The organism is Photobacterium sanguinicancri, assembly GCF_002265265.1.
GTDB lineage: Bacteria > Pseudomonadota > Gammaproteobacteria > Enterobacterales > Vibrionaceae > Photobacterium > Photobacterium sanguinicancri.
Window position 1 is genome coordinate 1 of the sequence record NZ_NOIF01000009.1, and the last position, 57,671, is coordinate 57,671.

Consider the following 57,671-nt stretch of genomic DNA (forward strand, 5'->3'; position numbering starts at 1 on the left):
AATTGTCATTAGCAGCTTAATTCACATAAAAAAATAGCCAGCTAAGGCTGGCTATTCGTCTTCTTTCTCAATAAATAGAGTGCTGAGCCCTTAGTGGGCTTGATCCCAGTTATCCCCAGAATCAGCGTCAGCAACAAGAGGAACATCCAATTGTGCCGCCGCTTCCATCAAACGCTGTACCTCTGCAGTTACAGCATCTAAATGCTCATTCTGTACTTCAAATACAAGTTCATCGTGCACTTGCATGAGTAGACGAACTTGACCTTCAGGTTGCTGTTGGACCCACTCATCAACCAACACCATTGCACGCTTAATAATATCAGCCGCGGTACCTTGCATCGGCGCATTGATAGCAGCTCGTTCTGCTGCTTTACGACGAATACCGTTACGTGATTTGATATCAGGCAGGTGCAAGCGACGACCAAATAAGGTTTCAACAAAGCCCTGCTCGCTCGCGGTATTACGGGTGCTTTCCATATATTCCAGCACACCAGGGTAACGTTCAAAGTACAGATCCATATACTCTTGCGCTTCGTTACGCCCCATGCCCAGTTGTTTCGCTAAACCAAATGCACTCATGCCATAGATCAAACCGAAGTTGATCGCTTTAGCACGACGACGCTGCTCGGTTGATACCGAGTCAATCGGCAAGCCAAGGATCTCAGCCGCTGTTGCAGCATGAATATCTTTACCCGTGCGGAACGCCTCAAGCAATGCTTCATCACCCGACAAATGCGCCATAATACGTAATTCGATTTGCGAGTAATCGACCGCCAGTACTTTGTATCCCGTTGGGGCTATAAACGCTTGGCGAATTCGACGGCCTTCAGCATTACGAATAGGGATATTCTGTAAATTTGGATCGCTTGACGACAAACGCCCAGTCGCTGTTACCGCTTGATGGTACGAGGTATGTACTCGCCCAGTAGCCGGATTCACCATTTTCGGCAGTTTATCGGTGTACGTTGACTTCAACTTCGACAAACTACGGTATTCCAAAATTAATTTGGGTAATGGGTAATCAAGCGCCAATTCTTGCAGCACTTCTTCATTAGTAGAAGCCGCACCAGACGGTGTTTTCTTCAAGATAGGTAAACCCATCTTTTCAAACAAAATAGCTTGCAGTTGCTTCGGTGAACTTAAGTTAAATTCTTGCTCTGCAATTTCATACGCTTGCTGTTGGAGTTCGTCTAAGCGCACGGCTAATTCTGACGATTGTGCGCCCATTAGCATGCTGTCAATCAACACACCGGTACGTTCAATACGCGAGAGAACAGGCACCAGTGGCATTTCAATCTCTTCAAATACAGATTTTAATTTCTCGTCTGCATTCACTTTGGCAATCAGTACGTTATGAAGGCGTAAAGTAATATCCGCATCTTCCGCCGCATAAGGACCAGCTTGTTCTAAATCGATTTGATTAAACGTTAGCTGCTTTTTACCTTTACCCGCGATATCTTCAAAGCTAATTGTTTTATGCTCTAGGTAACGCAGCGATAGGCTATCCATATCATGACGGCCAACCACACTATTGAACACGTACGACTCCAGCATGGTATCAAACACAATACCCTGCATATCAATATCGTATCGCGCCAAAATGCTGGCATCAAACTTCAGATTTTGACCCACTTTCGCTTTGGTTGCATCTTCAAGTAATGGTTTTAGCTGTGCTAATACCCAATCTCGATCCAATTGCGCTGGAGCATCAAGGTAATCATGAGCGACAGGTACGTATGCCGCTTTCCCTTCTTCAACCGCAAATGACACACCAATCAAGTTAGCGGTCATGTAATCTAGGCCGTCCGTTTCGGTATCAAACGCGACAACCTCAGCGGTATTCAGTTGCTCAAGCCAAGCGCTAAAGCTGGCTTCATCTAATACGGTTTCGTAACCGCTGCGATCAATGACTGGCGCAACAATTTTAGGCTCATCCGTTGCACTACCACCAACAACGCGTTCATCGGCTACAATTTTGCCATCGCTACCATCAAGCATTTCGCTCAACCAACGACGGAACTGTAATTTACCAAATAGTTTGGTCAGCTCATCGGTATCTGGGGTGGTTTTAACCAACTCATGCGGTGCCATCTCAAGCTCAACATCCAGCTTGATCGTTGCCAGTTGGTACGACATATATGCCGCATCTTTGTTATCTTCCAGCTTTTTAGGCATGGTTTTCGAACCACGGAAACCTAAGGCTGGAATCGCATCAAGATTGTCATACAGCGCATCTAAACTACCAATACCTGTTAGCAAGGCTTTCGCTGTCTTTTCACCCACACCCGGTACACCCGGAATGTTATCAACTTTATCGCCCATCAAGGCTAAATAGTCGATGATCAGTTCGGGACCAATACCAAACTTCTCTACTACGCCAGCAGGATCCATCACCACATCTGTCATAGTATTGATCAGAGTGACATTCTCATCCACTAGCTGCGCCATATCCTTATCACCCGTACTGATCAGTACAGGCATCCCCGCCTGTGATGCTTGGCTTGCTAACGTACCAATCACATCATCGGCTTCCACCCCTGAAATCGAGATCAAGGGTAAACCCATTGCTTTAATTACAGCGTGAAGTGGTTCAATTTGACCACGAAGATCGTCCGGCATTGGTGGACGATTCGCTTTGTATTCCGGATACATATCATCACGGAAAGTCTTGCCTTTCGCATCGAAAATGACCGCAATATGTTCAGTTGAGAACTGGCGCAACATACTGCGCAGCATGTTCACAACACCATATACCGCTCCTGTTGGTTCTCCATCAGAATTGGTGAAGTTAGGTGCAGCATGGTAAGCACGGTAAAGATAAGATGATCCATCGATCAAAATAAGCGGGTTATCTGGAATAGTAGCCATAGAGATATTCTTATATCCGGAAAAGTCATAATCACTCGGCACACAGATTGCGCATAATATATGCTCAAAGAGAGGAATCTGTATGGCGGGTTACTAGAATGCCACGACAACTCGCCAGTGTTAACTGATGTTTTCCCCGACGCACCCTCAATCTGTGGATAACTTTGTTAGTATTTAATTTTAAAGCTGGGATCAACTTTTAAAACAAAATCAAAACATCGCACAAAAACCATTGAATTCAATAAGATAACAAAAAACAGGCAAATAGATCTTTGATCGAGCAATGATCATTGAATGTGGACAACGTTAGCGTAGCAATCTTAAATTAAGCATACAGACTGTAAAAATAGACAATTTTGACTAGAAAGGAAGCCAGAATGAAAAGAATTGCGGTAATTTTAAGCGGCTGTGGGGTCTTTGATGGCAGTGAGATTCACGAATCGGTACTTTCCCTGCTAGCAATTGAACAAGAAGGCGCCAGCTGGCACTGCTTTGCTCCTAATATTGATCAACACCATGTGATCAACCATCTCACTGGTGAAGAAAGTACGGAATCTCGCAATGTATTGATCGAAGCCGCCCGCATTGCCCGCGGTCAGATCCAAGACGTCAAAGATCTTAGTGCGAACCAATTCGATGCATTGTTGGTACCTGGGGGATTTGGCGCAGCCAAAAACCTATCAGACTTTGCCATCAAAGGCAGTGATTGCACGATCCACCCCGACGTACTCAGTGCCTGCCAAACTTTTGCCCAAGCCGACAAACCAGCGGGTTATCTGTGTATAGCCCCGGCGATGATCCCGCTCATTTATGGCTCAGGAGCGAAAGGGACGATCGGCACGGATCCTGACACTGCCCAAGTCTTTAATAATATGGGGGGTGAACACATTGAATGTCCGGTTCATGACTTCGTATTAGACCAAAAACGCCGTTTACTCACCACACCTGCATACATGCTTGCTGGCAGTTTAAGTGAGGCTGCAAGTGGCATTAATAAGTTGGTCAAAGAGTTGGTGAAATTAGCGTGATCGGATTGGTCAAAAAGATTGGAATAAGAAGTAAAATGGGTAAACGCTAGAAAAGAAAAAGCGGCGCAACTTTGGAAGGCGCCGCTCAGCAGAAGTGGTGTGTTGTTCCTAGCCCTACACTGGGAACATTCATCCATGAGCTGAAGTACACTGGAAGCAATGTGAGCAATGTCGTGCCTTCAGAACGCTAGCTGATGTAACCGCCATCGCCTGAGTGCCTGTTAATAATAACCATTCTCATCTTTATTGCAAGCACTTATTGAGAATTAATTTCATTTAGATGCTAACCAGAGGTCCTTCACTTCTTTACTCTGCCCGTTTAACACCCACTAAAACCACGTGAAGCACCCGTAAGGCATTGTTATTTAGCCAGTACCTTCTCAAAGTACAAACGGTAATCAGCCACTTGACCTTTCTTTTCAAGATCAAGGATCTGATAGCCATTACGCAGCAACAAGCGCAACATGGCGGCAAACCGATTACGAGACTTCACCGTTAAGCGTTTATAGCCCTCTGCTTTTACCCATGCTTCTTGTGCTTCTAACAAAGCTTGCGCGACGCCATGACCTCGTCCTAAGGGTGAAACACCGCCTATCCAGCTATAAAACTCATCATCAGATTTCGCATACCCGACTTTAACGCCAACAAGTTGCTGATTCATTTGGGCGACTAATACCAGCGCAGGCTGATCCGCGATCCGAGCCTGTAAACTCTCTACTGTTTCAACATGATCAAACTCTTTGATCGTAGCAAGCACCGTGAGTGCTTCTTCCAAACTAGCTTGACGAACCAACATAGTTTTCACCTCATTTCACCTTAACGTTCATCAACAACACAGCATACTGCACCCAATTTCAAATAAAAAAAACCAGCAAAATTTGCTGGCTTCTTGTTTGATACTGAGTATCACACTAATTTTTGCTCCCCCATATAATTGGGGTTCAATGCGGTAAGCTTTTTCACTAAGTAGTTAAGCAATACACCGTAAATAGGTACAAATAAACCTAAACTAATTAATAACTTAAACGTGTAATCCACTAAGGCGATTTCAGTCCAGTTCGCAGCCATAAAAGCATCTGGGCTGTTGTAGAAAGCGATTGAGAAAAACGCAATCGTATCTAAAGCATTACCAATAATGGTTGAGCATGTTGGGGCAACCCACCAGCTTTTTGCTTGGCGTAAGCGGTTAAATACCGAGACATCCAAAATTTGACCCAGTAGATAAGCCATAAAGCTCGCGACAGCAATACGAGCAACAAACAGGTTAAATTCCAATAAGTGAGCAAAACCTTGGTACTCCCCTTGGAAAAATACCACCGACAAACCATAAGATATCAGCAAGGCGGGCATCATCACGCGCAGAATGATTTTACGCGCCATCTGAGCACCAAAAATGCGTACGGTTAAATCCGTTGCCAAGAAGATAAAAGGAAAGGTAAACGCCCCCCACGTGGTATGGAATCCCATCACCGTAAAAGGAAGTTGTACTAAGTAGTTGCTTGAGGCAATGATCACTAAGTGGAATAACACTAAGTAGGAAAGTGCTTTGCGCTGCTGCGCGGGTGTAAATTGCGAAGTCGTCATTAAAGAGACCTTTTTGTCATTGGGGGAGAGGGAACCCAAATATATTCACGCGGTAGGATCTCACCCCTACGCGACCAAGCGGGCGATTATACAGTAACCAATCGAGCTGCCTAGCCCTACTGCTGCCATCCACCACACGCAATCGTTTCACTGCGGAAGAAAAGGACACACGAGCCGACTAACAATATTGTGCTGTATCTGTCGGTAGCATACTTGCGATAAAAGCCAAGGTGTCATTATCAGCACTCGACATAGCTTCTATCCACAGCGCCCCACTGTAGTGCTCGCCTTTGAGCAAGAGTCGACAGCCTTCGAAATCAATCAGCCAAACATGTAAATCGGCATTTTTTTCTTGCTCAATGACAATTGAGTCAATCCGCACGACTAACGCTGTCGCCACTTCACTAAAAGTGTCGTAATCAAAGTCAGGCGCAGTTAATAGTAAATGACTGTGTTCAAAGTCAAGGCGACGAACCGAGAAAGGTTCGTAGGGAAATGATGACATATAGAGTCCTTTTTCGGCGATTTAGTAGCTAAAATTCGCTATTTGGCTTAATTCCTGTAACCAATTGTTGCTATGGGTATCAAACCATAAGACAACTATAGCCAAGCGCTATAGCTTCATGGTTTTATAACTGTGTTGCCGACAATACTGCATTAATGCGGCTCATCACCCTTAATGCAATGTTGGTAACCGGTGATGTTAACATTCTCACCAAATACGCAAGCTGTTTTGTTGCGACGACAACATAGTCTTATTATGTTCGAAACGCATTTTATACCGGACTCGGATAAGTCCGGTATTTTTTTGCCTGCCATGTACCAAGCAAAAATAGCACTTCAATCGCAACGGCTAATAATCAACGGTCGCCATCAAGTGCTCTTCAATCAGCGTTAAAAAAGCGTCGCCGTATTTTTCCAACTTACGCTGGCCTACACCATTCACCGCAAGTAAAGCCCCCGATGAGGTCGGTAATTTCTCTGCCATTTCCATCAAGCTGGCATCGTTAAATACCACATACGGTGGCAAATCATCTTCATCGGCAATCGCTTTACGTAGCTTGCGTAATTTCGCGAATAATTTTTTATCGTACTGACGATTGGCCAATTTATCATTTTTCGCCGTACGTGCTGCGCTATCCAGCCTTGGCACTGCTAACTCTAAGTTGATTTCACTGCGCAATACCAAACGGGCTTTTTCCGTCAGTTGTAATGTTGAGCTACGCATGATGTTTTGATTTAAAAAACCCAAATGCACCAATTGACGCAAAATGCTGATCCAAAATTCATTACTGTGCTCACGACCAATACCGTAGGTCGTCAATTGATCATGACCATGCTCGCGGATCCGCTGATTTTGCATCCCGCGTAGTACTTCCACCACATAGGTCATGCCAAAGTTTTGATTGACGCGGTAAACACACGATAACGCCTTCTGCGCGACTTCAAGGGCAGCAAAGCGTTTAGGTGGGTCGATACAAATATCACAGTTACCGCAGGGCTGTTCTCGGTGCTCACCAAAGTAATGCAGCAAAACTTGGCGGCGACAAGTTTGCGCTTCAGCAAACGCGCCCATTGCATTCAGTTTATGGCTCTCAACCCTTTTTTGCTCCCCTTCTTCTTTCTCATCGAGGCAACGGCGTAGCCACGCGAGATCTGAAGGGTCGTAAAAGGTCACCGCTTCAGCGGGTAGGCCATCTCGCCCTGCGCGCCCTGTCTCTTGATAATAAGATTCGATATTGCGGGGAATATCGTAATGCACCACAAAGCGAACATTGGGCTTATTAATCCCCATGCCAAATGCCACTGTGGCCACCACAATATGAACATCATCACGCTGAAAACTTTCTTGCACATGCGCTCGCTCGCTAAAATCGAGCCCTGCATGGTAAGCCGCCGCGCGAATACCTTCGCCACACAGCTTTTCAGTTATTTGTTCTACCCGTTTACGGCTATTGCAATAAATAATGCCGCACTGGCCACGTACCCCGGCTAGGTAGCGGGTTAGTTGTGCCATAGGTTTGTATTTTTCTTGCAAGGTATAGCGAATATTAGGGCGATCAAAACTGCCCAAATACACATGCGGATCCATCAACGCTAAGCGTCCCATAATGTCACTGCGTGTGGTGTCATCGGCTGTGGCAGTTAACGCTAAAATAGGCACGTCAGGGAAATGTTGTTTAAGTAGCCCCAGCTCGGCGTATTCACGGCGGAAATCATGCCCCCACTGCGAAATACAGTGCGCTTCATCCACCGCAATTAAACATAATGGGATGCCCTTTAGACGCTCAATAAAATCATACATCAAGGCGCGCTCAGGTGAGACATACACCAATTTCACGGTCCCCGACTGCATCGCCTCAAAGGTTTCCATTACCGCTTCACGGGTCATGGTCGAATTTAAGTATGCCGCCGCCACCCCATTGGCTTGCAGTTGATCGACCTGATCTTTCATTAATGATATAAGCGGTGAGATCACCAAGGTTAGGCCATCTAACATCAAAGCTGGAATTTGATAGCACAGTGATTTGCCGCCACCTGTAGGCATGATCACTAAACCGTCTTGCCCTGCTGTCGCTGCTTCAATGACTTCTTGTTGACCCAGACGGAACGCTTGGTAGCCAAACACATCCTGCAAAATTTGTTCGCTTGCAGATGGGGCGCTCGGCGTCTGAGATTCAGCACAGCTTGATGACATAACACGGCTCTTTAAACAAAAGGGGCGAGTATTCTATACCAAACTCCGCTGTCGGGCATTCTCTGTTGAATCTGGTTGGTTTCTGTTCGACCCTCGTTTTATACTGCAGTCACATTTTTTGGCAAAAAATACCTTTCTTTCGCTTTTTTATAAAACAAGATTTGGAATTCAATGGACGAACAAGCACAACAAACACGACGAGGCGTTTTTCTCGCTCTTGCCGCCTATACCATGTGGGGCATTGCGCCTATCTATTTCAAATCGCTGCAGCATGTCAGCGCATTTGAGATTTTAAGCAGCCGTGTTATTTGGTCTTTCTTTTTTTTAGCAGCCATCATAGGTGTACGCCGTCACTGGCATAAGGTGTCAGTGATCATGCGCCAACCCAAAATGCTGTTGATCTTGGCACTAACCTCGGTGTTGGTGGGCAGTAACTGGCTGATTTTCATTTGGGCAATTAATAATAACTACATGCTTGATGCCAGCTTAGGCTATTTTATCAATCCTTTGTTTAATGTCGTTTTGGCCATGGTTTTTTTAGGCGAACGGTTACGCCCATGGCAATGGGTTGCGGTTACACTTGCGACATGTGGTGTGTTGGTTCAGCTGATCCAATTTGGTTCCTTACCTTGGATAGCGCTGGCGCTAGCTGCCACCTTTGCTAGCTATGGTTTACTTAGGAAAAAAGTCAATCTTGATGCACAGACCGGTCTTTTTATTGAAACCTGCTTACTGCTGCCTGTCGCCGCTTTTTATGTTTTCATGATTGCCGATACTCCCACCTCTGATTGGTCACAAAACAGTACAACGACCAACTTGCTGTTAATGGCAGCAGGGATTGTGACGACAGTACCTTTACTCTGTTTTACTGGCGCCGCCACTAAGTTAAAGTTCTCAACCTTGGGCTTCTTCCAGTACATAGGGCCAAGCTTAATGTTCTTACTGGCTGTCGCTGTTTATGGCGAAGCTTTTACGGCCGATAAAGGCATAACATTTGGCTTTATTTGGGCTGGCCTGGTGATATTCAGTGCCGATGGCTTACGCACTCACCGCAAGAATAAAAAACAAATACCACTTGTTTAGCCCTTACCGATAAATACCTTTAGCCATCCGGTGCTGTGAATTTTTTACAAGCAGCACCGTCGTGGCTATGGTGTACTAAAACTACGCACCAAGAAACGGGGGAGTGTCTTCAATTTCCTCTTCGGCATTCTTGGCTATCAAGCAACATCAAAGGGGAGAGTTGTTATGAATAAAATCAGCCATCGCAAAAGCCCCATTGACGACATCAACCTCATTGATGCCCATTATCAAAACTTTGCATTCAAGCGGCACTATCACTTGGATTACCATTTAGGGTTGATCACCCAAGGCCAGCAGCAATACTTTTATCAAGGTGCCAAATACATCGCTGGCGCAGGACAATTAGTGATCATGCCACCGGATGAAATCCATGACGGTCAGGCCAAAGAGCAATCAGGCTATCGCGTGAAAGTGTTTAGCATTACACCGGATTGGCTTAGCCAGCAAGCTGAAGATGTATCAGGCAAAGGCCACTACTGCTTCCCACAAAACAACATTGCCGATCAGCCGTTATTTCACCAATTAACGCAGCTCCACCAGCAGCTCGATAATCCATTGGTCTCACAGCTGGCCCGAGATAGCCTACCCATCGAATCGTTTTCTTATTTATTAACGCATTATGGGCAAGTTCGTGAAGCACCCATCACGGCGTTAGGCAGTAAAGATTTATCCCAGCTACGTGACTATGTGATGGCCCATTTGGATCAAAAAATCGGCTTAAAAGATTTGGCTACCTTATGCGGGCTTAGCTCTTCTCAAATGCTGCGCCAATTTAAAAAAGCAACCGCAATGACGCCGTATGCATGGTTAGCCCGCCTTCGGTTAGAGCATGCCATGGCGCTATTAAAAGCGGGCTTTAGCAGTACTGAAGTGGCGTATCATGTCGGTTTTTACGACCAAGCCCACTTCGCCAACGCATTCAAACAGACCTATGGCATTGCCCCTTCACATATCAAATAGCCGTTAAGCCTATTCACTGTCATTATTTTACAAGCTTCTATCTGCAAACTACGGCATTCTGACGGCCGCTGGGCATTCCGCCTCGCCATTTGAAGGATGTCATCGCCACAATGATCAACGAAGTCACCACGCTATTCACGCTTGTCACTGTCCACATTATTGCCCTGATGAGCCCTGGGCCTGATTTTGCCTTAGTGGTGCAAAATGCAGGTCGCTATGGTCGTCAAACAGGGATCAGCATTGCCTTGGGATTATCTCTAGGTATTTTGATGCATTCTATTTTGAGCCTCACAGGGGCAAGCCTGCTTATTCATCAACATCCGATGTTATTTGCCTTACTGCAAGCCGCAGGCGGTAGTTACTTATTGTGGCTTGGGATTGGCGCAGTAAAGGGGATTTTATTGCCTCTGTGGCGAGCTAAGCGCAGCAGTGAACACAGCAATGAAAAGTCGCAGCCAGCCACACAACCAGCCGCTTCACCAACACCACCGCGTGTCTTGGCAAACCGTAAGCAAGCCCTGATGAAAGGCTTCACCACCAATATTCTTAACCCGAAAGCCTTGGTGTTTTTTATTAGCTTACTCTCAACGCTAGTGCCTGCCGATATGTCGCTAACGGGGAAAATCAGTGCCATCGCTATTTTATGGCTCACCTCTTTTATATGGTTTGCGCTATTAGCTTGGCTCTTAACGGGAAAACGTCTTCAGCAAAAACTGCAATATGCCGCTCCCTACATTGACGGTATCTGCGGTGTGCTTTTCATCAGTATTGGTTCAATCATTCTATGGTCTGTGGTCAGCGGAATTTGAATTTAAGCACAAAACCTGTCCAATAATTAGACAAGGCATAATAAGGCTGCCACTCTGATTTCATTGCAAATGGAATGCACATAAATCAGAGGACACCCAATGCCGAAAATGACGCCCCCAACTCTCGCCAAGCTCACTCTCAGCTTGGCGTTTGTTTTTTCTAGCTCCTCACTTTTTGCCAGCCAAACCACAGACAGCATCGCCCCAGAAGCGGCGACAGGTTTACAACAACAAACGCTGGTCAAAGGCACTGAATGGATGGTGGCCGCTGCCAATCCATTGGCCAGTGATGCAGGGGCGCAAATGCTGCGCCAAGGCGGGAATGCGATTGATGCCATGATTGCCACCCAGCTCGTACTTGGCTTAGTGGAGCCGCAATCATCGGGCATTGGTGGCGGCGCCTTCTTGGTCTATTGGGATGCAAAAAAGCAAGCGATGACCACCTTTGATGGCCGTGAAACCGCACCTTATGCTGTCACCCCCATTTTGTTTCAAGACAACAAAGGCCAACCGTTAAAGTTCTTTGATGCCGTGGTAGGCGGACGGTCTGTGGGCACGCCGGGCACCGTCAAATTGCTTTGGCACACCCACCAGCGTTTAGGGAAATTAAAATGGAAAGACCTGTTTGCGCCAGCACTCAAACTGGCACAGAAAGGGTTTCCTGTCAGCCCTCGCTTGGCGTCACTCGTCGAGAAAGACCAAGAATATCTTCAACGTTTCGCCCCAACCAAAGCCTACTTTTTTAACGATGATGGCACCCCAATTCAAGCAGGGCAACAACTCAAAAATCCTGAATACGCCAAGACACTGCGCCTAATCGCCGATCAAGGTGCGACCGCCTTTTACCACGGTCAGATCGCCAAAGACATCGTCAAAACAGTGCGGAGCGTGGAAGAAAACCCTGGGGTATTGAGCGCCATGGATTTCGCCACTTACCAAGTGAAAGAACGTCCTGCGGTGTGCGCCCCTTACCGCCAGTACAGTATCTGTGGCATGGGACCTCCAAGCTCTGGGGCACTCACACTCGGGCAAATCATGGGCATGCTAAGCTATTATCCGCTCGATAAAATGGGGGTCAGTGATGTCCACAGCTGGCGCTTACTTGGCGATGCTTCACGCCTCGCTTTTGCCGATCGAGGCCGTTATATGGCCGATAGCGACTATGTGCCGATGCCTACCAAAGGCTTGCTCGCCGATGACTATATTGAAGAGCGCGCGAAGTTACTTAAGGGGAATCAGGCACTAACAAAAGCAGAAGCCGGTATGCCGACTTGGAACTACGCCAACACCTACGCGCCAGATGAATCCATAGAGCTGCCCTCCACCAGCCATTTCACTATTGTCGATAAAGATCGCAATGTCGTATCCATGACCACCACGATAGAAAATGGCTTTGGCTCTCGCTTAATGGTACGGGGATTCTTACTCAACAATGAGCTGACCGACTTTTCTTTCCGCAGCCATGTCGATGGTATTCCCATTGCTAATCGCATTGAGCCAGGCAAACGCCCTCGCTCATCGATGGCACCGACTATCGTGTTAGAAGATGGGGAACCACGCTTAGCCGTTGGTTCACCAGGTGGCAGTCAGATTATTGGGTATGTCGCTAAAACTTTGGTCGGCCATCTCGATTGGGGGCTCGATTTACAGCAGGCTATCAACTTACCTAACATGAACAACCGCTTTGGTGCTTTTGAGCTAGAACAAGACACCAATGCTGAACTCTGGGCGCCAAAATTAGAGCGATTAGGCTTTGATGTAAAAATAAAGCCGCTTAACTCTGGGGTACAAGCAATCCGCATTGACGGCAAAAACCTGATTGGCGCCGCCGATCCACGTCGCGAAGGCAAAGTCGTCGCCCAGTAATAACGCGCACCTGTAATACCTTGTAATAAGCGCGCCTGCACCTACCAACAAAAAGCCCGCGATATTTTCATATCACGGGCTGTTCATTATTTAACACATACGCTGTGATTACATCGGATCAAGCTTGGCGTATTGGGTTACCAACCACTTAATCCCTTCACCGTTGAAGGCGACTTGCACGCGACTTTGCGCACCACTGCCTTCAAAGTTGATAATTGTCCCCTCACCAAATTTCGGATGCTGAACACGCTGGCCTAAGCTAAATCCGGTTTGGTTAAAGTTGTCGTTCACCGTAGTTTGGCTAAAGCGCCCACCAGTCGCTGGGCGCGACACTTGCGCCTTCATTCGGACTTCTTCGACATGCTGCTCGGGGATCTCCCGAATAAAACGTGACGGCTTGTGGTAATTATCTTTACCGTATAAGCGGCGCATTTCAGCATGGGTGATGTAGAGCTTTTTCATGGCGCGGGTCATGCCCACGTAACACAAACGACGCTCTTCTTCTAACCGACCCACTTCTTCGGTCGTGCGAGAACTCGGGAACATGCCCTCTTCAACGCCGACCATAAAGACCACTGGGAACTCCAAACCTTTGGCACTGTGCATTGTCATCAGCTGCACAGCATCATCAAACTCATCGGCTTGGCCTTCACCCGCTTCCAGTGCCGCATGCGACAAGAACGCCGATAACGGACTCATCTCTTCGGCTTCTTCTGGTACTTCAAACTGACGGGTTGCGGTCACCAACTCTTCCAAGTTTTCGATCCGCGCTTGTGCTTTTTCGCCTTTCTCTTGCTCGTACATCGCACGTAAGCCAGAGTTTCGGATCACTTCATCGGTTTGCTGGTACATCGGTAACTCAGCAGTATCGTCTTCTAACGCGTTCACCAATTCGATGAAACGACGTAGCGCATTGGCCGCACGACCTGCGAGCACTTGTTCTTCAAGCAAGGAAATACTCGCCTGCCACATCGTCATGCCACGATCACGCGCCGCTAAACGAATAGTTTCTAAAGTGCGATCACCAATGCCACGCGTTGGGGTATTCACCACCCGCTCAAACGACGCATCATCGTTACGATTGCTCATTAAGCGCAAGTAAGACAATGCATCTTTAATTTCTTGGCGTTCGAAGAAACGCATCCCGCCGTAAATACGGTAAGGCATGCCCGCTTGGATTAAGGCTTCTTCCAACACGCGCGATTGGGCATTACTACGGTACAAGAATGCCGTGTCTTTCAACACCCCACCTTGTTCACGCCACTCTTTGATTTTACCGACCGCAAAGCGGGCTTCATCAAGCTCGTTAAACGCCGAGTAAATTGAGATCAAATCGCCTTCGGCACCGTCGGTCCACAAACTCTTGCCCATACGCTCATTGTTATTGGCAATCAGTTCATTGGCCGCTTTTAGAATATTCCCTGTCGAACGGTAGTTTTGCTCGAGGAAAATAGATGACGCCCCTTGGAAATCATTCAAGAAACGTTGAATATTCTCAACTTTCGCCCCACGCCAACCGTAGATAGATTGGTCATCATCACCGACGATCATCACATTACAATCTGGTCCCGCCATTAGGCGTAACCATGCAAATTGGATGTTGTTGGTATCTTGGAATTCGTCGACCAAAATATGCTTAAAGCGCGCTTGGTAATGCTCACGAATATGTTTGTTATCGCGGATTAACTCAAAGGCACGCAGCAATAATTCAGCAAAATCGACTAAACCAGCACGATCACAGGCTTCTTGATACGCGGTGTATAAACGCAGCCAGGTTTGTTCAACCGGGTCGTTGAAGGTATCGATATGCTTAGGGCGTAGCCCTTCGTCTTTTTTACCGTTGATGTACCATACCGCCTGACGGGCAGGCCATTGTTTTTCATCAAGGTTATGCAGCTTAATCAGACGGCGCATCAAACGCATCTGATCATCAGAATCAAGGATATTGAAGTCTTCAGGCAAACGCGCTTCAAGATAATGCGCCCGTAGCATGCGGTGACATAGACCATGGAAAGTACCATTCCACATGCCCGCCGATGAGCCATGCATTAGCTCGTTAATACGGCCTCGCATTTCTGCCGCCGCTTTATTGGTAAAGGTCACCGACATAATCGAATACGGTGACGCTTGCTCAATCGACATTAACCAAGCAATACGATGAACCAGCACCCGTGTTTTACCACTGCCAGCACCTGCCAGCACTAAGTGGTTACCTAACGGTGCTGCCACCGCTTCGCGTTGTTTGTCATTAAGACCATCTAACAGGAGTGATACGTCCATCGCCATCTACTGGTTATTTATACAATGCTGTCGATTATAACAGCTCCATTTCAGAATACTCTGAGAAGTTATCAGTGATTCAACCTCTTGCTGACTATTTTTTGTTCTATGCTTGGAACTAGCGGAAAGTTACACCTAAGTAAATTAATTGTAAAAAAGGTGAAATTATTTTCTTGCTACCCCTTTCTTATGTTCCGAGAGCGCAAAAAGCGCCATTAAAAACCAAAAGGAAATGTTGCTACATCAAGCAACAGTCAGCGTATAAAGAGGAATTACTATGAAGAAGACAAATATCGCCCTAGCCACTGCTGTTACTGGTCTTATTGCACTTGCAGGTACTATGGCTTCAACGTCAGCTGTTGCGGCTGATGGCGCAAAAGAGAAATGCTACGGCGTCGCTAAAGCTGGTAAAAATGATTGTGCGACTAAGACGAGTTCATGTGCTGGTACATCTAAAGTCGATGGTCAGAAAGATGCCTTCATCATGGTACCAAAAGGTTTATGTGACCGTCTGTCTGGTAGCGCTTCAGAGGCGAAATAATTGAGCAGACTGACACAGCAACAGATGGTTGGGGTGGGCTTACGCTCCCCCCACATCTTACAAATCATCGAACAGCGCCCCAACATTGGCTGGCTTGAAATCCATAGTGAAAATTACTTCAACCCACACTCTACTGCACGTGAACAGCTTCGAGAGATCGCAAACCACTACCCCATAAGCTGCCACGGAATTGGGTTATCACTGGGGTCTGCTGATCCGTTGGATAAACAACACCTCAAACATCTCAAGCACTTAGTGGATGAAGTAAATCCAATTGCGGTATCGGATCATTTAAGTTGGAGTTCGGTCGACGGCCAGTATTTTAATGATTTACTGCCACTGCCCTACACCGAAGAGGCATTAGCAAATTTTTGCCATAAGGTTGAACAGGTCCAAGATTACTTAGGGCGAGAGTTTCTGGTTGAGAACCCCTCGAGCTATCTCAGCTTTCGCCATTCAGCGATCCCCGAGTGGGAGTTTCTGCACGAAGTACAACAGCGCACTGGCTGCGGTTTATTGCTCGATTTCAATAATATTTACGTCAGTAGCTTTAACCATGGCTTTGATTGCCAGCAATATATCAGCGCGCTCAACCCAGCTGCCGTCAAAGAGATTCACCTCGCAGGCTTTACGGTAAAAGAGTTTGAACAAGGTGAGATTTGGATCGACACCCATAGCCGCCCAGTCAGTAAACCCGTCTGGTTGCTCTATCAGCTGTGGATCCGCCAGCATGGCGCAGTTCCGACCCTGATTGAGTGGGATCTAGATATACCTGAATTAGATGTTTTGTTGGCAGAGGCCCATAAAGCAACCACCATTATTACGCAGGAGGCGCACTATGGACAAATCACCCTCCCCTGATTCAGCACCCGCTTTGCACCAATTACAGCAAGACTTTTCGACGGCCTTGCACTATCAACCCAGCGATGTGACCGAGCATATTCAGGTGGGCCGCTTTCCCGCCGACCAACTCATTCAGGTATATCGCAATAATTTCGTCGTAAGTCTATGCGAAGTACTTGAAGCAACCTACCCCTGTACCCAGGCGGTAATTGGTGAAGAGTGCTTTACCCAATTAGCCCGCCAGCATGTGCTCAATTACCCTCTCAAGCAAGGTGACGTAACACCATACGGTGCGTGTTTCGGTAATACAGTATGTACTCATCCCAGCTTATTAGAAGCGGTGCCTTATCTAGTCGAATTAATTCAACTGGAATGGCTGATCGACAGCGCGAATCAGCACCCTTGCCATGCCATCAACTTCCCCTTCGAGAAATTACAATATCTCACCGAAGACAATATCGCCCACGCAACGCTAACGGTGCCTGAGCATACCTATTTACTGGATGCTAACTACCCAGTCGGCAGTATCTGGCATATGGTCCATCAAGATAAGGTCGAAGAGATCGATCTCACCCAAGGCGAGTCGGTCATTATTCAACATCACCCCGAGCAGCTATCGGTGCTTACCACCACTCCCGCCGCCACCGCGCTGGTGCAATTAAGCCAACAAGGTCGTTCACTAGGGGAAGCCACTGCGGCAATGATGGCAATACTCGGCGAATTGATCCAACAGCAGGTTTTTTCAGACATTCAAGGATTGCCACAGGGAGATAGCGCATGCTGAATTTTATGAAACACATCGATGGAGTCGCTAAACGGATCACCGATCCCCTGATCCCTTTTCTATTGCTCTTTACTCGTCTTTGGGTCGCATGGGTCTTTTTTAAATCAGGAATGGTGAAATATTCCAGCTGGGACAGCACCCTGTATTTATTTGAATTTGAATACCAAGTTCCACTTATTCCGTGGCAATTAGCCGCCTACATGGGGACAGCGGCAGAATTAATTTTACCGGCTTTCTTAGTACTTGGGTTATTTACCCGCCCAATGGCGTTGGTGCTGTTTGTGTTTAACATTATCGCCGTAGTGTCCTATCCCTTACTGTGGGAGAAAGGGTTTTTCGACCACCAGCTATGGGGCATGATGATGCTAGTAAACGTCTTCTGGGGGGCTGGCTTATTCTCGGTAGACAAACTGATCAGCAGTGAACCGAAAAAACACAGCGCACTGCAATAGAGCCTTTCCTGACGGGACACAACAAAAAAAAGCTCAATAAAAAAGGCGACGTGAATAACGTCGCCTTGTTGTTTCTGTTCACTCGCTTATTCGCTATTCAGCGACCACATCCAATAATGCCGCCAACGATGATATCTCAATATCGGGTAACCGACGGGCGCGCGGCTCGCGATGCAAACAACGGTTAAGATCGTTAAACCAGCAGGCTTGATAGCCATTCAATAAGGCACCACTAACATCGGTATGTAAATGATCGCCGACATGGAGAATATTTTCACAAGGTACGCCAATGAGCTGAGCAGCCCGAACAAACATATCAGGCGCAGGTTTAGCCGCCCCATCACGACCAGCCTGTAATAAGTGGCTAAAATAGCCACTCAGGCCAATTTTTTCAGCATCCACGTTACCATTAGTGATGGCCACTAACGGCACCCGCTGTGCTAACAACGCCAGTACACGGTGGGTCTCTGGCGGGACATCAACCTGATTACGAACTGCCAGCACTGTCGCGACACCGTCGTTCGCGGCTTGAGTCGCTTGATTGAGCGAATAACCTAACTGCATTAAGCCTATTTTCAATAACTCAAAACGCCAAAGGGTCACATCATGGCGTAACCAAGGGTCGATGTTCGCCAATTGCAACTTTAACGCCATCCAATCGGCAACGGTCAGCATGCGTGACACTGGGTGCTCCGAATGCAACCAGTCATACATCGCCTGCTCAGCACGACGGATCACTGGGCGGTTATCGTAAAGCGTATCGTCTAAATCAAAGGTTAAGGCTTTGATTGGCTTTAAAGGTCGGTAAAACTGCATTACTCGCTCAACACATTATTTATTGCCGCGTTTGGCACGTGGATGGGATTCATCGTACACCTTCGCAAGGTGTTGAAAATCAAGATGGGTGTAGATTTGGGTCGTTGATAGGTTCGCGTGACCCAGTAGCTCTTGTACAGCGCGTAAATCCCCGCTCGATTCCAGCATATGGGTAGCAAAACTGTGGCGCAATTTATGCGGGCTAATGTGGCTCGACACTGATTGTTTCTGCCCCCATTCAGCCATCCGTTTTTGAACATTACGGGTCGAAATACGGGTGCCTAGCTTAGAAACAAATAACGCAGGCTCACCAGCACTCGTCAATTGGCCGCGAACTTTTAGCCATTTTGCCACCCATTCACGGGCAAGACCCGCAAACGGCACTATCCGCTCTTTATCACCTTTACCTATCACGCGAAGATCACCTTTGCTTAAACTGATGTCACGAACATTCACGCCGACAATTTCAGCTAAACGTAATCCCGCGCCATACATCAATTCCATCAAAGCACGATCACGAATCGATAATGGATCATCCTCGTTCACATTCAGCAGCTGATCCATTTCATCGACGTCGAGGTTTTTCGGTAGCGGCCGTGCTTTACGCGGTGCCGATACCCCTTTCGCTGGATTGGCAGCTAGCACTTTAATCTGAACTAAATAATCAAAGAAGCTGCGCAGCGCCGATAAACGCATCGATAAACTACTGGCTTTTAAACCATCACGCATGCCTTTACTTGCAAGCTGACGTACCCAGCCAGCATCCACTTGCTGCCAATCTGTCACGCCAAGCACCACTAACTGCTCTGCCATGGTCGTTAACTGGCGCTTATAGTTATGCTGAGTATGTAAGCTCAGTTCACGCTCACTACGAATATACTCGTAAAAGCGATTAAGCGACTTTTCTAAGCTCACGGGTAACCCACTCACTCAAATATCTCACGGCTGTATTCCCAGTGGCTGATCAAACGCGAAATGATCAACGCCAACTGCTCAACAAACAAGGTATCCATATTGGGCTGAAAATGCCCGCCATCGGCACTTGAGAAACTCAATACTCCAATCGGACGGTCTAACCCTAGCGGTAACACCACAAATGAGCCCAATTGTGGTGGTTGCTCAAATAACATTTCACTCTCTTTTTTACGCAATCGGCCTAAATACACCGAGCGACGTGACATATGTGAAACACGGAAAGATTCAAACTCGCGACGATCTAAAAATAAGTGATCGTCCATGCTATCGAACAAACGCAAACTGTATTCAAGGTTCAGTTCAGTGGTTAATTCATCCAGCACGAGCAAAGCTTGGTAGATATTGTGAGTTTGGAACAACTTCACCTGTGCTTGTGAAAATAACGCATGTAAGTCGCTATTTTTCGCGGCGATATCCACTAAGCGCGTAATGTTGCCTTCCAGTTCATTCACCCTATGGCGTAAACGCTCAAGCTGGATTTCAACCAAAGACACTACGCCACGTTCACTTTGTGGTATGTGCAAATACGCCAGCAAATCAGGCTGGCGTAAAAAGAACTCAGGGTGACTCAGTAAATACTCCGCCACCGCTTCATCGTGTAATTTGTCATTCAACGGGGTGTCTGACACCGTTTCGGTCAGTTCATCCAGTTGCGATACATCGGTCATAATACAATTTGTCCATCATAGACATGCGCCACAGGCCCAGTCATGTAGAGGGGTTTCCCTTCACCAGCCCAGCTGATGTACAGGTCACCACCAGGTAATACTACTTTTACTTTTTCGTCGAGCAAGCCTTGGCGCTGGCCAATCGCAACAGCCGCACACGCACCACTGCCACAGGCCTGAGTTTCACCTGCGCCACGCTCGTACACACGCAACTTCACTTCATTGGCACTAATCACTTGCATGAAACCAGCATTAACACGTTCAGGAAAACGTTCATGCGACTCCATCAATGGCCCTAACGTTTCGACACCAGCGGTATCAACATCGTCCACCACGGTGACACAGTGAGGATTGCCCATGCTGACCGCACCACAAAAAAGGGTGCTATCGCCGACGCGCAGTAAATAGGTTTTTTCTGTCTGTTTGGCACGAAATGGAATCTTGCTCGGCTCGAAAATCGGCTCACCCATGTTGACTGTTACTTGGTTGTCGTTCTCAAGCTTCAGTAACATTTTGCCCGCTTTGGTGCTAACCGAAATAAGGTACTTATTGGTTAACCCTTTCATCCAGACAAAACGCGCAAAACAACGCGCACCATTGCCACACTGTTCAACTTCACTGCCATCCGCATTGAATATGCGGTAATGGAAGTCGGTTTCAGGATCGTACGGCGGTTCAACTACCAGCAACTGATCAAAACCGACACCACGATGGCGATCCGCTAAGCGGCGGATCGCATCAGGTGAGAAGAATACGTTTTGTGTGACACAGTCGACCACCATGAAGTCATTGCCCAAACCATGCATTTTGGAAAAATTAATCTGCATGTTGTTCCTTTTTTATAGTTATACCCATAGAGGTGCCTGTGTGTTCAATACCGTAAAGATTAAGGCAATAGCGATTCAGACTGCCAAAGTTGTTCTAGCTGCTCACGTTGGCGAACAACATGTGCAGTATCACCGTCTACCATAATTTCAGCCGCGCGGGCGCGGGTATTGTAATTCGATGACATCACAAAACCATAAGCACCTGCCGAACGCACCGCGAGTAGATCACCTTCGGCTAAACAAAGCAGGCGCTCTTTACCCAGATAATCACCCGTTTCACAGATTGGTCCGACAAAGTCATACTCAGTAGTTTCACCATCACGAGGAACAACAGCGATAATATCTTGCCATGCTTGATACAAGGTTGGACGGATCAAATCATTCATTGCCGCATCAATAATGGCAAAGTTTTTATGTTCAGTGTGTTTGAGGTATTCAACGCGAGTCAGCAAAATACCCGCATTAGCAGCAATGGCTCGACCTGGCTCAAAAATCAGTTCGAGTTCAGGATGATTCTCTAACCGCTTGAGCAACGCCGTTGCGTATTCCGACGGTAACGGTGGCTGCTCTTCATTATACGTCACTCCCAAACCACCACCGACATCAAGATGATCGATATAAATGCCTTCCGCTTTTAGTTCGTCTACCAACGCCAGTAAGCGATCTGTCGCATCAATGAACGGATCAATATCCGTCAGCTGAGAGCCAATATGACAGTCCATGCCTGTCACTTTCAAATTCGGTAAACTGTGCGCTAATCGGTACACCACTGGTGCGCGGTCAAAGGCAATACCGAATTTATTATCACGCAGTCCCGTTGAAATATAAGGGTGCGTTTTCGCATCCACATCTGGGTTAATACGCAGTGAAATAGGAGCAATAACACCGAGCTCTGCCGCTACACGGTTTAAACGCTCTAACTCAGGTTCAGATTCGACATTGAAACACTTTATACCTAATTCTAGCGCACGTTTCATTTCGGCCGAGGTTTTACCCACCCCCGAAAAGACAATCTTGGCTGGATCACCACCGGCCGTTATTACACGTTCTAACTCACCTTGCGAAACAATATCGAAGCCCGATCCCAAACGCGCCAGAACATTCAGTACACCAATGTTCGAGTTTGCCTTCACGGCATAGCAAATGAGGTGCGGCTGATCGGCAACCGCATGATCAAACGCTTTCCAGTGACGCTCTAACGTCGCACGAGAATATACATACAATGGTGTGCCATGTTGCTCGGCGAGCTCAGTGAGTGCCACTTCTTCGGCCCATAACTGGCCATCTTGCTGGTAATTAAAGTAATCCAATGTCTCTCTTCCCTGTTCGGTATCGCTACTGTTGTTGTTGTTGCTGATCGGCATCTTGCGGCATGTACAATGAGCCACTCTGGCCACAACCCGAGATCGCCAACACACCCAGTACTAAAATCGCTAATAAACCTTTACGCATTTTTAAAGCCAGTGATTATCGTTTCAATGCCCTCTATAATCGCACCAAGAATAGGAAAAGCAATAGGACGTAATGGGATGAATGATACTGAATTTCACAACTTGGCTGATCTAGCCCTACAAGCACTTGAAGATGGCATCGATGAATCGGGTGCAGATATCGAGCCTGAGACGACAGGTAATGTCCTGACACTGGAGTTTGAAAACCGTAGCCAAATCGTTATTAACCGCCAAGAGCCGCTTCATGAATTGTGGTTGGCATCTAAATCTGGTGGCTACCATTTCAAATTTGATGGCACAAAATGGCGCTGCACCCGCAGTGGCGAAGAGTTTTTTGCCTTGGTTAAACGTGAGTGTTCTTTGCATGCAGGTGAAGCTGTGGAGTGGTAACCACCGCTTCTTTTGCTTGTCACATAACAAAAAAGCCTTCCAACGTGATGAACGGGAAGGCTTTTTTATTTTATTGCTCATTAAGATTGAGCAAAGTAATTAACGCGGTGAAAACGACATAACGGCTGCTGCGGAGCTACCAGAGCTAGGTCGACGCTGTACTTGCTGACCACTCTTAAACGGAATTACCTGACAACCACCGGATTCAGAATGCACGATGTCATAAAACTGCGGCAGGTTGAAGTTAATGAAGTTCGCACTGTAACTGAAGCGATCTTGCGCCGAGGTATAGAAACGGTTTACACCGTGCACCATCTCGTCTTTATCGCCGCTGCATTGACGGTATACTTCAATCCGATTGGTTTCATCCAAAATATAAATATTGAAACCTTGATCGCAATCTTCAAAGAAAAATTGGATTAAACCTTCACTCGCATACGCATCAACAATTTCAGGTGGATGCGGTTCATCCGTTTTACCCATCACCAACTGCGGTGAGCCAATCAGCTTGTTGCTGGAAATGCAGCTGTAGAAATCGACCGAATTTTCCAGCTTCTGTACCGATACACCACGACGCTCAAAGAACAGGCCATGGGTTTGGTCACCAATGCGAATGGCTTTAAAACGACGACGTTTTTCTTGTTCAACCGGCTTCAAGCGCATTTCAATACACTCAGCCACCAATTGATACACCAAGTTACGGATCAAGCCGCGCATGTGTTTGCTATAACAGAACACATCCACCGATTCTGGTGGAATCGCATCTTGGTGCATTTTGCCCAACACCGTTTTCAGCGCATCAAGCATCGAATTTTCACCACTGAAATTCAGGGTACGCACTTCATTCCACGAATTGCGGTACACCAAATCAACACTGCCGACTAAGCACTGCTGGTCTGGGCCGTAGCTGAAAATATCGGTGTTTTTAAAATCAAAACGGATCGAGCGATTTTTTAATTCAGTCGTCGGATCATTTTCAAGGTTGATAAATAACCCTAACTGACGAATTTCACATGGGCTCGATAACGCTTGTAAACTTGGCTGTGGGCGACGAATAGGGAAAGTATTACGAATGTCACTGACCAATTGGTACAGCTTATCGATATCCAAATCGGTGTCACGCACCACATTGTGCAAACAGGTTGATTCCGTTAGCAGACCATTAAAGTAGGACCATGCCACCAGCTTGCTGAGGTAACGGTTATGCTCTAACGATGGCTGCCCCAAAATCGCGTATGGGTCGAGCGGCTGCTTATACAAATACCACCCTGCAGCATTAGTACGCCCCGCTGGTACTTGAATAAATGTCAGGTCTGATTCGTGCAAATCCGGTGAAATCTGCGGATTCAGCAGCGTCACCTTGCCCGGAAGCACCTCAAATGCCGCGTACAGTTTACGCGCCAAAATACTGATATCTTCAGGGCTGATTGCCGAGGTAATGTCGTTACGACGCGCAAAACGGATCAGGTTACGGTAGCTCAGCATTAAGGCATCAAGCAGCTCATTGTGAGCACGTTTAACCTGACCGACTTTCCAATTACGACGATTATCAAGTTCACTTAATACTTCGTGTGACCATTGCCACTCGGTAGTCAATTCTTGCAACACCCGACGACGCCATGCCACTGAACCAGAAGACGGTTCACGGGTGAGCTTCTCGTGGGTTTTAAGGTAAAAGCAGCGACGCACTAAATCTAAACGACGGTGATCGTCGATACGTTCAAGATAGCGAGTCACTTTTTCCAGCATCAGGTAATACGCGTCCATACAGTACTCAAAGCGCTCTTCCGCAAAGAAGCGACGCTTAGCATCTACGCTCAGTAGCTGGGTATGCGGGTATTCCCAAGAATAAGCTTCAAGCAGAATGGCTTTCAGTACCGACTTATACGGTGAGTCGATACTCTTATAAAGCTGCCATAAGCTTGAGCCAAAATATTCTTCAGCTGGAATGCGGGTTAATCCGCCAAAATCGATCCATTCTTCACGGCGGATATGACCAGCAGAAACAAGGTAATCGACATATTCGTCGTAACACTCTTCCATTTCTGGCGGCACCATAAACCACAATAGCGGTTGGCCTGCCATTAGCACGGCAGAACGGTAAAACTCGTCCAATAGCAACAAGTGCTGACTTGAACCACAGTTTTCCCCAGTCATGGCTTCAGAGAAGTTGTCGCGGAATCGATTTTCATCAATTAAAAAGAAATTAGCTTCAACACCTTGTGCCATCGCCCAATCAGAAATCAGGGAACACTTGCTGTCGAGCGCTTCACGCTCATCAACTGGCATATTGGTGCGAATACAGACCCAAATATCCAAATCGCTGGTCAAGCTTTGTCCCAGCGAAGAGGTACTGCCCATCGCATACAAACCCAGGATCGGTGAAGAGAGTCCATTAGAAGGAAGTGTTAGTTCAGCGCCAACAGCTAACCCACAGTCGTCAACGAACTGTTGCTGTTGCTCAGATAGCGAAAACGACACAATACCGTGCTGTACCTCTTGATCGAGATAGCCCGGAATTGCAGGGTGATTATAATGCAGTAAGACAGGCAACAAGTGATACACCTGCTGCGAGGTCGCCGTCATTGCGGCATGAGCACGTTCATTACGAAGTATATGAAGTGCATCCAGTCTACTTTTTAGCGTCTGAATATAGTTGTGCAAATTACTCTTCCAAGAGCTGCCAGCATTAAGCGGCCCAAATCTTGTCATTAATAGTGTAGAGAACGTTCTACATACGAGCAAAAACGTGATCAATCTAACACTTTTTGCATTACTCGTAAAGTTAGTGACGATTTATGACAACTTATGAATAGCAGATGCGGTGATGGCCAGCGTTATCCTTTTGCCTCATCCCTCAAGCTAGTATATTCCGGCAATTTCGCCAGCGCACCAACGGGGTTACCGTGGCATCTTGAGGGTTATGTGAGAAATATCACATTAATCGAGACACATTTCAAGACAATACAACTTCCATGCATTCCTGACTAGTTGTTCATTACCATCACGCGGCAGGAGTGATACGATTAGCGAAAATAACGCCTTTTTATGGATCCTATTCTATGACCGATAAACCCATCCGTATTGCTACGCGCAAGAGTCCACTCGCCATGTGGCAAGCTGAATTTGTAAAAGCTGAACTAGAACAAGCGCACCCAGGCTTAACGGTAGAATTAGTACCTATGGTCACTAAAGGCGACATTATCCTTGATACCCCACTCGCCAAAGTGGGTGGTAAAGGATTGTTCGTGAAAGAGCTGGAAGTGGCGATGTTAGAAGACCGCGCCGATATTGCCGTGCATTCGATGAAAGATGTACCGGTCGAATTCCCTGAAGGCTTGGGCTTAGTGACAATTTGTGAACGTGAAGACCCACGTGATGCATTTGTCTCGAATACCTACAACAACATTGATGAACTGCCTGAAGGTGCCATTGTGGGCACATCTAGCTTGCGTCGCCAATGCCAACTACGCGCCAACCGTCCTGATCTTGTGGTGAAGGATTTACGCGGCAACGTTAACACACGCTTACGTAAACTTGATGAAGGCCAATACGATGCCATCATTCTTGCGTGTGCTGGCCTTATCCGTCTAAAAATGGAAGACCGTATTCGTTGTGCGATTGAACCTGAAGTCAGCCTACCAGCTGTAGGCCAAGGCGCTGTAGGCATTGAATGTCGTTTAGATGATGAGCGTGTCCGCCGCTTATTAGCCCCACTTAACCACCCAGATACCGCAACGCGCATCTTGTGTGAGCGTGCGATGAACAATCGCCTGCAAGGTGGCTGCCAAGTGCCAATCGGCAGTTACTCTTTGCTTGATGGTGACCAAATCTGGTTACGTGCCCTTGTGGGTGAGCCCGACGGTAGCAAGATTGTAAGTGGCGAGATTTCTGGCGCTGCTGCTGATGCTGAAAAACTCGGCACGGAATTGGCAGAGCAACTACTGGCTGATGGCGCTAAAACCATTCTTGATGAATTGTACGGCAACGCGTAATGACCATTTTGATCACCCGCCCATCACCCGATGGTGAGCAACTCGCTCAACAGCTTAACAGTGCGGGGATCAAAGCCATTGTCCAACCACTCCTTACAATCCAGGCAGGTCCCGACCTGCCGACCCTCATTTCTCAACTAAATTTACTGCAACCAAATGATTTTCTGATTGCCGTCAGTGTTCATGCAGTAAATTTAGCTCACAATTACTTACTTTCACACTGTGCTAGCTGGCCAAAAAACGTGCATTATATAGCTGTTGGTCATAAAACGGCTGCTGCCCTGAGCAAAGCAACGGGACAATCGGTACACCAGCCACAGCATCAATGTGATAGTGAAGGCTTACTTGCACTATCTGAATTAGCCAACGTTAATCAACGCCGTATAATTATTTTACGCGGTAATGGTGGACGAGAGCTCATTCATCAAGCACTTAGCGAACGTGGCGCCCAAGTAAGTTATTGTGAATGCTACCAACGATGCTTGCTACCTTTAAATGGGGAGCAACTCTGTCAGCAGTGGCAATCACAAGATGTAACAGCGTTAGTTGTAACCAGCGGTGAGCAACTTTCGCATTTATGCGCCGCAATACCGCAAAACCAACAGGCTTGGTTTTATCAACGCCAGCTTTACGTACCAAGCCAAAGGATTGCAGACCAAGCACAACAGCTTGGTTTTAAAAACTTTTCCACCGTGGGCAGCGCATCCAATAACGCGCTATTCACGTTCCTAAGCAAGATAGGCACGATGGGATAATCGGATGACTGATAAAAAAACCAATAATAACACCCCTGCAGAAAATGGCTCAGCTGCCGCTAAGCCAACCAACCAGCAAGGGCAGGCGAGCGCTAACGCAAGTAAGCCACAAACGTCAGCACAAAAAGAAGCCGACAAAAAAGCCACAAGCACTGCTGAGAAATCAGCACCTGAGGCCAAAGCTACAGCACAGCCTGCAGCACCCGCCGACAAAAAAAGTGGCAGTAAAACTGGCGCAATAGCCATTGCGTTAGTGATTGCTCTGGGTGCTGGCCTTTATTATCACGGCCATCAACAAACCCAAACCCAAAATGCCCAAGTTGCCGCGCTACAACAGCAACTGACCAGCATGAAAGCAGCACTTGCTGCAAACCAACAAGAAACCTTGGGTAAAGTAGAGCAAAGCCTACATGGCACCGACGTGTCGATTACTCAGCAAGAGCAATCAATCCAAGGTTTACAACTCGCCCTAGCAGAAATGAAAGGCCGTCGTCCGAACGACTGGTTACTGGCTGAAGCGGATTACTTGGTGAAAATGGCGGGCCGTAAATTATGGTTAGAGCATGATGTGGTGAGCGCAACTGTCTTACTGGAATCTGCGGACAACCGTATTGCCGAGCTGAACGACCCAAGTCTGACGCCTGTGCGTAAAGCAATGAACACCGATATTACATCACTAAAATCGGTAGCACGTATCGATCGTGATGGCTTGGTGCTTCGCTTAACCAGCCTGCAAGAACAAGTGGCAAACCTGCCATTGGCCAATGCCATCATGCCAGAAGCTGAAGTCGTAGAAGACACAACAGTCAGCACGTCGGTAGACGACTGGAAAACTAACTTAATGACATCGCTACAGAACTTCAGCGATCATTTCATTACGTACCGTAAGCGTGATGGCAGCGTGATACCTCTGCTTTCACCTAAACAAGATTTCTATCTGCAAGAAAACATCAAATCTAAGCTAGAGACAGCCATCAAAGCGGTTTACCGTGAAGAAGGTGAGCTATACAGCAAGTCGCTGGTCATGGCGAAAGACTGGGCGCAGCAGTTCTACAACCAAGATGCCCCTGAAACCCAAAGCTTCATCAAAACACTGGATCAACTTGCGGGTGAAGGCATTGAAGCTAGCTACCCTACGCGTTTGCAATCTCAGCCGTTAATCACCGATTTGATCAGTGAACGTCTTCGCAACCAAGTAAAACCAATCAGCACTGAGGAGAATCCAGCATGATCAAACTGTTACTACTTGTAGCGGCGCTGATTGCTGGTGTCGTGGTTGGCCCTATGCTGGCAGGTAATCAAGGTTATGTCCTGATATCAGCAGCTAACCAAACCATAGAAATGAGTGTCACTACGCTTATCTTATGTGTTGTGGTGTTGTTAGGCGTGTTGTTCTTACTCGAAAACATCCTAAAACGTATCTTCTCACTCAGCAGTTCAACTCGTGGCTGGTTTGCGGGTCGTAAAACCCGTAAGGCACGTGCACTCACAGCAAACGGCTTGATGAAAGTGATCGAAGGTGACTGGAAACAAGCAGAAAAGCTCGTTGTGAAAGCGGTGAAGTACAGCGATACACCAATGCTAAACTACTTGGCTGCAGCGGAAGCCGCACAAGGCCAAGGCGATACAGAACAGCGTGATGATTACCTTCGCTTAGCCTCTGATCTTGATGGCCAAAACCTCGCTGTTGCGTTAACTCGTGCCAAGCTACAGTTACGCCAAAAAGAATATGAGCAAGCATTAGCTACACTTTGTGATATCAAACAAAATCACGGTCGCAACCCAATCATGCTGGGCCTACTCAAAGAGTGCTACATCCGGCTTGAAGATTGGAAACCGTTATTAGCCCTACTACCTCAGCTTGAGAAACAACACGTTATTACGGCTGAAGAAGCTGTAATACTGACTCAGAAGGCTGAATGTGGTTTGATGGTACACATAGCTCAACACAGTGGTAGCGATGGCCTAATGGGTCACTGGAACGGCCTTAGCCGTAAAGACAAGCAACGCCCAGAACTCGTGGCCTGCTTTGTTCGCCAAATGATCACCAAAAAAGCAGATAGCGAAGCGTACACTGTGCTACGTGATTCGCTGAAAAAGCAAAGCAACGACACCTTAATTGGGTTAGTGGCTGAACTGAATCTGCCAGATAACCACCCAGCGATTGTTCGCCTGCAAGATTTACTACGCTACGACAGCAACAACCCAGTGACGCATAGCGCACTGGCGCAACTGTTTATGCGAGATGAAAAGTGGGAAGAAGCAAAAGGCCATTTCGAGCAAGCTATCGCGCTTCGTCCTGATGTGACCGATTACGCGCATTTGGTTAAAGTGCTAGAAAAACTCAATGATGAACAAGGTGCCGCGTCGGTTTCTCGTCAAGCACTAACATTGGCACTTCCTGCTAAGATCTAAACCTATTAGCAAATAACATAAAGCACTCCTCGGAGTGCTTTTTTTATACCCACAACCAATGATTTAGCTTTCCCCAGCAACATAATTGTTTCTAAGTGTTAATAGTTATTTCATCTTATATCCACACCATTGATAGCGTTTTGTAAACGTTATTCAATATAGCTTCTTCTCGCTAACAAATGGACAACCGAAATGGATATGTTTGCATGGCTACTTGTTTCAGGCATCATTGTTTCAGTGATCACATGTGTGATGACAGCGGTTCTTGTAAAAGAAGCGTGATTCAGACATAAAAAAGCCTCCACTACCGGAGGCTTTTTTATTGTTTATTATCCATAAGTACGGCCAACGACTACGCGTCACCCTCTTCTGTTTTTTGCGCCTTCTTTACCGCTTGGTTATAACGCTTCACCGCTTTCGCAGCTTGCTTTAACCGCTTGGCTTTTTTCTTCGCCAACTTAGTGACTTTTTTACCCAAGTCTTGCTCTGGTTGCGCTTCATGTTCTTTTAGCGCGGTCATCTCTGGCACTATGGTGCTCATGCTCGATGCAGGCTGAACTTTCGCTAAACGCGCTTGAGAGACTAATGCGCTGGGCTTACACAGATACACTTTCTCACTGGCGACACGCGCACAGCTCGAACACATAAAATTAGGTTCACTGACAATCTTGCTAATAATGGCAATCTTGTCGGCAATTTCGACGCGACGATACTTACATAATGACTTTGCCATTGACTACTCTCCAAGCAAAAGCGACTTACTCATCTCAAAACGAGGCCACATCTCGGTGCGGCGCATTATTATCGAGTGCTGTTTTGTAGACGTATTTCTTCCATTTCTGCAGTTATACCAGTAAGGCGCCCCTCTCTCTAGTAGCGCCACCAATCGTCATTGCTTGATGGGGTTTATTTCATGGCCGCCTTTACATAAACATCGAACCGATTCTTTTTAGTTTCAATCGCCGTAGAAGGCTTCACCAAATCTAAAAATTCAGCATAGTCAGGGCGTTTAACCACCACCCGTTTAGTCGCTAGCGCCAGTGCCGGTGTTAATAAGCCATCAGCATCCAGATCCGCACCGACTAGCGATTGGAATACCCGCATCTCTTTTTTCACCAATGCAGATTTCTTTTTATGTGGATACATAGGATCCAAATACACCACGTCTGGTGCTTCAAAGTCAGCATTATCCGCTAAGTCGATCAAAGCTTGCTGGCTTGATGCGTGCAGTAACGTCAACCGTTCACTTACCCAACCACCAATTTCAGGATCTTGTTTAGCACGGGTTAAGCCATCATCAAGCAGTGCAGCCACAACAGGGTGACGTTCGACCATCTGCACTTTACAACCCAAGCTTGCCAGCACAAAAGCATCACGCCCTAAGCCAGCGGTACCATCTAGTACCTTAGGCATCACACCGCCTTTAAGGCCAACCGCTTTGGCAATCGCTTGTCCACGGCCACCACCGAATTTACGACGATGAGAAGCGGCACCACCAGCAAGATCGACATACACTGCGCCCAACTTAGGTTCGTCTAACTTACGCAGTTCAAGACGCTCTTCAGTAAGTACCAACGCAAAATCGCTGCTATCAGTATGGCTAAGTCCCCAGCGTTGCGCTAATTGGTCTAGCTCGCCCTGACGTTGTGGGGCTTCACAGATTAAAGCTAATTGCACAAAATACTCCGGTAAATGCGGCTAATCAGAATAAGGGGCGGGATTATACCACCGCATTTTGGTCTTGGCTCAACTCTGCCACCAGTTTCGCTAACGGCTGGGGTTTACCAAATAAATAGCCCTGCGCGTAATCAACCCCGAGATCTTGCAGCTTCGCCAAGATGGCTTCATTTTCAACAAACTCTGCCACGGTTTTCTTACCCATTTTTTTGGCTAGTTCATTGATCGCTTTTACCATCGCAAAATCCATCTCATCTTCGGCAATATCGCGGACAAACATGCCATCGATTTTAATAATATCGACCGGCATCCGCTTCAAATAGCCAAACGATGATAGCCCTGACCCAAAATCATCCAGCGAAATTAAGCAGCCTAACGATTTTAATTGAGTAAAGAGTTGTATCGCCTCACTCATGTTACCAATGGCCGCGGTTTCAGTAATTTCTAAGCAGAGTTTTTCCGTAGGGATCCCAGAATGGCGAATACGATCAATCAAGAATTCAACAAAATCACGATTGCCCATCGACTGTCCCGACAAGTTTATCGCACACAGCTCTAACTGCTCGATGGCTTTCGGGTTTGCTTGCAGCCATCCGATCGCTTCTTGCACCACATAACGATCGATCAAGTGCGCTAAGTTATAACGCTCAGCCGCGGGAATAAACAATCCAGGCGAGACCATCGAGCCATCTTGGTTACGCATCCGCACCAAGATTTCGTAATGATGCTTACCGTGCTCGCCCCCTAACGGAGAAATTTGCTGCGCATATAAATCTAACCGCTTTTCAGCCAGGGCGTCACGAATATGATTAACGTATTCCATTTCTAATTCGCGACGCTTTAGCTCTTCATCATCCGGATGGTAGAGGTGTAAGCGGTTACGCCCTTCATCTTTGGCGGCGTAGCATGCGGTATCCGCTTGAGCGTGTACTTGCTGGGGTGAACCTGCCGTTTCATCAATCAAACGCACCCCAATCGAACAACTAAAACTAAAGCGAGAGTTCTGCCAATAGAATTCGGATTCATCAAGCAGCAATAGAATTTCCCGACCAAAAGCGAGTGCATCGCTAGCATCACAGTGACGTAAGATCACGGCAAATTCATCGCCCCCTAATCGGGCTAAGGTCGCTTTACTCGGCGTGATGCTTTGTAGCATTAACGCCACTTGCTTTAGCGCTTCATCACCAGCTTCATGCCCTGCGGTATCGTTAATCACTTTGAACTGGTCTAAATCAATATAGAACATGGCATGACGCGCACCTTTGTCGCTCACGTCTAACAATACCCGCTCTAATTGCTGTTCAAAGTAAGATCGGTTAAACAAGTCTGTCAGGTAATCGTGGCACGCTTGATATGCCAACTTGGCTTCCAACTGATGGGTAGAGGTAATGTCTTCTCCCACAATCAACAGCTGCTTTTTCGATTGAGCAGGGCGGATGGTTTCACGAATCCAGACTGTGTCACCGCTAGCACAGCGATACTGCAACTGACGACGCCATACTTTTTGATCGCTTTCTTGAGCGGCCGACGCAACAAATTGCTGAGGAACAGCGGTATTACCCAAATAGAAATCTGTTACTTTATGGCCGAGTAGCTGGCGTTTATCGTACCCCAACAGTTCCGCTGCAAACTGATTGACTGATTGAATACGCGCTTGGCTATCAATGGTCAGTAAAATAACAGGCTGCTGCTCATACAATAGGCTATAGCTCACCTCACGATCGCGCAGTTTATCTTCCATCTGGCTGCGAGCAGTAATATCCCGCGCTTCAAATAACATTTGTCCAGAACCAGCCTCATCAAATGGCATGCTTTTGATGGTGATATCTAACATCAGGCGATCGCCATCGCTGCTTTGTAACTCCGCGGTAAAGCGTGACATTTGATCGCTTTGTGCCAAGAGAAAAGCTTGGCTAAGCTGCAATGCCCCATCTTGATCCCAACAATCCCAACGCCATAGTGGGCGATCATACTTAATGATGCTGCGGCCTAATAAATTCTGTAGCGCTAGATTCGCAGAGACTAAACTGCCATGCTTCTCCAAGATCGCGATATATTGGAAGCTTTGATCAAACACCCCCTCAAATAGCGCCTGACTTTGCTGCAATTGATGTTCGCTCTTACGCTGACGGCGGATCATCAAGGCTAATAAAATAATGATTGGCCCAGTCACCAAAGTGGTGAACAGTATAGTTTTCAGTTCTTTCTTATGGCGCTCAAACCAGCTTTGTGGCCGATTAACCAATAGGGCTTGGTCGTTTTCAACATCAATCCCCCACTTCTCTAACATTGGATAATTGAGCATCAACTGGCTCGGACTCGACTGCAATACTGGATAGCTGACGATATCACCGTCTAAGACATTATTGAGTAATTTACCCATCATAGTGCCCAGGTCATAACCACTGGTCACCACCCCGCCTGTCGCCCCATACTGCAACATGAAGTTATACATCACATAAACAGGTGCCGATGCTCTCTCTGTTAGCTGCTTAACAAACTTTCGACTGGCCCGAAACTGACCATCGCCATCTTTAAAATACACAAGCAAGATGATCGCTGAATCGGGTGGTAAATCACTGGCAAAGTCCAGCACATCATCAAACTTATAGTTAGGCAATTTAATCAATTCGATATCAAGACTGGGAGCTTTACGCTTATATTCTTCTACATCGTGCCACAACTCTTGCCCGGTATAAGTTCGATCGGCCAAAACATATAAACGCTTAAGGTTCGGCTGTAAGCTTTTGGCTAACTTAACATTCTCAACCGCCCGAGATAACTCAAGCACACCGACAACATGTTTAATTTTGTTATGTTTTTGGGCGTTATAATTATTAATACCGCCAAACACCACAGGGGTATCCCCTACATAGTCGCCAAGCTGGTTCACTAGCCATAAAGCATGATCGTCAGTTACGACAATCGCATCATATTTTTCTTTTTGCAGTTTTGTACGATAGACATCAAGCAGTTCATTTAGATATTTTGGCGACTGATAACGCTTACCGTCCATATAGCTAATACTGAATGGGATATCACGTGAATTAGTCGCTACTTCTAAACCCGCTTGCAGTGAATCAGTCCAGCGAAGCCCTTGATGATAGGAGTGGATCACTAAGGTTTTAGGCGGAGCCGCAAAAGTGGAAAAGGTCACAGGAAAAAGTAACAAGAGAAGAAAGCGCATAATATTGCCAGTGATCCTTTAATTCATTGCTTAAGTATTTTTACTGTAGCCTTTGGAAGTGCATTGTCGCAGAATGCATAAGTATATTTTTCAATCACACCCGATCCGACGTCAGTATAAAAGATGCTCGCACAGGTATAAACCAAGGGATGGTAAATAACGATGACCCCGCTACCACGGATCGATGACCTCGACCGCGATATCTTAGATGCTCTAATGACCGATGCCCGTACACCATACGCGGAGATGGCTAAGCGTTTCAATGTTAGCCCTGCAACTGTGCACGTACGGGTAGAAAAAATGCGCGCAGCGGCGATCATTACGGGAACCGAGGTGGTCGTGAATCCGAAGCTGCTCGGTTACGATGTCTGTTGTTTTATTGGCATTAACTTAAATGCAGCCCGTGATTACCATTCAGCCTTGGCAAGGCTCAATGACCTCGATGAAGTGGTTGAAGCTTATTACACCACAGGGGCGTATAACATCTTCGTCAAATTGATGTGTAGATCAATTGAAGAATTACAACACGTGTTGATTGATAAGCTCCAAGCGATTGATGAAGTGCAATCGACTGAGACCCTGATCTCATTGCAAAATCCGATCAATCGAAACGTAAAACCTTAACGTTAAATGGTTAGCAAAAAAAACGAGCGACAAGGTGATCCTCATCGCTCGCTATATATTCAGTCTTTACGTCTTACTATGGTAAGCACCAGAGACGAATATTATTGTTCGCCACTGATAGATGCAGCATCTGCCTGACGAGCAGCCGCTTCTTCAGCCAACCACTCTGCAACGCTCTTCGCAAAGTAAGTCAAAATACCATCTGCACCTGCACGCTTGAAGCACATAAGCGATTCCAATACGGTCTCTCGCTCTTTCAGCCAACCATTTTGGATTGCCGCCATGTGCATCGCATACTCACCAGATACTTGGTAAGCAAACGTCGGTACTTTCAGCTCGGTTTTCACTCGGCGAACCACATCTAGGTATGGCATGCCTGGCTTCACCATCACCATGTCAGCACCTTCATTGATGTCCATCGCCACTTCATGCAGTGCTTCATCTGAATTCGCTGGGTCCATTTGGTAGGTTTTCTTATCTCCACCTTTGAGGTTACCCGACGAACCGACGGCATCACGGAACGGACCGTAATAGTTAGACGCGTATTTCGCTGAGTACGCCATGATTTGGGTATGAATAAAACCCGCCTCTTCAAGCGCTTCACGAATGGCACCAATACGGCCATCCATCATGTCTGATGGTGCAACCACATCGGCACCCGCTTCCGCGTGTGATAGTGCTTGTTTAATCAATATTTCAGTGGTGACGTCATTGATCACGTAACCATCTTCATCAATGATGCCATCTTGGCCGTGAATGGTGAATGGGTCTAATGCCACATCCGTAATCACGCCCATCTCTGGCACATGCTCTTTTAACAGACGCACGGCGCGCTGTACCAAACCTTCTGGGTTGTAAGCTTCACCGGCACAAACGCTTTTAAAGTCTTGGGAAACGACTGGGAATAAGGCTATCGCAGGTACACCAAGCTTCGCTAAATATTCCGCTTCTTGGAGCATCAGATCAATCGACAGACGCTCAATACCCGGCATCGACTCTACCGTTTCACGACGATTTTTACCCATAAGAACAAACATTGGGTAAATCAGATCGTTTACGGAGATCTGGTTTTCAGCCATTAAACGACGACTGAAGTCATGTTTACGCATTCTGCGCATACGGCGTGCTGGAAACGCGCCCTGAATAGATACAGACACGGCCTACTCCTTGTATAGGTTGATTCGCAATCTAGTTCGATAATACCACTGTCGATAAATTTAGCATGGTTCGATCGCAAAAAATGCTTGGGTTGTAGCACGAGAATTCATCATTACATCAGCGGCTTGCTGATCACGACATGCCGCAATCACTGTCGCTATATGGGGTAAAAACTGAGGTTCGTTACGACTCGATTTGGGTTTTGGTCGATAATCACGCGGTAAAAGATATGGACAATCGGTTTCGATCATCAATCGATTATCGGGGATATGGCGAACAATATCCCGCAACTCGGTACCACGGCGTTCATCGCATACCCACCCCGTAATGCCTATATGCAGATCAAGTGCAAGGCATTCACGTAGCTCTTGTTCACTGCCCGTAAAGCAATGCAGAACCGCCGCAGGTAACTTATCGCGCCATGGGGAAAGAATATCAATAAAGCGCTGATGAGCATCGCGACAATGCATAAAAATGGGCATGTTCAATTCTGCCGCTAGCGCGAGTTGTGCTTCAAACACCGCTTCTTGCTGGGGACGGGGGGAAAAGTCACGATTGAAATCTAAGCCACATTCACCAATGGCCACCACTTCAGGCTTGGCAGCTAAAGCACGGATAGCGGGGAGTGTTAGATCATCCACTGACTTAGCGTCATGAGGGTGCACCCCAGCCGTACTGAAACAATAGTTTAGCCATTGTGCAGCCATTTGCCATGCCTGCTGGCTTTCTTCAATACTGGTTCCCGTTAATATCAGCCCCGTCACACCCGCAGCTTGAGCTCGCGTTATCACTTCATCACGATCTTTATCAAATCGCGCATTGGTTAGATTTACGCCAATATCAATCATTGGTTTTTGCTTCCTTAAAAAACAAAAAACCGGCCTAAAAAGCCGGTTTTTTCATTGTCGCAATTATCACTCTTCTTCAGCATCTACATCTTTACGGACATAGAAACGCGCGAAGAATAAGCCAACTTCAAACAAAATACACATCGGCACTGCAAGCAGTGTTTGCGAAATAATGTCTGGTGGTGTCAGCATCATACCTACCACGAACGCCCCTACAACAATGTATGGACGCTTTTGACGTAAGCTTTCAGGATCAGTGGCTCCCGTCCAGCACAACAAGATAATCGCAACAGGCACCTCGAATGCAATACCAAACGCCATGAAGAGCGCGAGGATAAAGTCGAGATAACTGGATATATCCGTTGCTACTTGTACCCCTTCAGGCGCAATGCTGGTGAAGAAACCAAACACCAATGGAAATACCACAAAATACGCAAAAGACACACCGGCATAAAACAGCAGTGAGCTAGAGAATAATAGTGGCATGATCAGCTTACGCTCATGTTTATACAAGCCCGGTGCAATAAAGCCCCAAACTTGGTACAAAATCATAGGCACAGCAACAAACACCGAGGCGACTAAGGTCAGTTTTATCGGAGTAAAGAACGGCGACGCCACATCTGTTGCTATCATGCTGGCACCTTCAGGTAGTTTTTCTACCAAAGGGGCTGACAAGAAGGCATAGATGTCGTTGGCGAACCATACTAAACACAGAAATACCACCAAGACACTCAGTAGCGAACGCAATAGTCTATTTCGCAACTCTAGCAAATGGCTAAAGAGAGGTTGCGTCTCTTCGACTGTCGACATAGTGATCTAATCTACTCCTGCTTTTGAGAAGTCGTGGCTGAGGATTGCTCGCTTTTTTTATCAGCATAAGGACGCTGCACGTCTGACGCGGCTTTTTTCAGCTCATCGACAGAGTCACGCAATTCAGGCGATAAATCCTGCATCCCCATTTGCTCGGCTTTTTTAAGATTTTCTTGTAGCTCTTGAATCTTTAATTCTTGAGACAATTCATCTTTCACCGAGTTTGCCATATTACGAGCAGCACCTACCCAACGCGAAACAGAACGAATCGCGACTGGCAGACGCTCCGGCCCCAGTACGACTAATCCCACAACGGAGATCAGTATTAACTCCCAGAACCCGATATCAAACACGTATTAAACCTGCTCTTTGTCTTTTTGGTCTTTCTGGCCAGATTGAACTTGCTCACCCTCTTTTTCAGACAATTGCTTCTGATCGAAATCAGCATCGTTGTCTTTCTTAGCAGCAGCTTGTTCGTCATCGCCGATCGCTTTTTTGAAACCCTTCACTGCTGAGCCTAAATCACCGCCCAGTGTACGAAGTTTTTTGGTTCCGAATAAAAGAACAATGATCAGTGCAATGATTAATAATTGCCAAATACTGATACCACCCATGCTTGTTATACCTCAGCTCTTTGTGGTTAAAACCGTAAAGTTAATATTGCAACGTACTCTCACCGCTATTTGCGGCAAGCTCGCCACCCTAGTAACCAAAACGTGACGCCCATTGCAGCAGAGACTGCCGGATAGGTTTCAACATGATTACTAAAAAGTATGGCAGAACATACAACCAAAGTTGCACCAATGCCAAAATGGAATCTAGCTTGGCCTTGATTGCGACGGCTCTCCATGAAATTGTCATAGAGTTTATCCATTCGCTGATTCATCGCTTTGCCTTGGCGCAAACTGTCGTAAAGTAATTCAGGTAATTCGGGTAATTTTTCAGCCCAAAATGGTGCTTTACTCTTTACAGCTTCCACGATGGCTTGCGGGCCAACTTGACGCGACATCCAATCTTCAAGGAAAGGTTTAGCGGTATCCCACAAATCTAATTGTGGATATAACTGGCGACCTAACCCTTCTACATATAGCAGTGTTTTCTGCAGCAATACTAGCTGCGGCTGCACTTCCATATTAAATCGACGCGCGGTATTAAATAAATTCAACAGCACATGACCAAATGAGATTTCACAAATTGGCTTCTCAAAAATAGGTTCACATACCGTTCGAATAGCAACTTCAAATTCGTCAACATTAGTATCTGGTGGAACCCAGCCAGAGTCCACATGTAACTCCGCGACTTTACGGTAGTCACGGTGGAAAAAGGCCAGTAAGTTTTCAGCCAGATAGCGCTTATCTTCTCGATTAAGCGTACCAACAATACCGCAATCTAGTGCTATCCACTGTGGGTTTTCAGGTCGCTCATACGAAACGAAAATATTCCCAGGGTGCATGTCGGCATGAAAGAAGCTATCACGAAATACTTGGGTAAAGAAGACTGTGACTGCATTTTCTGACAGTAACTTTAAATCTGTTCCGTTCACTTTGAGCGCATCAATATCTGAAACTTGAATACCATATATGCGTTCCATGACAAGTAATCGTTCACGGCTGTAATCAGTGAACATTTCTGGCACGTACAGCATATCGCTGTCTTCAAAGTTACGACGCAGTTGAATACTGTTCGCCGCTTCACGCATCAAATTCAGCTCATCGAGCAGGGTTTTTTCGTATTCACGTACCACTTCGGTTGGACGCAGACGGCGCGCTTCAGGTAGCAAGCTAGAAACAATCCCTGCCATGCGGTACATCAGTTTAATGTCCGCTTGAATCACCGGCAGAATGTCTGGGCGGATGACTTTCAGTACCACTTCACGGCCATTTTCTTTCAAAATAGCGGTGTGGACTTGCGCTATCGATGCCGACGCCAATGGCACTTCATCAAAATCATCAAACCATTGTTCTAGCGGCCCACCTAAGGCTTCTTCCATGTGTTGCTTAGCTAAGCGACCATCAAACGGCTCAACTTGGTCTTGCAGCATGGCAAGTTGATCGGCGATGTGTGGCGGAAACAAATCTCGGCGGGTCGACATCATCTGACCCAGCTTGATCCACACAGGCCCTAGCTCTTGTAGTGCTAAGCGTAAGCGCTCACCCAATGATTTATCCGCGTGTTGATTCTTAACCCAAAAAAGAGATTTTCGGGCAAGTTTCGGGAGCTTAACTCGGGGATCATCAGGTAAGAAATCGTCGAGACCGTATCGAAGTTTCACTTCGATAATTTGGTATAGACGCTTTAATTCGGAGTAAGTCATCATGGTTTAGTAACGCTCTAGCAGCTGGTTAATGCGCGCATCTAAACGAGCCACATCGGTTTTTACATCATCAACCTGATCGGCAAAATGGGCTATTTCTAGCGCTTGAGGGGCAAGTTTCCACTCTTCGGTGATCACTTCAGCTAAATCACGCTGACGACGCGCAATGCCGCGTTGAACAAAGCTCAAACCAGTTTTCGCGCCCTGTACTAAGGTATGAGCAACCACGTCACCCGTATACTGAGACAGCTTCTCTTCAACATCAGGCTTTAAACCACTCAATAAAGAAGAAAACTGTTGCGCCAACTGAATATCACCGTCCAGTGATAACTTGTCAGCTTTGATGAGCTGCGTCAGGTTAGCCTGTTGGCGCAATTCTGGTAATACACTTAAATTCAACGCGAGCTGGCAATCCACCTCGCCTTCAAATGCACCCAATACATCCAATTGCTGACTAAACACAAAGTACAGTGTTTTACCCATTTCATTAATGGTGACACTGATGACTTTGCCACGTAAACGGGCTAGCCGACGCTGCGATTCAACATCGTCATTCAGTAGTGTATTGAGCGAGGTTTCAACCACGCCGGTAACAAATACATCAATTGGCATAGGGGCCTCAGAACTTGTAACCACGGTGAAGCGCAACAATACCACCCGTGAGGTTGTAATAATTTGTTTGCTCAAAACCGGCTTCTTGCATCATCCCTTCCAGCGTTTCTTGGTTTGGGTGCATGCGAATAGATTCAGCGAGGTAACGGTAACTTTCGGCATCATTCGCAATCAGCTCGCCCATTTTAGGCAGCAAGTGGAACGAATACGCATCGTAAATTTTTGATAGCGGCTCTAATACTGGCTTTGAGAACTCCAGTACCAATAAACGACCACCGGGTTTCAATACACGGTACATTGAGCGTAGTGCTTTATCTTTATCTGTTACGTTACGAAGACAGAAACTAATCGTGATACAGTCAAAGTAATCATCTGGGAACGGAAGTTCTTCAGCATTTGCTTGAACATAACCAACGTTACCCACAATACCGCTATCACGCAGTTTACTACGGCCAACTTTTAGCATTGAGTTATTGATGTCAGCCAGAACAACTTGGCCAGTTTCACCAACGATACGTGAGAATTTTGCTGTTAAATCACCAGTACCACCACCAAGGTCAAGCACGCGATGACCTCGACGAACGCCGCTGCAATCAATCGTAAAGCGCTTCCAAACACGGTGAATGCCCATAGACATCATGTCGTTCATAATGTCGTATTTCGCAGCTACCGAGTGGAAAACCTCTGCGACCATGTTAGCTTTTTCTTCCTTGGCTACAGTGCGGAAGCCAAAGTGAGTTGTATCTTGCGTGGTGTCCGTCATGCTATGTCCGTCATGCTGATTGGGGTGTAAACAATTGGCCTAGTTTACTTGATGGTCGCGGTTTGCTCAAAGTTATGTCGACATTCATTTACGACAATGCGCGTGGTGCTGATATTGGAGGGATACTTTGTGATCCACTTTCATCTAACGGCAACGCTTTTTCGACCAATGCTGGTGTAATATCACGCTTCACTTCGACCCCTAGCGATTTAAAACTTTCAGCCTGACGGATCACGTTACCGCGCCCAGTAGACAATTTATTCATCGCCCCTTGATAGCTCTGGTTGGCTTTATCAAGCGAAGCGCCAACACCTTCCATGTCGGTCACAAATAAACGCAACTTGTCATACAGCTTACTCGCACGCTCGGCAATTTCTTTGGCATTGTGATTCTGGCGCTCATTACGCCATAAGTTGTTGATTGTACGCAATGCCACTAATAGGGTAGTTGGACTCACCAACATGATATTTTGATCCATGGCATCGCGGATCAAAGAAGGGTCAGCTTCAATAGCGGCTTGGAATGCAGGCTCCACTGGGATGAACATCAAGACGTAATCCAAACTATGGACACCATGTAGTTGATGGTAATCTTTACGGCTTAATCCGCGAATATGGCTACGGATAGAGGCAGTGTGCTCACTCATGGCCAGTTCACGTTCGGCGATAGTTTCAGCGTTAAAGTAACGCTCATACGCCACCAGCGACATTTTTGCGTCGATCACTACGTCTTTATTTTGCGGTAAATGCACGACAACATCAGGTTGATAACGCTTACCGTCTTCATTTTCTAGGCTAATTTGTGTTTGGTATTCATGACCCTCGCGTAAACCAGACTCACTCAACACTCGAGCCAGCACCACTTCACCCCAGTTACCTTGGGCTTTGTTATCCCCTTTTAACGCTTGAGTTAGGTTAACCGCCTCCTGCGCCATTTGTTCATTCAACTGCTTAAGGTTATTAATTTCATGTACCAAGGTATGACGCTCTCGCGCCTCGGCACTAAAGCTGTCGTGGACCTGCTTTTTAAAGCCTTCAAGTTGAGCGCGTAGCGGGTAAAGAATGCTTTCTAAGCTCTGCTTATTTTGTTCATCAACGGTTCGTGTTTTCTGTTCAAACATCCGATTAGCAAGGCTTTCAAACTGAATACGAAAACGCTCTTCCGCGCTTTCTAATAAGGCAATTTTCTCTTCTGCCGATTTTTGTTCTTCAAAATGGCGGGCTTCTTGCTCACGTAAGTCACCTTCCAAGCCAGCGTTAGCGCCTCGAGCATTTTCAAGTTGCTCGGTCAGGTACTGCTTTTCATTTTTAAGCGCTTCAAAATGCCGCATCTTCTCTAATGCAGCCGCTAAGCGTGCATGCATTTGGCGTAATTCATGACTTAAACGATCACGATCAACATCGGTTTCATCCAACTCTTGGCTGCGTTCATTCAATTGCTGTTGAATTTGTTGCTCGCGGGTATCGGCCAAACGCTGATCAGCGGTGCGCTGTTGTTGCCAGAGTGCAATTTGCTGTTTGTGTTTACCATTCAGCCACAGTGCTGTTACTACACTGGCTAATGTTGCTCCTGTTGCGGCAGCAACCGCGAATAGCAAGTCGCCGCTAAGCCACTCTGTCATGATGTTTAACCCTGAAAAATACCAATAATTTCTGAATTTAAGGCTAAGTGGATACTGGATAAATGTCCAGCATTTAAAGCGGCGAACCAAACAAGATAACGGTGAAGAGACAAGCCAAAATGGAAATGTAGAATGGAGTGCGCTAAGGGTCACAGCCTGAAGTTTTGACCTCTAGTCGCCTGAAATACAATCGCATAGACTGTCGTTCATCCCTTGCAGGCATTAACTCTGTGCCACAAGAATAACGCGATATCGTAAACAAGGACGACAATGAACGAACGTTATGCCCTCGGCTATGGCATGGCTGCTGTGCTGTTATGGTCAACAGTAGCGACTGCTTTTAAAATCACTCTCGATTATTTCACCCCCATCCAAATGGTCGTCGCAGCCAGTGTGGTCTCTGCGATTGCGCTAACAGGCATCGCCTATTGGCAAGGTAAACTGCATTTACTGGGACGCACTTTCGCTGAACGCCCTTTTTATTATTTATGTTTGGGCTTAATCAATCCGTTTGCCTATTACGTGGTGTTATTTAAAGCTTACGAACTGCTACCCGCGTCGCAAGCACAACCACTGAATTACAGCTGGGCAATTACGCTGACATTAATGGCGGCAGTATTTCTAGGACAAAAGATCCGTAAGCAAGACTGGGCGGCCTGTGCCCTCGGATATTTCGGCGTTATCGTGATTGCCACGAAAGGGGATGTACTCGCTTTACAATTTGATAGCCCAACTGGCGTAGCGCTGGCATTGCTATCAACGCTGCTATGGGCGATGTATTGGATCCTCAATACCAAAAACCAAGCCGATCCTGTTCTCGGAGTATTACTTGGATTTTTAGTCTCACTGCCTTTTTCAATTAGCTTGAGCTTGTACAGTGGCGAATGGCCGTCGATCCCATGGCAAGGTTGGCTCGCTGTCAGCTATGTTGGCTTGTTTGAGATGGGGATTACATTTGTCTTGTGGATCAATGCACTAAAGCTCACTCAAAATACCGCCAGGATCAGTAACCTGATTTTCATCTCACCGTTTATTTCACTGATGCTATTAGCCACTATTATTGGCGAAGAAATCCATCCATCCACCTTAGTCGGTTTGCTTCTGATTGTCTGTGGCTTGGTGATCCAGCAATTTAAGGGGAAAAAGAGTCCCGAAGCTGTATCTGACCGTTCCCAATAAATGGACATAAAAAAGCCTGTCACATAGGTGACAGGCGAAAGTGTATTAGGGTTGTCGAGACCCTGCGCCTTTAAGGAGCCAAGCGTCTAGTTATAAAGGATTAAGAACCCTTAAGCAGCACAGGGTGCATGCCATTTTCGGCCTATCTTAGACCATAAAATCAGTAGGCCTGGTACCACCAGCCACATCTGTAATGTCATTAACACGGGTGGCGATAAATCTAAACGTTGCATCAAGCTCACCATCAAGCCTGCACCACTCATCTGGAATAAACCCAGTAATGCAGCAGCAGTACCTGCACGATCACCAAACGGGGCAAGGGCTTTACCTGCCGCCGAGCCAAGCACAAACGCAAAGCCGATTGATGACATAAAGATCGGCACCATAAACGCCCATGCTGCAAATAAGCTGCTAAGAGCAAGCATGGTCGCACCAGATATCACTAACATCACTAGACCTGTGTTCAGTGTTTGGCGTGAGCCAAAGCGGTCCATAAATTTAGGAGCTGCCATACAGGCCATAATATTCAACACAGCATTAAGACCAAACCAGTACGTAAATTGGCCCATGTCTAAGCCCATGTTCATCATCAACCATACCGGTGCTGATGTGACATACGCCAAAATTACCGCCATCGCCAACATGCACAAAATCGCGTGGAATAAGAATACAGGCTCACGCAGTACTGACATGTAGCGCTCAAGGCTGATCAACGACCCCGATGTGTTGGTATCTGTTGGGCGTGTTTCTTTAAAGCCTACCGCTATCAGACTACCTGCGACCAAAGCAAAGCCCACCATGAAGCTAAAGTTTGAGCGCCAGCCAAACTCGTGAGTTAGCCATGCGCCCATTAAAGGCGCCAGTGCCGGAATAAAGCAGATAGCACCATTGAGGTAGCTGATCATACGACCACTGCGTTCTGGGCCAAAGCTGTCACGCACAGCAGCAAACGCAGCAACTGAGGTTGCACATGCACCAAAACCTTGCGCTAAACGAGCAAAGAGTAGTAAGTCGAGTGATTGCGCAGTGTAAGCCAATGCCGAGCTCACGGTGTAAATTGCAATACCCGTTAGGGCTATCGGACGACGACCATAGCGATCCGCTAAAGGACCTGCTAATAGTTGGCCAAGACCTAGGCTAAACATAAAGAGTGTCACCGTGTCTTGGACACGAGTGGTATCAACCGCAAATGTCTCTGCCATTGCTGGCAAAGCAGGTAAATAAAGGTCGATGGCTAATGGGCTAAATAGCACCAAGACCACCATCAAGGCTACAAGGCGTGTGCCTGCCGCAGTTGAATCTGGTTTCATGTTCGTTTCCTAATAGATAGTAGCGGCACTATAAGCGGTTAGTGATATGAATAGAAATGGTTTATATTCAGGTCAGATTTTCCATTCAGGAATATCACTACATAATGGGGGAAGTTCGCGTGTCTTTTGAAAAATTATCACGTCTCGATTTAAACTTACTAGTCTGCCTACATGTATTGATCACTGAGTGCAGCGTGACCCATGCAGCTAAACGTTTAAACCTCAGTCAATCAGCTGTCAGTAAAAGCCTGACCCGTTTGCGCGAACAGTTTAATGACCCATTATTTATCCGTAGCGCCCATGGTTTAGCCCCCACCCCTCGAGTACGCGCGTTACAACCATATTTAGAACAACTGCTCCGCGATATTGAACACATTACGGCACCGCCTGAATTTAACCCAGCCACCAGCGACCGTCATTTTAGAATGGCGTTAGTAGAGAGTGCCTATCCGCTATTTCTGCCGCAGTTTTTGGGGGATATTTTCAGTGAGGGGCCAAATATTATTTTAGATACTCAAGCGTGGGAGCCCAATACCTTCGATAAGCTGCACAGCGGTGAAATCGACTTTGGCATTACAGGTAAAGACCTCAATCCTAAAGATGCAATGCTTACGCTAATGCCGCCGAAAGGCATCGTTTTTCAAGAACTGTGTCGCGACACCCAACGCTGTATTGTTCGCAAAGGCCACCCCGTGCTTAGTCAAAAGTGGGATCAGGATAATTACTTGCGCCAACGTCATATCCAAGTGCGCTGTGGCCGAGATGATCGCTGGTTACTCGATTACAAACTGGCAGAACACGGACTCGATCGCGATATTGCAATGTACGTACCCGACTTTAATAGCGCCGCCAGCCTCTGTACCCATACCGACTTAGTGTTTACCGCTCCCAGTCACTTTGCGGGGCATATTGCTGCGCAGCTAGACTTAGTTGTCTTGCCCTTGCCTTACCCATTACCAGCAATGGCATACACCCTATTTTGGCATCAGCACCAAGAAAGCGAACCCGGACATACTTGGCTCAAAAATTTAATCATCAGCCGCTGTCGTGGAATTGCAGGTAACAGTTAAAAGCGCTACCGTAGCTAGACTTACCTCGCATAATGCACGGTGATTATGTTGGCAGGCTAAGGATTACTCCGTCAGCAAGGACGGTGACAACCATTAAGGAACAACAAACATGCAAGCAGTTATCTCACAACGTGTTGAGCAGATCCGTCAGTGGCTGGCTGAAAACCAGTATGATGCTTTGCTTATTCCTCATGAAGACGAATACCTCGGTGAATACATTCCGGCCCATAGCGAACGCCTACTCTGGGCAACAGGCTTTACGGGCTCAGCGGGAATGGCTGTTATCACCCAAGATAAAGCCGCGGTATTTGTTGATGGTCGCTACGTGGTTCAAGTACGAAAGCAAGTACCTGATGATGTATTTGAATACTGTCACTTAATTGATGAGCCACCTGTCACATGGACACAAGAGAACTTAGCTGCAGGCAGTACCGTCGCCGTTGATGCTCGCTTACACAGCTCGGCATGGTTAGCTCGTACCTGCGAAAATGTTGCAGACAAGCTTAACATCATCAGTATTGATGCTAACCCGATCGACACCTTATGGCACGATCGCCCTGCGCCAACGCTTTCGAGTGCCAAACTGATGGGACTCGACTTTGTCGGCCAAAGCAGCACAGACAAGCGAGCATTGATTGCCGCAGAACTGAAGAAGCAAGGTGCAGAAGCAGCGCTATTAACTCAGCTAGATAGCATTGCATGGATCCTTAATGTACGCGGTAGCGATGTACCAAGCCTACCGATCTTACTATCAACCGCAATTATTCATGCCGATGCCAGTATTGATTTCTACATCGACCCAGCACGTTTACCGCAAGACTTTGCCACTCATGCTGGTGAAGGCGTGCGTGTTGAAGCACCTGACGCACTCGAAACTGGGCTACAAGCCCTAACAGCACGTAAAGTGCTAGTCGACCCAACCTCCAGCAACGCATGGGCAAGCCAAGTACTATTGGCTGCAGGCGCTGAATTAATTGATGCCGCAGATCCTTGCTTACTACCAAAAGCAGCGAAAAATCCAACCGAAATTGCGGGCATGAAAGCCTGTCATATTCGCGATGGCGTGGCGATCACTAAATTCCTCGCTTGGGTTGACCGCCAAGTCGCGGCAGGCAATCTATTAGATGAAGGCACCCTGTCGGATCGCCTATGGCAGTTCCGCATTGAAGACAGCAGCTGTACCGATGTCAGTTTCGACACCATCTCAGCAGCTGGCGGCAACGCGGCTATGTGTCACTACAACCACCAAAACCAGCCACAACCAAGCGTATTGGAAATGGATAATGTGTACTTGGTGGATTCAGGCGGCCAATACCCAGACGGCACCACAGATATCACTCGTACCATTGCGATTGGTCAGCCAAGCAATGAAGTCAAAACCGCGTTTACCTTGGTGTTAAAAGGCCATATTGCGCTGGCGTCAGCTCGCTTTCCGAAAGGCACCACAGGTTCTCAGTTGGATGCATTAGCACGCCAACACCTATGGGCACATGGCTTTGATTACGATCACGGCACTGGCCATGGTGTGGGCCACTTCTTGAGTGTTCACGAAGGACCACAACGTATCGCGAAAGTGTACAACCCAACCGCACTGTTGGCAGGTATGGTGCTATCAAACGAGCCAGGCTACTACCGTGCCGATGCCTTTGGTATTCGTATCGAAAACCTAGAACTGGTGGTTGAAGTACCAACGCAAGGTGACATGACAGTACTTGGGTTTGAATCACTGACCCGTGCCCCGATCGATCAGCGTTTAATTGATTTAAGCCTAATGAACGATGTTGAGTTAGCTTGGCTAAACAACTACCACCAAACAGTATTGGCAGCATTAAGCCCATCGTTTGATGGTGAAGACTTAGTATGGTTAGAGCATGCGACTAAGCCGCTAAGCCGCTAATCAGCACGGCTCCAACGAAATGAAACGCCCGCTGGTGTAGTATCACCAGCGGGCGTTTTCTATTGTCTAGGCCGACAAACTGCCGCGTACTAGCCTGAATACGCGTGATGCCAGTCTTTCCACACCACTTCAAAACCATGCTGCTTCACAGCGTCGGCAACAGCAGCCACCGAGCGATCATCACTAATCGCAAACTGTTCAAGCTCTGGCTCATCATCAGCATAACCACCTGGTTGGGTTTTCGAGCCTGCCGACATGCTGGTGATCCCCAACGACAGCACATTATCACGAAAATCAGGCGCTTCTCGGGTCGATAACGACAGCTCGACTTCAGGGTTAAACAAACGATAGGCACAGATCAACTGCACCAGTTGGCGATCATTCATCACCGATTTCGGCTGTAAGCCGCCTTCACAAGGACGCAATCGAGGGAAAGAAATCGAATAACGGGTTTGCCAATAAGTCCGCTCAAGGTAGTCCAAGTGATTTGCCACAAAGAAGCAATCAGTCCGCCACTCTTCTAAACCAATCAAGGCACCAATGCCGATCTTATCAATGCCTGCTTTCGCCAACCGATCGGGCGTCGCTAAGCGGTACTCAAAATCCATTTTATTACCACGAAGATGATGCTGTGCATAGGTTGGGGCACTGTAGGTTTCTTGATAGACCATCACCGCATCCAAGCCTAAAGTTTTCAGTTCAGCATACTCGTGCTGATCCAATGGCTGCACTTCCATCGCCAAGTAACTAAATTGCTGCTTAATCGGCGGTAGGGCTTCACGAAAGTATTCCATGCCAACTTTACGTTCGTGCTCACCAGTCACTAATAGCACGCTATCAAAGTGCATCGCCTTAATGGCCTGACACTCACGTTCGATTTCTGTCGTATTCAACGTACGGCGCTTAATGCGATTTTCCATCGAAAAGCCACAATAGGTACAGGCATTGGCACACAGATTCGACAAATATAACGGCACATAAAATGCCATCGTATGGCCAAAGCGTTTACGTGTTAACGCAGCCGACTGCTGAGCCATTTGCTCTAAATACGGTTCAGCGGCAGGCGAGATTAAGGCTTTAAAGTCTTCCAGATCGCGCTTCGATTTACGTAATGCCCGCTCAACATCTGCCGCAGTTTTACTGTAAATGGAAAGACGAACGTCATCCCAATTCAGTTGCTTCCACACATCAACATAGCTCATGGTGTTTTTTCCTACGCGCTGCGATCAAGAAACGCCGTTAACGGACTAGAGGCAATCGCATGGTTAACCGTTCCCGCTAAGCCCGCTTCATATGCCATACGGCCACTTTCCACTGCCAATCTAAACGCGCGTCCCATCGCAATAGGATCAGCTGCAGCAGCAATCGCAGTATTGACCAAGACAGCATCCGCCCCCATCTCCATCGCTTCAGCAGCATGTGATGGCGCACCAATCCCAGCATCGACAATCACAGGTACACGCGCTTGGTCGATGATAATTTCAAGGAAATCACGAGATGCTAAGCCTTTATTCGAGCCAATAGGAGCGCCCAATGGCATCACAGCCGCACAACCAACTTCTTCTAGTCGCTTACACAGTACAGGATCTGCATGACAATATGGCAACACGATGAAGCCTTCACGTACTAACGTTTCCGCTGCTGCTAAGGTTTCAATCGGATCAGGCATTAAATATTTAGGGTCTGGATGAATTTCTAATTTCAGCCAATTGGTGCCTAGAGCTTCACGCGCTAACTTAGCGGCAAAAATGGCTTCCTTCGCATTCTTGGCACCAGAGGTATTCGGCAGTAAGTTCACCCCAGCTTTAACTAACGGCGCCAGAATATCGTCGTCACGGTTATCAATATCAACCCGTTTAAGCGCCATAGTCACAAGTTCAGATTCGGTCGCAATGATCGATTCCGTCATCATTTGGCTATTGGCATATTTACCCGTACCCGTGAACAGGCGTGAAGAAAATGTTTTATCCGCAATAGTTAACATCATTAACCTCCAGCAATCGCTTGAAATAGGGCAATACGATCGCCACTATTGAGTAAAATTGAATCCCAGTGATGACGCGGCACAATGTCATCATTTACCGCAACAGCTGTAGCCTGCAATGGCATCTCAAGCTGCACCAACAAAGCTGAGAGACTCAGCTCTGATGGACAAGACATTGGCTTATCGTTCACTGAAATCTGAATTTCGGCGTTATGGGTTGTCATTGTTTACTCCTGCGCCACAAACAGGGCAGCATTTATCTTGGGCTAAATTAAATTTTTGCCATGCCATGGTTAAACCATCAAATTGCTGCAAAGTGGAAAAACCAACCTGACCAGCTTCGGTTATCGCCTTGATGGTCTCTAATGCTTGCAAGGTTCCCACTATGCCAACCACTGGACCTGCAATACCTGAATTACTGCAGGTCATCGCCGGCGCCTTCGCTGCTGGGTCATAGGGAAACAGGCAGTGATAACACGGGCCGACACCTTGACGAAAATCAAATGGCATTAACTGACCTTGCCATCGGATTGCCGCGCCAGCGATCAAAATTTTGCTGGCCTTAAAACACGCTTGATTCACAGCATGACGCGTCGGCAAGTTATCGGAACAATCGAGCACCACATCCGCTAGTTCAATTTCCATCGCTAAGCGTTGATCCGCTAAGCGCGCTTTTACCGCTCGAACGCGAATATGAGGGTTTAATTCACGTACTTGTTCGGCAGCCATTGCGGCTTTGCTTTGCCCTTGATGCTGATCGCGGTAAATGATCTGGCGCTGAAGATTGGAGCTATCGACCTCATCATCATCGGCAATCACTAAAGTACCGATACCTGCACCCGCTAAATACAATGCCGCCGATGATCCCAATCCCCCCGCACCGATCATCAACACATGCGCATTCACTAGCCGTGCCTGACCGTGCTCACCGATTTCAGGCAACATGATTTGGCGGTTGTAGCGCAAAAACTCTTGATCGCTCAACATACTATCGAACCAATAATTGATTAAAGGCGTCTACCGCTGCGCCAGTATCCGCCGCTTGCGTCACCGCACGTACGACAGCGACGCTACTTACACCGGTTTGCCACACGGATTCAGCACGAGAAAGATCAATACCACCAATGGCCACAGTCGGAAAATCTTGGCCAATCAGCTTTTGGTATAACGCTAAACGGCTCAGTCCTTGGGGTTTCGATGGCATATCTTTGGTGGTGGTCGGGAAAATATGACCGAGTGCGATATAACTCGGCGAAAACTCAGCCGCTCGCAATATTTCATAATAACCATGGGTTGAAAGGCCTAAGCGCAAGCCTGCCTGCTGGATCTGAGTTAAGTCGGCTGTTTCTAGATCTTCTTGACCAAGGTGAACACCATAAGCCTGATGCTTAATTGCGAATTGCCAGTAATCATTTACAAACACTTGTGCCTGATGGGCATTGCCCACTGCAATAATTTGTGCAATTTGCGCTTCAAGTGCTGGGTCTTGAGGATCTTTAATCCTCAACTGCGTGGTTTTCACACCCAAATTCAATAAACGATCAACCCATTCTGCGGAGTCCACTACTGGGTACAACGACAATTGCTCAGCATTCGTTGCAGCAAAAGGTGCAACCGCGACCTCTTTACTTTGCCAACCCAATGTCATGATCTCGGGATGATTTGCCGTCATAGGTCGAGGGAAAACATCACGCGTCAGTGGCCATTGCTTATCACCATGCAATTGAACATAACGAGCATATGCACGCGCCAAGGTCACCGCATCTTCTACTGGGTAATCTAATGCTAGCGCAGCCAGTAACATGGCACGCACAGCCTCAGTATCGCCAGCCTGATGACAATACACTGCTCGCGCTTCACCATTATGGTGCCAGATATCAAACACCCCTCCTTGAGCGGGGAAGCCACACATAATCAAGGAAGGGTTGGCGGCTACTTGGCGCTGAATTGCGGTGACATCAACCTTCTCGCTCCACTGATCACACACCACAAAGTGGCTTTTTATCAGCGAAATATCGGCAGGAACAGCTTGAGCAAAGCTCAAACTGAACGAGCGAGAGTCAACGCGCATGTCTACCACATCAGATTGCTGAGCAGTCACAACTACCACATCAGATTGCTGAGCAGTCACAACTACCGCTTCACCCAATTGATATTGAGCCGCTTGAGCCAACAGAGGCTCAAGGTGGGTAAGTAGTGACTTTAGGCAATCAGGTAAACAGATTGAACTCATTAATTTTCCTCTTTCACGGGATGGTATAGCTCACTTCCTGTCGAACGGAATTCATCCGCCTTTTGGCGCATACCTTCGAGTGGGTCTTCGAGCATTTTTATCGCAAGATCACCATTTTTTTCGAGATTATTTGCATAATCTCGAACTTCTTGTGAGATCTTCATTGAACAGAATTTCGGGCCACACATGGAACAAAAATGGGCAACCTTGCCAGACTCTTGCGGTAAGGTTTCATCGTGGTATGCGCGGGCAGTGATCGGATCAAGACTCAAGTTAAATTGGTCTTCCCAACGGAATTCAAAGCGGGCTTTTGATAGGGCGTTATCACGGACTTGTGCACCAGGGTGCCCTTTCGCAAGATCGGCGGCATGAGCACACAACTTATAAGTGATCAGGCCAACTTTAACGTCATCTTTATTCGGTAAGCCAAGGTGCTCTTTAGGCGTAACGTAACAGAGCATGGCACAGCCATACCAACCTATCATGGCTGCACCAATACCCGACGTAATGTGATCGTAACCAGGGGCAATATCGGTAGTCAGCGGGCCTAATGTATAGAAAGGGGCTTCATGGCAGTGCTTAAGTTGCTCTTCCATGTTTTCTTTAATCATGTGCATTGGGACATGACCTGGGCCTTCGATCATCACCTGTACATCGTATTCCCAAGCTACTTTCGTTAACTCACCTAGGGTGCGTAGCTCACTAAATTGTGCTTCATCGTTCGCATCGGCCACAGAGCCTGGACGCAAGCCATCGCCTAACGAGAGTGAAATATCGTACTTGGCACAAATTTCACAGATCTCACGGAAATGAAGGTACAAGAAACTTTCTTCATGGTGAGCCAGACACCACTTCGCCATGATAGAGCCACCGCGAGACACTATGCCAGTCACGCGTTTTGCCGTCATAGGCACATAGCGCAGCAATACACCCGCATGAATAGTAAAGTAATCGACCCCTTGCTCAGCTTGTTCTAGTAACGTATCGCGGAAAACGTCCCAAGTGAGGTTTTCGGCGATGCCATTCACTTTTTCAAGCGCTTGGTACATAGGCACTGTGCCAATAGGGACAGGGCTATTGCGAATGATCCACTCACGTGTTTCGTGGATATTACGCCCTGTCGATAAATCCATCACAGTATCGCCGCCCCAACGGGTCGACCACACTAACTTCTCGACTTCTTCTTCAATAGAAGAGCTCACTGAAGAGTTGCCGATATTGGCATTAACTTTAACTAAGAAGTTACGGCCAATGATCATTGGCTCTGATTCAGGGTGATTAATATTGGCAGGGATGATTGCTCGACCTTCAGCAATTTCTTTACGAACAAACTCAGCTGAAATTTCTTCTGGTAGATTAGCGCCAAAATTCATACCGGGGTGCTGATGATTCAACACTTCATCACGGTATTTAGCGCGTCCCATATTCTCGCGAATCGCGATGTATTCCATTTCAGGCGTTATCACACCTTGGCGCGCATAATGCAGCTGAGTAACACGTTGCCCTTCTTTTGCACGACGAATACGCGCTCGCTCACCAAAGCGAAGGTCATCTAGAGTGTCATCAGCAAGACGCTCTTTAGAATAAATGGAACTCAGGCCATCAAGCAGGTTGGTATCGTTACGTTCAGCGATCCAAGCCTCTCGCACTTTTGGCAATCCCGCATAGATATCGATATCTTGTTCGGGATCAGTGTAGAAACCAGAAGTATCGTACACACGAATCGCTTCATTCGGTTCTAAGATAGGCTGATCTTTAGTTCCGCCCACTAAGCTATCGGCCAGTGCAATTTCTCGCATTGGTACTTGGATATCAGGGCGACTACCTTCGATATATACCTTCTGGGAGTTCGGGTATGGTTGGGCGGTAAGTGAATCTATAAATTGTTTAGCTTCCAGTCTCGCTTGTTTGCGAATCGACATAGCAAAATCCTTACGGTTCCATGGTTGGGATATTTGCTTGACGGATTGGTGCATAAACAAGAGGCGTACACGTAGGGTGTGCAGCATCATCTGACAGCTTAACGGTGATGAAAGGAAATACAGGTACCGTTAAACAGAAGATTTTCTCTTGTTCCCTTCGCAGGTATTAGCCTGATCAGGTTCTACGGATCCCGCAATGCGGTCTCAGCCAAATGGCACTCCGACAAGTTTCAGCAAGGAGTATAGGGAAGGGAAGAAAGCGCAGCAAGGAAGAAACCAATAAATTTGGCCTAAGCACCATAAAAAAGAAAGGCTGCAAAAGCAGCCTCAACTATTATTTTGAAAATTTCTTCACTAATGCTTTGAGTAATGATGAATGCGTTTCTCTCAATTCACCCAGCTTATGAGTGATTTTAGGAGCACCTTCATCATCAAAAAGTTTTGGTACAGCGACACGCTGTGAAGAGTAAATTCCAGTATGACCACTAAAGTAATACGCGGTATAACAGGCTATTGCGAAATACAGCATATGGTCAGCACCAAATAACTCAACCCCCATAATGGTACAAGCCAGTGGTGTATTGGTCGCAGCAGCAAAAACAGCTAAAAAGCCAAGCGCGGCAAATAAATCAACGGGCGCCCCAAGTAACCAAGCCATGGTGTTACCAAGCGTAGCTCCCACAAAGAACAGTGGTGTAACTTCACCACCCTTGTAACCTGCGGCCAAAGTAATTGCGGTTAATAACAACTTCAAAGCCCAGCTATACCATTCTGCGCCACCTTCTTGAAACGCGCTTAAAATACTAACGCCCCCTTCACGAGTGCTATAAACACCAAGGCCGATATAATCGTAATTACCAATCCACTGCGTTAGGCCAATCACAATCAAGCCTCCCGTTACGACGATCACATAGGGGTTCTTAAGGGTCGCTTTAAAGATATCTTTAAACGCATGGGTCAACTCACCAAACAAATAGCCAGCTAAGCCAAACGCAACTGAACCAATAATAATTTTAACCATTAACCAAAGATCAACCTTGAGTACATGATCAAATAAGGTGATGTTTTGAAGAAAATCGATTCGGTAATGAGTATGGTGAGCGCCTAATGCAGAGCAGACAAAGTCAGCAAGAATAGCAGCAAATAAGGCGGGGATGATGGCATCATAACGCAGTCGGCCAATTGCCAATACTTCCAATGCAAAAATAGCCCCCGTTAATGGAGTACCAAAAACAGCACCAAAGCCTGCCGCAACACCTGAAATCAAAATAAGCCGAGTATCGGCTTCATTCAACTTAAAGAGACGAGCAAGCCAGTGTGTGGTAGCGCCACCAATTTGCACCGCAGTACCTTCTCGACCCGCCGAACCACCAAACAAATGTGTAATAACCGTCGTAATTAATACCAAAGGGCCCATGCGTGTTGGGATCCCTGCACCCGGTTGGTGAATTTCATCCATGATAAGGTTATTGCCACCTTCGGAATTTTTACCCAAGTTACGATAGCAATAAACAATCACAATCCCCGCTAAGGGCAATAAATAAATCAACCAAGGATTATCAACACGAGTCGCTGTCGCTGTACTTAATATCCACAAAAAGAACGCATTTAGTGAACCAACAAGGATAGCAACAGGAGTAATCAGAAGTGTCCAGCGAATGATCTGGATAAGTATTTTAGGATTTGCACTTAGAGGGTGAGCCATACTATCTCTGTTTATCTCTTAATGAATTTTTAAGGATAGACAATATGATAGTTAATTACCCCACCATAGATAGATCTATCCTAACTATAGTAGGAGTCATTATCTCAGTATGAGCGGTTAAGGTGGAACTCCATCACCCGTGAGCGGCTCGATAGCCGTTCAGCGGATAAATCCTACTCTCAAATACAAAAAACAACAAGAATAAGATCAAGAGATAAAAGAAAGATAATTTGAGATAGCAGAAACACAAAAAGCTCTAGCCTTTCGACTCAAGCTTTAAAGATGGCAGAGGTAAGGAATTCGAACGCCCAACCCGCGCTGATTTTCAATATGAAGGGATCCGTTGCACGGATACTAAACGCAAAAAACGAAAAAGGCTCCAGCATTTCTGCTAGAGCCTTAAAGATGGCAGGGGTGGAGAGATTCGAACTCCCAACACGCGGATTTGGAATAGGTGGTTTCGCTGCATTAATCACATAACCAAATCACTGCCCTGACTATGTTGGCATGACCCATATGGCAATTTCGCAAGCTAATAGCTACCATCGAATAATCACCACAAATCCATTAACCTTTGCCTATGCTAGACACGGGGTTTTGGAATATATTATTTCGCTGCATTAAAGACATAACCGAATACTAATCTTGGTTATGTTGGCATGTCTCATA

51 protein-coding genes and 2 riboswitches are annotated in these 57,671 nt (G+C 46.8%); of the genes, 18 read left to right on the forward strand and 33 right to left on the reverse strand.

What is annotated here, in order from left to right:
- Positions 1-90: 90 nt before the first annotated feature.
- On the reverse strand, positions 91-2,868 hold the full coding sequence (polA, locus tag ASV53_RS02775; protein WP_094956006.1) for a DNA polymerase I: 2,778 nt from the start codon (positions 2,866-2,868) through the stop codon (positions 91-93).
- A gap of 377 nt (positions 2,869-3,245) precedes the next feature.
- On the opposite strand from polA, the gene elbB reads away from it, so the two are divergent.
- Positions 3,246-3,896 carry an isoprenoid biosynthesis glyoxalase ElbB gene (elbB, locus tag ASV53_RS02780; RefSeq protein ID WP_094956007.1) on the forward strand — a complete coding sequence of 217 codons (651 nt, stop codon included), beginning with the start codon at positions 3,246-3,248 and terminating at the stop codon, positions 3,894-3,896.
- 361 nt (positions 3,897-4,257) lie between these two features.
- Here elbB and ASV53_RS02785 read toward each other — a convergent pair whose 3' ends face one another.
- From ASV53_RS02785 to recQ, 4 genes are all read right to left on the reverse strand, one after another.
- Positions 4,258-4,692, reverse strand: a complete 435-nt coding sequence (locus ASV53_RS02785) for a GNAT family N-acetyltransferase (RefSeq protein ID WP_094956009.1) — start codon at positions 4,690-4,692, stop codon at positions 4,258-4,260.
- A gap of 110 nt (positions 4,693-4,802) precedes the next feature.
- A complete protein-coding gene (locus ASV53_RS02790; RefSeq protein ID WP_062690329.1) occupies positions 4,803-5,480 on the reverse strand; it encodes a 7-cyano-7-deazaguanine/7-aminomethyl-7-deazaguanine transporter in 678 nt (225 codons plus the stop codon).
- A gap of 178 nt (positions 5,481-5,658) precedes the next feature.
- Positions 5,659-5,985: a DUF3630 family protein gene (locus ASV53_RS02795; RefSeq protein ID WP_094956010.1), complete on the reverse strand. Its 327-nt coding sequence runs from the start codon at positions 5,983-5,985 to the stop codon at positions 5,659-5,661.
- Between the two features lie 348 nt (positions 5,986-6,333).
- The gene (gene recQ / locus ASV53_RS02800) at positions 6,334-8,178 is read right to left on the reverse strand and encodes an ATP-dependent DNA helicase RecQ (protein WP_094956011.1); all 1,845 of its coding nucleotides are present in this window, start codon (positions 8,176-8,178) and stop codon (positions 6,334-6,336) included.
- A 171-nt stretch (positions 8,179-8,349) separates the two neighbouring features.
- Here recQ and rarD point away from each other — a divergent pair, with 171 nt between their 5' ends.
- The 4 genes from rarD (at position 8,350) to ggt (ending at position 12,896) form a co-directional block, all read left to right on the forward strand.
- Positions 8,350-9,261, forward strand: coding sequence for an EamA family transporter RarD (gene rarD, locus ASV53_RS02805; RefSeq protein ID WP_094956013.1), 912 nt, complete (start codon positions 8,350-8,352; stop codon positions 9,259-9,261).
- 165 nt (positions 9,262-9,426) lie between these two features.
- Positions 9,427-10,221 carry an AraC family transcriptional regulator gene (locus tag ASV53_RS02810; RefSeq protein WP_094956015.1) on the forward strand — a complete coding sequence of 265 codons (795 nt, stop codon included), beginning with the start codon at positions 9,427-9,429 and terminating at the stop codon, positions 10,219-10,221.
- 113 nt (positions 10,222-10,334) lie between these two features.
- Positions 10,335-11,030, forward strand: a complete 696-nt coding sequence (locus ASV53_RS02815; protein ID WP_094956056.1) for a LysE family transporter — start codon at positions 10,335-10,337, stop codon at positions 11,028-11,030.
- Positions 11,031-11,129: 99 nt separating this feature from the next.
- Positions 11,130-12,896 (forward strand): gamma-glutamyltransferase, encoded by a 1,767-nt coding sequence (gene ggt, locus ASV53_RS02820; RefSeq protein ID WP_239928712.1) that lies wholly within the window; start codon positions 11,130-11,132, stop codon positions 12,894-12,896.
- A 108-nt stretch (positions 12,897-13,004) separates the two neighbouring features.
- On the opposite strand, the gene uvrD is transcribed toward ggt, so the two are convergent.
- Positions 13,005-15,176, reverse strand: coding sequence for a DNA helicase II (uvrD, locus tag ASV53_RS02825; RefSeq protein ID WP_094956017.1), 2,172 nt, complete (start codon positions 15,174-15,176; stop codon positions 13,005-13,007).
- Between the two features lie 277 nt (positions 15,177-15,453).
- Here uvrD and ASV53_RS02830 point away from each other — a divergent pair, with 277 nt between their 5' ends.
- Genes ASV53_RS02830 through ASV53_RS02845 form a run of 4 tightly spaced genes read left to right on the forward strand, consistent with a single transcriptional unit; the run spans position 15,454 to position 17,796 of the window.
- The gene (locus ASV53_RS02830) at positions 15,454-15,717 is read left to right on the forward strand and encodes a BufA1 family periplasmic bufferin-type metallophore (RefSeq protein ID WP_062690326.1); all 264 of its coding nucleotides are present in this window, start codon (positions 15,454-15,456) and stop codon (positions 15,715-15,717) included.
- Positions 15,718-15,741: 24 nt separating this feature from the next.
- Positions 15,742-16,578, forward strand: a complete 837-nt coding sequence (gene bufB / locus ASV53_RS02835) for an MNIO family bufferin maturase (RefSeq protein WP_094956057.1) — start codon at positions 15,742-15,744, stop codon at positions 16,576-16,578.
- Entirely contained in the window at positions 16,556-17,344 is a 789-nt protein-coding gene (locus tag ASV53_RS02840) for an HvfC/BufC N-terminal domain-containing protein (protein WP_094956019.1), read from the forward strand. The genes bufB and ASV53_RS02840 overlap by 23 nt, the downstream gene beginning before the upstream one ends.
- Entirely contained in the window at positions 17,338-17,796 is a 459-nt protein-coding gene (locus tag ASV53_RS02845; protein WP_062690323.1) for a DoxX family protein, read from the forward strand. The genes ASV53_RS02840 and ASV53_RS02845 overlap by 7 nt, the downstream gene beginning before the upstream one ends.
- 93 nt (positions 17,797-17,889) lie before the next feature.
- Here the strand turns inward: ASV53_RS02845 and yigB are convergent, their stop codons facing one another.
- From yigB to lptM, 6 genes are read right to left on the reverse strand one after another with little or no spacing between them, the layout of a single operon-like run.
- Positions 17,890-18,612: a 5-amino-6-(5-phospho-D-ribitylamino)uracil phosphatase YigB gene (yigB, locus tag ASV53_RS02850; RefSeq protein WP_094956020.1), complete on the reverse strand. Its 723-nt coding sequence runs from the start codon at positions 18,610-18,612 to the stop codon at positions 17,890-17,892.
- A gap of 15 nt (positions 18,613-18,627) precedes the next feature.
- Positions 18,628-19,542: a tyrosine recombinase XerC gene (xerC, locus tag ASV53_RS02855; RefSeq protein ID WP_094956021.1), complete on the reverse strand. Its 915-nt coding sequence runs from the start codon at positions 19,540-19,542 to the stop codon at positions 18,628-18,630.
- A complete protein-coding gene (locus ASV53_RS02860) occupies positions 19,539-20,255 on the reverse strand; it encodes a DUF484 family protein (RefSeq protein WP_094956023.1) in 717 nt (238 codons plus the stop codon). The genes xerC and ASV53_RS02860 overlap by 4 nt, the downstream gene beginning before the upstream one ends.
- Complete coding sequence (gene dapF / locus ASV53_RS02865) at positions 20,252-21,082, reverse strand: diaminopimelate epimerase (RefSeq protein WP_094956025.1); 831 nt, start codon at positions 21,080-21,082, stop codon at positions 20,252-20,254. Before dapF ends, ASV53_RS02860 begins: the two co-directional genes overlap by 4 nt.
- 59 nt (positions 21,083-21,141) lie before the next feature.
- On the reverse strand, positions 21,142-22,392 hold the full coding sequence (lysA, locus tag ASV53_RS02870; RefSeq protein ID WP_062690320.1) for a diaminopimelate decarboxylase: 1,251 nt from the start codon (positions 22,390-22,392) through the stop codon (positions 21,142-21,144).
- 25 nt (positions 22,393-22,417) lie between these two features.
- Positions 22,418-22,534, reverse strand: coding sequence for an LPS translocon maturation chaperone LptM (gene lptM, locus ASV53_RS02875; RefSeq protein WP_094956026.1), 117 nt, complete (start codon positions 22,532-22,534; stop codon positions 22,418-22,420).
- 77 nt (positions 22,535-22,611) lie between these two features.
- Between lptM and cyaY the strand changes: the two genes are divergently transcribed.
- Complete coding sequence (cyaY, locus tag ASV53_RS02880; protein WP_094956027.1) at positions 22,612-22,923, forward strand: iron donor protein CyaY; 312 nt, start codon at positions 22,612-22,614, stop codon at positions 22,921-22,923.
- Positions 22,924-23,022: 99 nt separating this feature from the next.
- Here cyaY and ASV53_RS02885 read toward each other — a convergent pair whose 3' ends face one another.
- On the reverse strand, positions 23,023-25,587 hold the full coding sequence (locus tag ASV53_RS02885; RefSeq protein ID WP_239928713.1) for a class I adenylate cyclase: 2,565 nt from the start codon (positions 25,585-25,587) through the stop codon (positions 23,023-23,025).
- A 398-nt stretch (positions 25,588-25,985) separates the two neighbouring features.
- Between ASV53_RS02885 and hemC the strand changes: the two genes are divergently transcribed.
- The 4 genes from hemC to ASV53_RS02905 are packed head-to-tail and all read left to right on the forward strand — an operon-like array spanning position 25,986 to position 30,088.
- Positions 25,986-26,918 (forward strand): hydroxymethylbilane synthase, encoded by a 933-nt coding sequence (gene hemC, locus ASV53_RS02890; protein WP_094956031.1) that lies wholly within the window; start codon positions 25,986-25,988, stop codon positions 26,916-26,918.
- Entirely contained in the window at positions 26,918-27,673 is a 756-nt protein-coding gene (locus ASV53_RS02895; protein WP_094956033.1) for a uroporphyrinogen-III synthase, read from the forward strand. Before hemC ends, ASV53_RS02895 begins: the two co-directional genes overlap by 1 nt.
- Positions 27,674-27,677: 4 nt before the next feature.
- A complete protein-coding gene (hemX, locus tag ASV53_RS02900; RefSeq protein WP_094956034.1) occupies positions 27,678-28,904 on the forward strand; it encodes a uroporphyrinogen-III C-methyltransferase in 1,227 nt (408 codons plus the stop codon).
- Positions 28,901-30,088, forward strand: a complete 1,188-nt coding sequence (locus ASV53_RS02905; protein ID WP_094956036.1) for a heme biosynthesis HemY N-terminal domain-containing protein — start codon at positions 28,901-28,903, stop codon at positions 30,086-30,088. The genes hemX and ASV53_RS02905 overlap by 4 nt, the downstream gene beginning before the upstream one ends.
- A 352-nt stretch (positions 30,089-30,440) precedes the next feature.
- On the opposite strand, the gene ASV53_RS02910 is transcribed toward ASV53_RS02905, so the two are convergent.
- From ASV53_RS02910 to ASV53_RS02920, 3 genes are all read right to left on the reverse strand, one after another.
- The gene (locus tag ASV53_RS02910) at positions 30,441-30,821 is read right to left on the reverse strand and encodes a hypothetical protein (protein WP_062690316.1); all 381 of its coding nucleotides are present in this window, start codon (positions 30,819-30,821) and stop codon (positions 30,441-30,443) included.
- Between the two features lie 173 nt (positions 30,822-30,994).
- Positions 30,995-31,765, reverse strand: a complete 771-nt coding sequence (locus tag ASV53_RS02915) for a class I SAM-dependent methyltransferase (RefSeq protein ID WP_094956037.1) — start codon at positions 31,763-31,765, stop codon at positions 30,995-30,997.
- A 43-nt stretch (positions 31,766-31,808) separates the two neighbouring features.
- Positions 31,809-34,952 carry an ABC transporter substrate binding protein gene (locus tag ASV53_RS02920; protein WP_094956038.1) on the reverse strand — a complete coding sequence of 1,048 codons (3,144 nt, stop codon included), beginning with the start codon at positions 34,950-34,952 and terminating at the stop codon, positions 31,809-31,811.
- A 162-nt stretch (positions 34,953-35,114) separates the two neighbouring features.
- On the opposite strand from ASV53_RS02920, the gene asnC reads away from it, so the two are divergent.
- Positions 35,115-35,576, forward strand: coding sequence for a transcriptional regulator AsnC (gene asnC / locus ASV53_RS02925; protein WP_094956039.1), 462 nt, complete (start codon positions 35,115-35,117; stop codon positions 35,574-35,576).
- Positions 35,577-35,677: 101 nt separating this feature from the next.
- Here asnC and hemB read toward each other — a convergent pair whose 3' ends face one another.
- From hemB to rmuC, 9 genes are all read right to left on the reverse strand, one after another.
- Positions 35,678-36,733 (reverse strand): porphobilinogen synthase, encoded by a 1,056-nt coding sequence (hemB, locus tag ASV53_RS02930; RefSeq protein WP_094956040.1) that lies wholly within the window; start codon positions 36,731-36,733, stop codon positions 35,678-35,680.
- Positions 36,734-36,793: 60 nt separating this feature from the next.
- Positions 36,794-37,582: a 3'-5' ssDNA/RNA exonuclease TatD gene (gene tatD / locus ASV53_RS02935; RefSeq protein WP_094956041.1), complete on the reverse strand. Its 789-nt coding sequence runs from the start codon at positions 37,580-37,582 to the stop codon at positions 36,794-36,796.
- A gap of 66 nt (positions 37,583-37,648) precedes the next feature.
- Positions 37,649-38,392 (reverse strand): Sec-independent protein translocase subunit TatC, encoded by a 744-nt coding sequence (gene tatC / locus ASV53_RS02940; protein ID WP_062690313.1) that lies wholly within the window; start codon positions 38,390-38,392, stop codon positions 37,649-37,651.
- An 11-nt stretch (positions 38,393-38,403) separates the two neighbouring features.
- Entirely contained in the window at positions 38,404-38,745 is a 342-nt protein-coding gene (tatB, locus tag ASV53_RS02945; RefSeq protein ID WP_062690312.1) for a Sec-independent protein translocase protein TatB, read from the reverse strand.
- A gap of 3 nt (positions 38,746-38,748) precedes the next feature.
- A complete protein-coding gene (tatA, locus tag ASV53_RS02950) occupies positions 38,749-39,006 on the reverse strand; it encodes a Sec-independent protein translocase subunit TatA (RefSeq protein ID WP_062690311.1) in 258 nt (85 codons plus the stop codon).
- 65 nt (positions 39,007-39,071) lie between these two features.
- Positions 39,072-40,706: a ubiquinone biosynthesis regulatory protein kinase UbiB gene (gene ubiB, locus ASV53_RS02955; protein ID WP_094956058.1), complete on the reverse strand. Its 1,635-nt coding sequence runs from the start codon at positions 40,704-40,706 to the stop codon at positions 39,072-39,074.
- A 6-nt stretch (positions 40,707-40,712) separates the two neighbouring features.
- Positions 40,713-41,318 (reverse strand): ubiquinone biosynthesis accessory factor UbiJ, encoded by a 606-nt coding sequence (locus ASV53_RS02960; RefSeq protein ID WP_094956042.1) that lies wholly within the window; start codon positions 41,316-41,318, stop codon positions 40,713-40,715.
- A 7-nt stretch (positions 41,319-41,325) separates the two neighbouring features.
- A complete protein-coding gene (gene ubiE, locus ASV53_RS02965) occupies positions 41,326-42,081 on the reverse strand; it encodes a bifunctional demethylmenaquinone methyltransferase/2-methoxy-6-polyprenyl-1,4-benzoquinol methylase UbiE (protein ID WP_094956043.1) in 756 nt (251 codons plus the stop codon).
- Positions 42,082-42,169: 88 nt separating this feature from the next.
- Positions 42,170-43,702, reverse strand: coding sequence for a DNA recombination protein RmuC (gene rmuC, locus ASV53_RS02970; protein ID WP_094956044.1), 1,533 nt, complete (start codon positions 43,700-43,702; stop codon positions 42,170-42,172).
- A gap of 270 nt (positions 43,703-43,972) precedes the next feature.
- Between rmuC and ASV53_RS02975 the strand changes: the two genes are divergently transcribed.
- Entirely contained in the window at positions 43,973-44,881 is a 909-nt protein-coding gene (locus tag ASV53_RS02975; protein WP_094956045.1) for a DMT family transporter, read from the forward strand.
- A gap of 110 nt (positions 44,882-44,991) precedes the next feature.
- On the opposite strand, the gene ASV53_RS02980 is transcribed toward ASV53_RS02975, so the two are convergent.
- The gene (locus ASV53_RS02980; protein ID WP_094956046.1) at positions 44,992-46,191 is read right to left on the reverse strand and encodes a multidrug effflux MFS transporter; all 1,200 of its coding nucleotides are present in this window, start codon (positions 46,189-46,191) and stop codon (positions 44,992-44,994) included.
- A 119-nt stretch (positions 46,192-46,310) separates the two neighbouring features.
- Here ASV53_RS02980 and ASV53_RS02985 point away from each other — a divergent pair, with 119 nt between their 5' ends.
- Entirely contained in the window at positions 46,311-47,261 is a 951-nt protein-coding gene (locus tag ASV53_RS02985) for a LysR substrate-binding domain-containing protein (RefSeq protein ID WP_094956059.1), read from the forward strand.
- 109 nt (positions 47,262-47,370) lie between these two features.
- Complete coding sequence (locus ASV53_RS02990) at positions 47,371-49,158, forward strand: aminopeptidase P family protein (RefSeq protein WP_094956047.1); 1,788 nt, start codon at positions 47,371-47,373, stop codon at positions 49,156-49,158.
- An 89-nt stretch (positions 49,159-49,247) separates the two neighbouring features.
- Here the strand turns inward: ASV53_RS02990 and thiH are convergent, their stop codons facing one another.
- The 7 genes from thiH to ASV53_RS03025 form a co-directional block, all read right to left on the reverse strand.
- Positions 49,248-50,360 carry a 2-iminoacetate synthase ThiH gene (gene thiH / locus ASV53_RS02995; protein WP_094956048.1) on the reverse strand — a complete coding sequence of 371 codons (1,113 nt, stop codon included), beginning with the start codon at positions 50,358-50,360 and terminating at the stop codon, positions 49,248-49,250.
- Between the two features lie 11 nt (positions 50,361-50,371).
- Positions 50,372-51,142 carry a thiazole synthase gene (locus ASV53_RS03000; protein ID WP_094956049.1) on the reverse strand — a complete coding sequence of 257 codons (771 nt, stop codon included), beginning with the start codon at positions 51,140-51,142 and terminating at the stop codon, positions 50,372-50,374.
- A gap of 2 nt (positions 51,143-51,144) precedes the next feature.
- A complete protein-coding gene (gene thiS, locus ASV53_RS03005; protein ID WP_189337813.1) occupies positions 51,145-51,366 on the reverse strand; it encodes a sulfur carrier protein ThiS in 222 nt (73 codons plus the stop codon).
- Entirely contained in the window at positions 51,353-52,129 is a 777-nt protein-coding gene (locus tag ASV53_RS03010; protein WP_094956050.1) for a HesA/MoeB/ThiF family protein, read from the reverse strand. The genes thiS and ASV53_RS03010 overlap by 14 nt, the downstream gene beginning before the upstream one ends.
- A 1-nt stretch (position 52,130) precedes the next feature.
- Positions 52,131-53,375 (reverse strand): thiamine phosphate synthase, encoded by a 1,245-nt coding sequence (gene thiE / locus ASV53_RS03015; protein WP_094956051.1) that lies wholly within the window; start codon positions 53,373-53,375, stop codon positions 52,131-52,133.
- Positions 53,375-55,297 carry a phosphomethylpyrimidine synthase ThiC gene (thiC, locus tag ASV53_RS03020; RefSeq protein WP_094956052.1) on the reverse strand — a complete coding sequence of 641 codons (1,923 nt, stop codon included), beginning with the start codon at positions 55,295-55,297 and terminating at the stop codon, positions 53,375-53,377. The genes thiE and thiC overlap by 1 nt, the downstream gene beginning before the upstream one ends.
- 135 nt (positions 55,298-55,432) lie before the next feature.
- Positions 55,433-55,530, reverse strand: a riboswitch (TPP riboswitch).
- 101 nt (positions 55,531-55,631) lie between these two features.
- Positions 55,632-57,002 (reverse strand): voltage-gated chloride channel family protein, encoded by a 1,371-nt coding sequence (locus tag ASV53_RS03025; protein WP_062690300.1) that lies wholly within the window; start codon positions 57,000-57,002, stop codon positions 55,632-55,634.
- An 83-nt stretch (positions 57,003-57,085) separates the two neighbouring features.
- Positions 57,086-57,149, reverse strand: a riboswitch (Fluoride riboswitch).
- Positions 57,150-57,671 lie beyond the last annotated feature (522 nt).

Coding starts and splice junctions, on each gene's coding strand:
- polA (WP_094956006.1), bottom strand. CDS start 2,868: ATGGCTACTATTCCAGATAACCCGCTTATTTTGATCGATGGATCATCT.
- elbB (WP_094956007.1), top strand. CDS start 3,246: ATGAAAAGAATTGCGGTAATTTTAAGCGGCTGTGGGGTCTTTGATGGC.
- ASV53_RS02785 (WP_094956009.1), bottom strand. CDS start 4,692: ATGTTGGTTCGTCAAGCTAGTTTGGAAGAAGCACTCACGGTGCTTGCT.
- ASV53_RS02790 (WP_062690329.1), bottom strand. CDS start 5,480: ATGACGACTTCGCAATTTACACCCGCGCAGCAGCGCAAAGCACTTTCC.
- ASV53_RS02795 (WP_094956010.1), bottom strand. CDS start 5,985: ATGTCATCATTTCCCTACGAACCTTTCTCGGTTCGTCGCCTTGACTTT.
- recQ (WP_094956011.1), bottom strand. CDS start 8,178: ATGTCATCAAGCTGTGCTGAATCTCAGACGCCGAGCGCCCCATCTGCA.
- rarD (WP_094956013.1), top strand. CDS start 8,350: ATGGACGAACAAGCACAACAAACACGACGAGGCGTTTTTCTCGCTCTT.
- ASV53_RS02810 (WP_094956015.1), top strand. CDS start 9,427: ATGAATAAAATCAGCCATCGCAAAAGCCCCATTGACGACATCAACCTC.
- ggt (WP_239928712.1), top strand. CDS start 11,130: ATGCCGAAAATGACGCCCCCAACTCTCGCCAAGCTCACTCTCAGCTTG.
- uvrD (WP_094956017.1), bottom strand. CDS start 15,176: ATGGACGTATCACTCCTGTTAGATGGTCTTAATGACAAACAACGCGAA.
- ASV53_RS02830 (WP_062690326.1), top strand. CDS start 15,454: ATGAAGAAGACAAATATCGCCCTAGCCACTGCTGTTACTGGTCTTATT.
- bufB (WP_094956057.1), top strand. CDS start 15,742: ATGGTTGGGGTGGGCTTACGCTCCCCCCACATCTTACAAATCATCGAA.
- ASV53_RS02840 (WP_094956019.1), top strand. CDS start 16,556: ATGGACAAATCACCCTCCCCTGATTCAGCACCCGCTTTGCACCAATTA.
- ASV53_RS02845 (WP_062690323.1), top strand. CDS start 17,338: ATGCTGAATTTTATGAAACACATCGATGGAGTCGCTAAACGGATCACC.
- yigB (WP_094956020.1), bottom strand. CDS start 18,612: ATGCAGTTTTACCGACCTTTAAAGCCAATCAAAGCCTTAACCTTTGAT.
- ASV53_RS02860 (WP_094956023.1), bottom strand. CDS start 20,255: ATGACCGATGTATCGCAACTGGATGAACTGACCGAAACGGTGTCAGAC.
- dapF (WP_094956025.1), bottom strand. CDS start 21,082: ATGCAGATTAATTTTTCCAAAATGCATGGTTTGGGCAATGACTTCATG.
- lptM (WP_094956026.1), bottom strand. CDS start 22,534: ATGCGTAAAGGTTTATTAGCGATTTTAGTACTGGGTGTGTTGGCGATC.
- cyaY (WP_094956027.1), top strand. CDS start 22,612: ATGAATGATACTGAATTTCACAACTTGGCTGATCTAGCCCTACAAGCA.
- hemC (WP_094956031.1), top strand. CDS start 25,986: ATGACCGATAAACCCATCCGTATTGCTACGCGCAAGAGTCCACTCGCC.
- ASV53_RS02895 (WP_094956033.1), top strand. CDS start 26,918: ATGACCATTTTGATCACCCGCCCATCACCCGATGGTGAGCAACTCGCT.
- hemX (WP_094956034.1), top strand. CDS start 27,678: ATGACTGATAAAAAAACCAATAATAACACCCCTGCAGAAAATGGCTCA.
- ASV53_RS02905 (WP_094956036.1), top strand. CDS start 28,901: ATGATCAAACTGTTACTACTTGTAGCGGCGCTGATTGCTGGTGTCGTG.
- ASV53_RS02910 (WP_062690316.1), bottom strand. CDS start 30,821: ATGGCAAAGTCATTATGTAAGTATCGTCGCGTCGAAATTGCCGACAAG.
- ASV53_RS02920 (WP_094956038.1), bottom strand. CDS start 34,952: ATGCGCTTTCTTCTCTTGTTACTTTTTCCTGTGACCTTTTCCACTTTT.
- asnC (WP_094956039.1), top strand. CDS start 35,115: ATGACCCCGCTACCACGGATCGATGACCTCGACCGCGATATCTTAGAT.
- tatD (WP_094956041.1), bottom strand. CDS start 37,582: ATGATTGATATTGGCGTAAATCTAACCAATGCGCGATTTGATAAAGAT.
- tatC (WP_062690313.1), bottom strand. CDS start 38,392: ATGTCGACAGTCGAAGAGACGCAACCTCTCTTTAGCCATTTGCTAGAG.
- tatA (WP_062690311.1), bottom strand. CDS start 39,006: ATGGGTGGTATCAGTATTTGGCAATTATTAATCATTGCACTGATCATT.
- ubiB (WP_094956058.1), bottom strand. CDS start 40,706: ATGACTTACTCCGAATTAAAGCGTCTATACCAAATTATCGAAGTGAAA.
- ASV53_RS02960 (WP_094956042.1), bottom strand. CDS start 41,318: ATGCCAATTGATGTATTTGTTACCGGCGTGGTTGAAACCTCGCTCAAT.
- ubiE (WP_094956043.1), bottom strand. CDS start 42,081: ATGACGGACACCACGCAAGATACAACTCACTTTGGCTTCCGCACTGTA.
- rmuC (WP_094956044.1), bottom strand. CDS start 43,702: ATGACAGAGTGGCTTAGCGGCGACTTGCTATTCGCGGTTGCTGCCGCA.
- ASV53_RS02975 (WP_094956045.1), top strand. CDS start 43,973: ATGAACGAACGTTATGCCCTCGGCTATGGCATGGCTGCTGTGCTGTTA.
- ASV53_RS02980 (WP_094956046.1), bottom strand. CDS start 46,191: ATGAAACCAGATTCAACTGCGGCAGGCACACGCCTTGTAGCCTTGATG.
- ASV53_RS02990 (WP_094956047.1), top strand. CDS start 47,371: ATGCAAGCAGTTATCTCACAACGTGTTGAGCAGATCCGTCAGTGGCTG.
- thiH (WP_094956048.1), bottom strand. CDS start 50,360: ATGAGCTATGTTGATGTGTGGAAGCAACTGAATTGGGATGACGTTCGT.
- ASV53_RS03000 (WP_094956049.1), bottom strand. CDS start 51,142: ATGTTAACTATTGCGGATAAAACATTTTCTTCACGCCTGTTCACGGGT.
- thiS (WP_189337813.1), bottom strand. CDS start 51,366: ATGACAACCCATAACGCCGAAATTCAGATTTCAGTGAACGATAAGCCA.
- ASV53_RS03010 (WP_094956050.1), bottom strand. CDS start 52,129: ATGTTGAGCGATCAAGAGTTTTTGCGCTACAACCGCCAAATCATGTTG.
- thiE (WP_094956051.1), bottom strand. CDS start 53,375: ATGAGTTCAATCTGTTTACCTGATTGCCTAAAGTCACTACTTACCCAC.
- thiC (WP_094956052.1), bottom strand. CDS start 55,297: ATGTCGATTCGCAAACAAGCGAGACTGGAAGCTAAACAATTTATAGAT.
- ASV53_RS03025 (WP_062690300.1), bottom strand. CDS start 57,002: ATGGCTCACCCTCTAAGTGCAAATCCTAAAATACTTATCCAGATCATT.